This is a genomic window from Streptococcus sp. 1453 (genome assembly GCF_013276955.1).
Taxonomy (GTDB): domain Bacteria; phylum Bacillota; class Bacilli; order Lactobacillales; family Streptococcaceae; genus Streptococcus.
In genome coordinates, this window is record NZ_VMLZ01000008.1 from 1 (window position 1) to 57,671 (window position 57,671).

Below are 57,671 nucleotides of genomic sequence, written 5' to 3' on the forward strand. Positions count from 1 at the left end.
CCTGCTTAGAGTTTTTTTAGTTCCAAGAATGCCATCTTGACCAAATGGTTTTCTTGACCGTTAGTTGTGATAGTTAAGACCTCACCTGTCGTGTCTTCGCGCATACTAAAACTGTGAAAGGCCAAATCATCTTGGAAGTAATTACTATCTACGATGGCAATAGCATAAACTGGTGCGATATGTTTGTAACTATGGTGTGTATCACCTTCTCGTTGGCAAATTTTTTCTAGGTTTTGATTGACCTGACTGCACAGGTAAGTCCACAAGCGATTGATGAAAAAATTCTGATGATGCACCTGAATCTCAATGATTACTTGAGTACCATTATCCAACTCCGCCAAGACGTCTATACTAGTGTAAAAATCTTGAGCTGAGTAAGGCATAGAAGGCAAAACATGAATGTTACTTCCCTCCAAAATAGTCACATTTTTTGCTGGCAAGTCCAGCATATCGCGAATAAATTGACAAGTGATTTCCGGATTGCTAAAGATTTTCTTAGCAACTAAGTCATTGGTTGGGCTGATGCCCGGATGTCTGAGAATTATCCTTCTCCTCCCTCTATTATACCATAGTTTTAAATCTAATTTTGCTAGATTCTATGGTTCTATCTATTTATTCGGAAAAGAAGTGAGAAAGTTAAAAACTATTGACCCTAATCACTTGCAAAGAGATATATCTTGCTCACATTATTTATTAAAAGCTATATTTTACAAAAAAGATTACAAAATCAACCATTTTAGAAAAGCCTTACCACTTTCTAGACTATGAATTCTAGTGTTTTTATACTCCTAGCTTTCTCGTCAATATGCCATAAAGCAAGTTCAGTTGATCCATTCCCCATACTCGTTCACTCTATAGCCGTCTGGTGTTACCGAATTGAAAAGTAGTTTACCCAAAGCATCAATATAGTACCACTTTCCTTTATAATAAATCCATGTATTGGATTCCATGCGACCAGATGATCCTAAGTAGTACCACGCGCCACTTGAATCTTGGAACCAGCCTATCTCCATCCTACCATTATCATTGAGATAATACCAATTACCGTCTGTATCCTCTAGCCAACCAGTTTGCATGGTTCCATTCGTATCAAAATAATACCATGCATCATTTTCTTTCATCCAACCTGTCCGTTCTTTCCCATCAGAATTTCTAAAATACCACTGATTATTTATCTTATGCCATCCTCTTTGTTGATTATGTTTAATAACAGAATGTTCAACAGTAGAAAGTAATATTTTATCCGTTTTACCGCCAAAAACAGCTGTTAACGATGACGAACCTGTCCCGTTCGTTGTGAATTGAGCAGTGGTTTCTGGGCGAGATGATCTTTCCTGTTTTGATGGAGTCTTTATTTTACTCTCATTTCGGTGCCCTTCTACTGTCAATTTTTCTCCACCTGTAACTTTAGTCACAAAATCTGGAACTTCTACTCTTTCAGGGACTAGTTCTTCTGAAGATACTATAAGTATCCCAAGATCTCCTTGTATTTTTTCTCCTGATACTAAAGCATCTGACTCTGAAAATCCCTCACTAAGCGCAGGCTGCTCTTCTCTAATCGGCGCATCTTTTGGAACTAGAGACTCTACTTTATCTGGAGATACCACTTCCTTCACACCCTTACGAACTACACGCTCTCTCATGGGTGTAACGTCAACTGTACGAGAATTTTCAATAACCTTTCCATCAGGTAAAACCTTATAAGTAACCGTAGTAACCTCTTTACCTACAGAACCTTCAGAAATAACCTCAGTTTTACCTTTCTCTAGTTCTGCGGAATCTTCAAAACGTTCTGTAATTGGAACTTCTTTTGTGCTGCTATTTTTCTTAATACCTAATGTGATGACTTGAGATTGAGGTGCTATTTTCTCTTCAGAAATCTTGGAGGATACCGCTCCTGTGTACTTATCTACTTGGTAACTTGTAGTGCGAGTAACTAGACCCTCTTTACCCTCTAAAACTGAACGGAAACCAAGCTCTTTAGTTTCATCTCCTTGGTAAACCGTGTCAAAGGCAATAGGTGACATTTCTGTTTTCGATTTAGTACCTTTATACACCGTTCGATAAATAAGGGAAACACCTTCTTTTTCGCCCTCAGTTTCCTCTGTACGCTCTTTCCCAACTTCAAGGGTACTATCACCCTCATAACTCGTTATAACCTCTGTTTTCGGCTTTTCTTGCGGTTTTAGAGGTGTATTTGGTTTATCTTTATCCGACTCTACTTTTGGTGTGGTCGGTTTTTCTTCTTTTGAAGTTGATGGAAGTTTATCCTTGTCTTTTTCATCCACCAAAATATTATCTGTTACATAAACAGGGGCTTTGGGTTTACCCTCAATATAGGAACGAACCCAATCTAATTGTTCTTTTGATAAGACTAACCCACCACTGCGGCTTCCTACAACACCATTTTGGTGAACTCCAATTAAAGAACCTTTGTCATTATAAAGACCACCACCAGAAGCTCCGGGTTTTGTACCACCATAGCTAATCCCTTCAATACCTGAACCAAAGTCAGTAGTAGCTACTACTTCACTATCCAAAACTGGAGACAAACGACCATCAGGAAAACCATAAACGGAAACTTTGTCACCTTTAGTAATCGAAGTTGACTCAGATACCACCTCTACAGGAGATACCGCTGTAAGCTTTTCTTTCAAACGAACCAAAGCTAAGTCATTTTTAAATCCAAATACTGAGTCTTTCTTGTTCCAATAAACAATATCATCATCGGAAAAATTCACAGGCTGACCACTTGGCAAAGTAGCTTTATACACTGTATTGGTGCGACCAGACTTCGTAACTACCTCAGAACCTTTAACTGTTAAGAAATTATGAGCGACTGTTAACACCAAATTTGGTGCAATTAAAGTACCTGACCCCGACCCATCTGGCGTTTGAATATGCGTTGTAGCATAGAAGTTTTCTGAACCATTCGGAGCTTGTAATACCTCTTTACTAGGCACAGGTAAGTTCGATTTACCACTCAAATCAACCTTACCAACTTCAGTTCTTGCAAAATCCGAAGAAGACGTAGATGGAGGAGTTACCGAATCTACTACCGCTCTTATAATTGTATCACCCAAAGCTAACTTACTGACATATTCATCAGACCAACTTGTATCACTTGCTAATTTGTTAATTGGCACTCCGTTATAGGATACCACTTTAGCTGTTGGAGAAGTTGCTATTAACTGTTTGAAGTTTGGATTTTGTCTTAAATGAAAATTCAAACCACTTCCAACAGAACCTTCTTGAACAACCTTATCTGAAATCAAAGGAGTTCCTTTAGTATCTTCCACTCGAAGTAGAACGCGACCTTTTTCTTCACCCTCTAGTAAAGTAGCTCGGCCTTTTTCATCAAAACGATACAAAGCACCGTCAATCTCAGACTCTACATCTTTTAAGGCTCTGTGATTTTCATCATAGTAGTAACGGTTTGCACCATCTATATACCAACCCTTTATACCATATTTATCAATCATAGAACGAATCCAAGCTCTGTGCTTTTCCGTAAAGAGGGTACCACCACCAATACGCTCACTTTCTTGAGCGTTTGGAGTATTTGTCCCATGTTGGTGGATACCGACTACCTCTCCCTTATCATTAAACAAAGGAGCACCTGAAAAACCTCCTAAAGCTGAGGAATGATAAGTGACTGTACCACTCTCTTTATTGACACTACTTACAGTTGTTGTAACTGAATAAGCCTTACCGTCTTTCAATCGTGCTTTGTTTTCTGCACTTAAATTCGGAGTTGAAAAGTCATTAGGATAGCCGACCATAGAGATTTTATCACCAGTAGAAACCTCTTTATGGCTCAATTCTCTTGGTGAATCTTCACCACCTGTCATAGCTTCTACAGTCTTTTTAGTTACCACTACTGCTAAGTCGTTGCTATAGTCTTTCCCAAAATTTTTCTCATCATACAAATGAATAGAGTCTTTTTCAAGAGTTTCTGATACACCAGAAGTAGGTACTTTATTGTGCTTTTCCGTCTCTGAGTTCATCACAACATAACTACGAGCAGACGCCCCACCACGCAAGACCGCAGACTTATCCTCTTGGTTTTTATCATAGTAGTTATGAGCTACTGTTACCATCACATTCGGCGCTACAAAGACACCGCTACCTGATGCGGTTTGTTTTCCACTTGTTCCGCTATCATAAGTGGTATAGGTCATAGCAACACCTTCCGCAGATTTACTATGAACGTTCACATCTTTTATATCGTTACCACCCTGAATAACATCAGCAGCAACGACTCCACCACCAATAACTGGTAAGTCTGGTGCAGCTAATCCAATCATACTCACTAATGCCAGACATCCCACCAACCCGTAAGCTTTTGACTTACGATATTTACCTAAACCTTTTAAATATAAAAACATCTTTTCCTCACTTTAGTTTCTAATACTTATTTATCCAGATATAATAGCTTATAATCTTTTAAAATCTTCAAATAAGTTATGATTGTTCCATACTCTTCAAACCATGTCATCTTCGTCTTGCCGTATGTATATGTTACTGACTTCGTCAGTTCTATCTGCAACCTCAAAACGGTGTTTTGAGCTGACTTCGTCAGTTTCATCTACAACCTCAAAACGGTGTTTTGGGCAGGCTACGGCTAGCTTCCTAATTTGCTCTTTGATTTTTTGAGTATAAGGACATATTGGATTCTATGTGCTATATTGTCAACAATACACTCTTCTTCCTGTATATCTACCAACATGAATTACAGAATTTTATTTTACTATAATTTTACCTATATTCCAAGACAAGAAATAAAATAATCAAGAACAAAAACGCATATAACCAATAACTAGCTATATGCATTTTAACACTTAAAGTGAACTGTTAAGTTGCGACTATTAGTATCCAGTCAGAAATATACAGTTTATTTACGACTAGCAAGTCATTTACCCGGCAATAGGAGCTCATCTAAATTGATTTTTTCTTAGAGTAGAAATTTCTACTAAAACTATCTAAATAAACTTTTAATCTCTATGACGGACAAAACGTGTCTCAGTTATTCATCAACATCCAAGGTTCTAGTAGTTGACCCACTCCCCATTGGAGTTAACTTTATAACCATCTACTATAGTATTAACCGCTAATCTTCCGCTTTCATTAACATAGTACCATTTATCTCCAACTTGGAACCATTGATTTACCTTCATTGCACCAGATGATTCCTGATAGTACCAATGGTCTCCATCTTTTATCCAACCAGTTGCCATTGAACCGTTAGCATTAAGATAGTACCACACACCGCTGGATTCAACCCAGCCAGTGGACATTGCTCCACTCTCACTCAAGTAATACCATTGGTTACCATCTTTCACCCAACCAGTTGCCATCGCACCAGTAGAACTCAAGTAGTACCATTTACCCGCTTCCTGATGCCAGCCTTTCACCACTTCACCAGCAGATGTATAAAAATACCACGCACCATTTTCTTGCTTCCAACCAGTCGTTACTGGAACTTTAATCTCAGTTTTAAGAGGAGTTAAAGTAACATCTCCTACATAAGATTGGAGATAACGAGGAGCAAGAGAAGTAAGAGGAGAGTTTGCTACCATTCTGCCTGAAGGCTCCATAGACACTTGATTCTTCTCTGACTTCCTTTCTGTCATCTCCTCAGATACATTTTCTCTTACTGTATTCATGGTATCGACAGGATTTTCTTTCGCATCTTCAGGAATTCTACTACCAGCTAGTGTAACTGGTAAATCATGCATACTGTCAATTCTACCGGCCAGTAGACCTGTAATTTCTTGACCTGCATCTTCTTTATTAAAGGTGAAAAGTAGAGTTTTTTGATCTGCCTGGGTCAAGAAGGTAGCTTTGTGTCCATTCGCTAAAGTCAAAGTCGGAATAGAATTCACTAGTACCTCAGAATCAAATTGCATAGCCAAGATGCCTTGTTCTGCATCCTCTTCTTCTGTTTCCAATTTACGAACTTCCCTGATAGTTACACTCGTTGGATATACCGGATCTTTTGTTAAAAATTCCCAGTTAAATTTCCTAAATGATAGGGTATAGGCATTTTGTCCTTTTTCAGTATGTTCATACAAGATACCATACTCACCATTTCCTAATTCTTGAAGCGAATTATAGGCAAACTCTCCATTTTGAATTGGTCTATGATGTAACCAAGTCAAGTCTCCGTTGTCCTCTACACGAGCCAAATGAGCCATTCCATTCGTCCGTTTAGGTCCTCCTGAATTGGTTAAAATGATGTATTCTTTTCCTTCGTGCATGGTGTGAATAGCAGCCATTTGGACATAAACATCTTTAACCTGATTGTATCTCTTGATTTCCTTGTCCCAAGTTTGCCCACCATCTTTACTTGTGGCAACCTGTAAATCACCCGTTAATCCTCTCATAAAGAGTTTCACATCACCATTATTTAACTGTACAGCAACTGACTCTGTATTTTGGGCAGGACTATTATTCATAGTTGAGGAATGAATTTTCCTTCTACCTACCGTCCTATCATCATTGACAGCAGCTCCAGCCTGCCATGTTTCTCCATGGTCATCTGAATAAATCAAACGAGAAGACTGAGATCCGCTTAGATGAGAGATAGCATTGGTGGTATAAGTAGGAACTAAGATACGACCCTTGTGCTCTCCTGTTCTAAGCACAATTCCTGTACCTGGACCTGTTCCTAAAAATTTCATCCAATCTTGGCGAATTGATGGTGTAATATCTCTTGGTTTCGACCATGTTTTCCCATCATCATCACTATAGGAAAGCCACAAATAGCTCGTATAGGCTACACGAAATGGATTTTTAGCAGATTGAGCAAAGTAGATATTCCCAAGAAGCTCTTCTCCTTTATAGAGGTCGCCCTTATCTCTGTAGGCTTCTTCTTTTGGATCCACTACAACGCGATAATCTGTTTTTTGATTATTTGCATCATATACTTCTCCGTTTTCTCGGACAGTATATGCTTGATTTTCCCCTTGTTTATACAGTAATTGATAGTGCTTGTCTCCAACTTGTTGATAAGCTTTTTGAGGTTTGTTTGGCATTCCAAAGACAGCTCGACCCTCTGGAAACATATCGTAGATTGAAAAAATTCTCTTTGTGGTAGGATCTTGAACCAAGACCATATCGATATTAAGTGGAGATGGTGCCTGCGGATCTTTTGCTTCTGGATTGTCTCGCAGGTTGGTCAAGGTTAAGGTTGGCTGCCAAGTAGTTCCCCCATCCTCACTTCTCCTAACGACCATAGCAATATCTCCCCAGTCAGAATGGTGGAGACGACGCTGATCTGCTCCTGCCAGTAATGTTCCTTTATCCGTACGTAGCAAAGCTGGAATCCGATAACTCTTAATTCCTTCACTATTTGGCTTATCATTGACACCACTCATAAACAACTCTTGCTTTTCTGTCAAGACTGCCCCTTCAGGAAGTGACGGCTCAATATCTGTTACATCAAATAACTGGCTACGTTTTTTGACTTCCTCTGGAGTTAGAGCACGATTGTATACAGTCAGATTACGAATAGAGAGATTTGAGCCCCACTTCAGTTCTCCTGCTCTATTAGTTGCACCTAACTGGAGTTTATCCACGTCCGGCATGTCTGCCAGGAATTTCCCTGATTTTTTATTCGTACGAGATAATACACCATTCACATAAAGACGAACCTGACCATTTGGACTATCCTTTCTTGGTCTTTCAACAGTAAAAGTAACCGAATTATACTTGCCTGGTCTAATCTTCAAAGGCGCATCTGTATAACTTCCATAAAATTGACTACCATCAGCTCCACGTCCCTCTATCAAAGCTGTCCCATTATTGATTGCCATTGTAAAGTACTCATTTACTTTAGTTGTACTGGAAGCAGAAAAGAGATTGTAAAAACTAGGACCATCAGCAGCCGGTTTGAACTCCACATGAACAGTTGCATTTTGGAGTCCTTTTACTTTCTCTAATTCATCAGACAAGTCTACTCTTTTTTCGTTTGAATCATTCGTCTCTAAGTCATCTTTTTCTATCACTGTTTCGACATTTTCCAAATCTCGTGCATAGTAATCTCTTGGAATTTTTTCTTCTTGCTTATCTTCCCTTTCTTGTTCTTGCTCATTGCCAGAAAGTTCAGTCTCTGAAACAGACTCTACATGCTCTGCAGGAAGAGTTATATTTTCTCCTTCCTCAGAAGGCTGGCTCTTTTCTGTATCAGTTAGGGTTGAGCCCCCCCCCCGAAAGTTGAGTTTCATTTGCCAGAGGTTGCTCACTCGCCCCTTCTTGAGCTAAAACAGGAGACGTTCCAAATACCACTGCTCCTACAATCATAGAAACCGCTCCTACCGATAGTTTCCTAATGCTATAACGACACTTACGTTCTTGAACACTCCGATTCATACTGATCCTCTCTATATCTATATCCCGATTTCTGAAATAAGACATTTACTCCAGAAAATACACTTAGTTTGTCTTTTCTTAACTTTCTTTTACTACAGTTCATTTAAATGACAAAAATGAACCAAACAAACTATCTCAAATCGGTGTCAATTTTCCCCTCTCCTTTCTCCAATCAGACTCCTGCCAATCTAGTTTATCTACCAGGACACCGCTGCAATTAAACTAAAATATCTCTTTATAAGCAAATTATTGGACATCGGCTTATGCTATTTACACCATACTTTCTGCTCAATCCTTATCGAACACTTTTTCAAATAGCTTTTCGTAGGCATAAATACTTATAGAAATAATGGGAAATATAATCAAGCTTACAATCAGAATCTTATCCAACTTAAAGGGGACAATCCCAAATAAGTGAAGAAATAAATCAATCAGAAAACTGTCGAAAAAAACTGTCAAAAGTAGTTCAACTTGTCTTTTTCTCTGCTTTTTTGTCTTGAATGCCTTAAATATCATATTATTCCCCTTTTCTAAGCTTCAATCCCTTCTCTCTATCTGTCATTTCGCATAGCTACTACTATTTTTACAGCAATCTATCTTTAAATATACATAAAGATAAGATTCTATCACTTTTTATAAGTGTTAGTAAATTTATTATACCTCATTTTTAAAACGCTTTCAATATAGTGTAGTATAGTAGATTTTAGTTTCAAAAAACTCTTTTATATAATAATGTCCTTGAAAGTAGTTTCAGCTGAACATTTATAGTTCATAAAAAGAAAACAAAAACTCATCTGTTTTTTTACACTCAATGAAAATCAAAGACCAAGCTAGGAAGCTAGCCGCATGATGCTCAAAACACTGTTTTGAGGTTGTAGATAAGACTGACAAAGTCAGCTCAAAACACCGTTTTGAGGTGGCAGATAGAACTGACGAAGTCAGCTCAAAACACTGTTTTGAGGTTGTGGATAGAACTGACGAAGTCAGTAACCATACCTACGGCAAGACGAAGCTGACGTGGTTTGAAGAGATTTTTGAAAAGTATTAACACCTACAGACAAGCCTGACGATAGCAAGAACTACCCTACTCGATAGGTATCGGCTTTTGCTTTCTGAAAAAAATTATTTTAAGCAATTTGACAAATCTAGCAACAAAAAATTCTATAAATATAATATATTGAAACTAGAATAGTACACATCTACTTCTAAAACATTGTTAGAAATCGATTTGACTGTCCTGATCGATTTATCCTGTTCTTGTTTCATTTTACTATATTTCCATGATAAAACGCATAGTATCAAGTCTTCTTAATCCCCTGATACTATGCGTGTTTGTGATTTTTAAGATTTTGTGCCTAGAGTCGACTCCTTATTTTAGATATTTGAAAGGAATCTCACTCCCACAGAGCCAGTTATAAACCTGGTCATTGACAAAAACATTCATGGCTTCATGGGCATACTCAGGCATGATGCGATAAGCCTTATCGCAGGTCAAACGATTGTAAATCGCAAACTGGGTAATGGGATAGCAAACATCGTCATCCAAACCCGTAATCATCTTAACCTCACCCTTGATACGATGGGCAAGGATCGCCATGATCTCCTCCTCAGTTTCATGGAAGGGGTCGTAAAATTTGAAATATCTAAAAAGTTCGTCATAGGCTTCGCTAGTATTACCAATCTCAAGCACTCGTCTGAAGTCTGACAAGAAGGGATAGATGGCAACTGGTTTCTGAATTCGAGGATTGAGCGCTGCTGCAACCAAAGCTAGAGCCCCTCCTTGCGAGGCACCATAGCTGGAAAGTCGCTTCTCATCTACCTGAGGCAGACTAGCAATAATTTCAACCAACTGGTAAATATCCAGATAAACATCCTTATAAAAGAGGTGGTCCCGACCTTCCACAGCACCACGGATAATATGCCCCTTAACTGTATTTCCTAGAGGAGAACGCAAACCATCTTGCGAATAACCTGACTGTCCCCGCACATCCATGGAAACAACACCGTAACCAGCTACGGTGAAAGCTAGCATGTCGGTCCAGTCCCAGCCACGTCCCATATAACCATGGAAATGGAAGATTAGCGGAACCTTCTCCTCACTCTTTGGAAGAACGACGCGTGCATAGACCTTGCCTTCATTGGTTCCTTCAAAGGTTAACTCATAGCACTTGACTTGAGGAAGGTGGAAATCTCTTTCCTCCAACTGGTAGGCTGGAAGCGTGGAAACTTTTTTCACTTCCTCATCCCAGAAAGCATCAAAGTCTTCTGGAACCTCATCCCTTCCTCTATAAGTCTTGATTTCTTCTAATAAAGCTGGATTTTTCATAGCATACTCCTTTTATTTTGTAACCGTTACCACAACTGTAGCATATCTATGTAATCAATGCAAGAAAGAAGGATAATACTCTTCGAAAATCTCTTCAAACCACGTCAACGTCGCCTTGGATTATATATGTAACTGACTTCGTCAGTCTTATCTACAACATCAAAGCAGTGCTTTGAGCAACCTACGGCTAGTTTCCTAGTTTGCTCTTTGATTTTCATTGAGTATAAATAGAAAGTGAATTTAGCCTTTCTTTCTTCAAACCTACTGACTGAAAGTAGTTTTAGAAACAAAAAAAGAGCATTTCCGCCCTTTTTCTCCTGTTCAATCTTATTTTTTTGCTTCCTTCTTTTGGAAAGTAGTTTGGTAATTTACTTTAATCGTTACTGTCATCTGAGAGTCCTCGTTTCTTTTTGATAACTCTAGTATAAGGGGCAAACCTGAAAGCTAGCTTAAGATTTCCTTAGAGAAAGCTTAATCCAGATGTTCTTTCTTTTCCAGATGAAGGGCAATCATGCGCCACTCTGGATCCTCTTGCCAAGCTTCTATCGAACTAATATAGCTTGCAACCTTTCTGGCTTCTTCTAAAATCGGAAAATCTTCGATAATATCAGCTACTTGGAACTCTGGGAGTCCTGACTGTCTGGTTCCAAAAATCTCACCTGAACCACGCATTTTCAAATCTTCCTCCGCAAGGACAAATCCATTGGTGGTTTCTGTCATGATGCGCATGCGGTCTTTCCCAGAATCCGTCTTGGGATTAGCAACAAGGACAGCGTAGGACTGCTTGTCTCCCCGACCGACACGACCTCTGAGTTGGTGAAGCTGGCTGAGCCCGAAGCGGTCAGCATCCATGATAATCATGACGGTCGCATTGGGAACGTTGACCCCAACCTCAATAACCGTTGTCGAAACCAGAATATCTGTTTTTCTCTCTTTGAACTCCTGCATAATCTGGTCTTTTTCGTCACTCTTCATCTTACCATGTAGAAGAGCCACCTCTGCCTTTCCTGCAAAATGAGCCGTCAACTCTTCTGATAAGGCAATAGCATTTTTCAGATCCAGAGCTTCTGATTCTTCAATCAAGGGAGAGATGACATAGGCTTGAGAACCTTTTTGGATTTCCCCCTCTAACCAAGTCAAAACCTGAGGTAATTGCTCATGTTTGATCCAGCGAGTCACAATAGGCTTCCGTCCTGCTGGCATCTGGTCGATAATGGAAACATCCATATCTCCAAAGGCTGTGATGGCCAGCGTCCGTGGAATGGGAGTCGCTGTCATCATGAGAACGTCAGGATTGTCGCCTTTTTCCCTTAGAATACGCCTTTGCCCCACACCAAAACGGTGCTGCTCATCGATGATAATCAAGCCAAGGCGATCATAATCCACCCCATCCTGTATCAGAGCATGGGTTCCAATAATCAAATCAGCCTCACCCTTGGCAATAGTCTCCAAGACTTCTCTTTTTTCTACGGCTTTCAAGGAACCTGTCAAAAGAGCTAGTTTCAAGTCTGGAAAAAGGTTATGTAAACTCTCAAAATGTTGCTCTGCGAGGATTTCTGTTGGTACCATGAGGGCTGATTGGTAGCCAGCTGTCACTGCCGCAAACATAGCCAAACCAGCGACTACCGTTTTTCCGCTCCCCACATCTCCTTGTAGGAGACGATTCATGTGGTGGTCCGACTTCATATCGGTTAAAATTTCCAGCAAACTCTTTTCCTGAGCTGGGGTCAGGGCAAATGGCAGACTTTCTTTAACAGCCGCAACTTTTTCCTGAGACCAATCCAGAACCAAACCGCTTCCTTGACCTCTATTTTCAGACTTGAGCGTCTGCAACTGCATTTGGAAATAAAAGAGTTCCTCAAACTTGATCCGGCGAAGGGCCTGCTTGTATTCTGCCAAATCCTTAGGGAAATGCATGGCACGAACGGCCTGACAACGGGACATGAGTTTGTATTTGTCCAGCAAAGACTGGGGAAGATTTTCTTCTATCAAGAGGTCCAGTCCCTGATCAAAGGCTGTCTTGATAACTTTGACCAGACTGGCCTGACTGATTCCCTGAGCCAATCGATAGACAGGTTGGAGGTCATCTTCCACCTGAGCCAGGACCTTCATCCCTGTCAGACTAGCCTTGGCGCGGTCCCATTTTCCAAAGACAGCAAGGGTTGCTCCCAACTCTATCTTATCAGCTAGATAGGGCTGGTTAAAGAAATTCACCGCAAAAACGACTTCTCCCTGCTTAAGGCTAAAGCGCAGGCGATTGCGCTTAAAACCATAATACTGGACACTGGCAGGAGTCACTACTTGTCCAGACAGAACTGCCTTTTCTCCGTCTTCCAGCTCCAGCACCTGCTTGGTCTTGAAATCTTCATAACGGAAAGGAAAGTAGAGCAAGAGGTCTTGCAAATTTTCAATTCCTAGTTTGGCGTATTTTTCTGCTGACTTTGGTCCCACACCAGGTAAGACATGCAAGGGTTGATGTAGATTCATGCTCCACTCCTTTCTTTTCTAATCATATTCTCTCGGAATGCGATCGCTGAGGAGACAAACCACCTCGTAGTTAATAGTCCCACGATAGGTCGCTACCTGAGTAGCTGTAATTTCCTTGTCCCCGTTAGAACCAATTAAGGTTACCTTGGTTCCCAGCGGATAAGGCTTAGGCAGACGAATGGTGATTTGGTCCATAGATACTCGTCCAACGATTGGGCAAGCTTGGCCATCTACCAAGACAGAAAAATTTTGCATGTCTCGTGTCCAACCATCCGCATAGCCGATCGGCACGGTCGCGATGACTTGCTCGCTATCTGCCTGATAGGTCGCTCCATAGCCCATGCAAGCTCCAGCTGGAACCGTCTTAACATGAACCAGAGCAGACTCCAAGGTCAAGGCTGGTTTTAAGTCATAGGGTAAGTCCAAAACCTCTCCACTTGGATTGAGACCATACATGGCATCTCCCATACGAACCGCGTTAAAAATAGTCTCTGCATGCCAAAGAGTCGTTGCCGAATTGCTGGCATGGATCAGCTCTGGAAGACCTTTCATACTTGATAGAATGGTTTTAAACCGTTCTAACTGGGCATTAAAATAGTCATCTGATTCCTCATCAGCAGTAGCAAAGTGGGTAAAAATCCCTTCAACACGAGCACCGTGTTGTTGGAGCAAGTCTTGAACCTGATCAGCTTCACTAGCCTCTCTAAAACCAATCCGTCCCATTCCTGAATCAATCTTGAGGTGGACTGTTAATCCAGTTAGGTCCGCTTCCTTATCTAAGAGTGCTTGAATCCACTCCAGTCCAGCCACAGTCAAGGTGATGTCATATTCTTTAGCTAGAGCAACAGCTTCGATTTCAGAAACTCCTAAAATGAGGATTGGCTTGCTCAGTCCAGCTTGTCTGAGTTCAATGGCTTCATCAATATTGGAAACGCAAAAGCCATCAACATCATCCTGAATTGCCTTGGCAACGGCAACAGCTCCATGACCATAGGCATTGGCCTTGACCACAGCCCACTTGAGCGTTCCTTGAGGGATATGAGCCCCCATTTGCTGAATATTTTGTCGAATAGCTCCCAGATGAATCAGAGCCTTGGTTGGTCTATGCGGACTAGCTTTCATGATTTCCCTCCAAAATGACACTGGCTGTCACAAACTGATCGGTATGGCTGATAGACAGCCAAATCTTTCCTGAAAATGGTGACTGACTAAAATAAGGCGCCCCGCGTTCATTGTTCAAGACTTCCAAATCCTGAAAACCGAGCTTGCCAATACCCGTTCCCATGGCCTTGGAAAATGCCTCCTTAGCCGACCAGCGACCAGCCAAATATTCTATTTGCCTGCGCCCTTTGAGACTGGTGAAGCGCTCCATTTCCTTAGCGGTCAGCACGCGCTTGGCAAAGCCTTCATGTCGTGTAACTGCGCTTTCTATCGAAGCCAATTCTTCTATGTCAATTCCGTGTCCAACTATCATTCTCATCAAAAGGAGTTGAGATTCCCCAACTCCATCCTTTTCACTTATTTTGTCAAGGTAGCATAAATCTCTTCTACCAAGGCCTCTGTATTTTCCCAACCTAGGCAAGGATCGGTAATAGAGCAACCAAAGACCTCTGGTTGGTTTTGACGACCATCTGCTAGGTAAGATTCAATCATAAATCCTCGAACTGTCTTTTTGATTTTCTCATTCCAATCACGATTTTGCAAGGTCTGGCGAACAATTCGAATCTGTTCCATATATTGCTTGCCAGAATTATCATGGTTGGTGTCGATGAGGATAAAAGGATTTTCAAGTCCCATGGTTTCATAGCGTTCAATGGCTTGGAGTAGGTTTTCATAGTAGTAGTTCGGCATATAATTGCCATACTCGTTAACTGCTCCACGGAGGATGACATGGGACAAAGGATTACCTGAAGTCTCAACTTCCTGCCCATGATAAAGGAAGGTTTGCTTGTTTTGAGCAGCATAGATGGCGTTAAACATAACACCCAAATTTCCTGAGGTTGGATTTTTCATCCCTACTGGTGCATCAATCCCAGAAGCCACAAAGCGGTGCTCTTGGTCTTCCACAGAACGAGCTCCAACGGCATGGTAGCTGACCAAGTCATCCACCAAGATCAAATTTGACGGATAAAGCATCTCATCTGCCGTCGTCAAACCAGTCTCTGTAATCACGCGGTAGTGCAACTGGCGCACAGCCTGCAAACCGTTAATCAGGCTTGGAGCCTTAGAAGTATCTGGCTGGTGAACCAAACCTTTATAGCCGTCTCCGTTGGTGCGTGGTTTAGCTGTATAAACACGCATGACCATGAAAATCTTGTCCGCCACCTTCTTTTGCAAGGCTGATAAACGGTGAGCATATTCCAAGACAGCCTCTTCATTATCAGAAGAGCATGGACCAATCACCAAAAGGATACGATCATCTTCTCCTGAAATAATGTCTGCCAATTCTCTATCACGGCTTTCCTTGAGTCTCAAGGCTTCCGCAGACAATTGGGTTTCAGCCTTGATGACTTCCATATCGATTTCTTGACCTTTTTCAATAAATGCCATCTTATTCTCCTAACGTTTTGTAAATTTCTCTGACAAGAGCTTCTGTGTTATCCCAACCCAGGCAAGGGTCTGTGATAGATTTGCCAAATACTTCTGGCTCATTTTGTCGACCATCTTCCAGATAAGACTCAATCATAAAACCACGAACGAACTGCTTGATTTTTTCATTCCAAGCACGGTTAATCAAGGTCTGGCGGACAATTCGGATCTGTTCCATATACTGCTTGCCAGAATTGTCATGATTGGTATCAATGATGATAAAGGGATTTTCCAAGCCCATTTTCTCATACTGGGCAATGGTGTCAATTAAATTGTCATAATAGTAGTTGGGAATATTTTTTCCATACTCATTAAGAGCACCACGAAGAATGGCGTGCGAAAGCGGGTTCCCAGTTGTTTCCACTTCTTTTCCTAGGAAAAGGAAACTTTGTTTGTTTTGAGCAGCATAAATCCCATTAAACATGACATTGAGATTTCCAGAGGTTGGATTTTTAAAACCAGTAGAAAATCCTGCCCCACTGGCCACAAAGCGGTGTTGCTGGTCTTCAACTGAACGGGCACCAACTGCCATGTAAGAAATCAAATCATCTACTAGCGGCAGATTTTCAGGATAAAGCATTTCATCAGCAGTTGTCATCCCTGTTTCTGTGATGACACGATAGTGAAGATGGCGCACGACTTTGATTCCGTTGATGAGGCTAGGGGCTTCTGTCGCGTTAGGCTGGTGAATCAAACCCTTATAGCCATCTCCGTTGGTACGGGGTTTGGCTGTATAAACACGCATAACCATAAAGATACGGTCTGCCACTTCTTCTTGTAGAACCGCCAAACGCTTAGCGTATTCAAGGACAGCTTCTTCATTGTCAGATGAGCATGGCCCGATTACCAAGAGAATTCGTTGGTCTTCTCCACGTATAATGGCTTCTAGCTCTTGATCACGCTGTGATTTTCTCTCCAAAGCCCGACCTTCTAATTTTGACAAGGCACGAACTTCTTCAATATTGATTTTAGGACTTTTTGCTGTAAATACCATAACTCATCTCCTTATAAAGCAAACGGATACCAAGTAAAAATTTACTTTTCACAAGGTATCCGCCTCTAAACTATCTCATTTTATTGTCTTTTACCGTGACAGTTTTTAAACTTCTTACCAGAACCACATGGGCAAAGTTCATTGCGTCCAATCTGGCTCAAATCCAAATCTTCTGGCATACTTGCTTGGTGGGCAGCAATATTACGAGTCGCTGTTGTACTGATATGGCGTTCTGCCTGTGGTCTTTCTTGTTCATGAATTTGTGCTTTCATCATCAAACGTGTCACATCAAACTCAATCGAACCAATCATGTCATTAAACATACGGAAACCTTCTGCCTGATACTCAACAACAGGGTTGTTCTGAGCATAGCCACGAAGTCCAACCGCGTTACGCAATTGATCGAGGGCATCGATATGATCTGTCCACTTGTTATCTACCACTCGTAGAATCAAGACTTTTTGGAATTCTTTAACTGCTTCTTCATCGCGTAGTTTTGAAACCTGACTATCGTAAACCTGCAAGGCACGTTGGAAGAGCTCTTCCTTGATGGCCTTATCAGACAAGCCTGACAAGTCTTCCATCGTAATAGAATCTTCTGGAAGCAAGTTGTACTTAGCAAAGTTCAAAATCGCTTCTAGTTTTTCATCTTGTTTGGCACGCGCATGACCATCAACGACACGTTCAATCGTGCGTTTGATCATAGCCTGAATTTCAGGTGCCAAGTCACGGTCTGCAGTGATGACATCGTAACGTTGAGCGTAGATAATCTCACGTTGTTCACGCATGACATCATCGTATTGAAGGACTTGTTTACGAGTATCGTAGTTATTTCCTTCGACACGTTTCTGAGCTGCTTCAACCTGACGCGTCAACATACGAGACTCAATGGCCTCTTCAGACATGTTGAGACGTTCAAATATTCCCTTCAAGCGTTCAGAACCAAAACGTTTCATCAAGTCATCTTCAAGAGAGAGGTAGAATTGTGACTCACCTGGGTCTCCTTGACGACCTGAACGTCCACGAAGCTGGTTATCGATACGACGGCTTTCATGGCGCTCTGTACCAATCACACAAAGTCCTCCAAGTTCACGAACCCCTTCACCAAGCTTGATGTCGGTACCACGACCGGCCATGTTGGTTGCGATGGTAACGGCACCTCGTTGCCCAGCATTCATGATAATTTGGGCTTCTCTATAATGGTTTTTGGCATTCAAGACTTCGTGAGGAACACCAGCTGCGACCAATTTCTTAGAAATATAGTCACTTGTTTCAACCGCTACTGTACCAACCAAGACAGGCTGACCTTTTTGGTAACGAGCCTTAACGTCTTCGACAACCGCTTTAAACTTAGCCTCGATACTTGAATAAAGAAGGTCTGAATGGTCAATACGTTGAACAGGACGGTTTGTTGGGATTGGAATAACACGAATGTTGTAGATTTCACGGAATTCTTCTTCCTCAGTCTTACCTGTACCCGTCATACCAGACAATTTCTTGTACATACGGAAAAGGTTTTGGTAAGTGATAGAAGCAGATGTCTTAGTTTCATCCTGAATTGGCACACCTTCTTTGGCTTCAATAGCTTGGTGCAAGCCATCAGAATAACGACGACCTTCCATGGTACGACCTGTAAATTGGTCGACAATCAAGATTTCTTGTTCTTCGCTCACCACGTAGTCAATATCGAGAAGCATAATGTAGTTGGCACGAAGGGCGTTATCGATAAAGTGAGTCAGAGCTACGTTTTCGATGTCATAGAGGTTTTCAAGTTTGAAGTAGCTTTCAGCCTTGTCAATCCCTGAATCAGACAAACCAATAGTCTTAGACTGCACATCGATGATGTAGTCGTCTTTGTCCAAAGATTTCACATAGTGGTCTGCCATATGGTAGAGCTGACTGGTTTCAACTGCATTAGCACCTGATACAATCAATGGTGTACGCGCCTCGTCAATCAAGATTGAGTCAACCTCATCGACCAAGGCATAGTTGAGCGGGCGTTGTACCATGTTTTCAGCGCGAACGACCATGTTATCACGAAGGTAGTCAAATCCGATTTCTGAGTTGGTTGAGTAAGTAATATCACACTCATAGGCTTCTTTTTTCTCCATTGGAGACTTGGCAGCCAAGTTAATCCCTACTGACAAACCAAGCCATGAGTACAATTCACCCATCTCAGTCGCGTCACGTTCTGATAGATATTCATTTACCGTAACTACGTGAACCCCTTTGCCTGAAAGGGCATTGAGGTATACGGGCATGGTCGCAGTCAAGGTTTTCCCTTCCCCTGTACGCATCTCTGGCACGTCACCATGGTGAAGAACGATCCCCCCCATGACCTGAACCTTATATGGGAAGAGACCTAGGACACGTTTGGCACCCTCACGGACAACTGCAAATGCTTCATAAAGCAATGAATCCAGTGATTCTCCATTTTGATAACGTTCTTTAAATTCAACTGTTTTTGCTTTTAGTTGATCATCTGTCAAAGCAGCCATTTGATCTTCGTATTTGAAAACCTTGTCAGCCATCTTTTCCAGACGACGGATTTCTCCTTTATCATTTTCGATAATTGTTTTTAAAATATTAGCCATGTTTTTCCTTACTTTAAATTCCGAATATTTTAGAATGTTCTTTTAATTTTAGCACAATTACTGATTATTTTCAAGGAAGAATCCCCATTTTGAAAAGGAAAAAGAGGCTAGTTTCCAAGCTAACCTCTCTGACTTTTATGATGATTTAATTGCCAACAAAAATCGGCAAAATCGCAAATAGGATAAATAGATTTATCCAAAGAGAAAAACAGCAGATCAATCCAAAAACAAAGAGACTGACTTTCTTGGACAGCAAGGCCATCAAAATCGACAGAATTCCAAAAACTAGTAAAACTTTCTGCATGATTAAGAGATTGATAGATATTCCCAGAACTGGTTTATCCCAAGGAACAAAGAAGAAAGCCAGCCAGATCAGCAGAACTAAACCAATATAGAATTTAGAATATTGTGTAATAAATGATTTTAGATGTGCCATAAGCTACCTCCTAGGATTGTATATCCTTTATATATTGTATATGTCCGTTTTCGACAACTAATACATCTGTACAAAGATCTGAAATATCTTCCGATATGTGTGACGTCAGGATAACCAGACTATTTTCTTTTTTCAGGTAAGATAAAATGACCTGTTTGGTTAACCTCACACTCTTCTCATCTAAAGCATTCATAGGTTCATCGAGAAAGAGTATAGATGGTTCGGCAATAAAGGCTTGAATCAAGGCCATTTTTTGTTTCGTTCCTAAGGATAAATGACGGTACTCAACGTCTTCAAATTCCTGTAAATCATAATATTGGATCCAATCGGCAATTCTTTTTTCCGTAACTTTAGATGAAAAACACCTTAACAATTCCAAATTTTCTCTAAGGGATAAATGAGATAAAAACTCGACTTTTTCAATTAAAACCCCTGCATCCTGAATATAATGATTTTTTATCCCGTAGACTTCCCCATCTTGAAGAACTTTTCCTTTATCAAGCTTAATATAACCAGCAAGTATCTTTAAAAGAACTGTCTTACCAGATCCATTATCACCTTTAAGACCATAAATATTTCCTGATTGAAAGACCAGATTCAACTCATTTAAAATAGGTCTTTTCCCATAAATTTTCTGTCCATTTATAATTTCAAGTCTCATCGTTTATCCTTTCTTAAATTTCTCTTCCAAGCGACTAACAATCAACATAACTAATAAACTTAAGAGTACTAAATACACTGTTACAATATGATCCATCATCCATTCTTGTCCCACAAATGCTAAAAAATAGAGAAAAAAGGAAAAACCAGCGCCCGCACTAATAAGTGCTATCAGATAAGACAGTAGTAAGTACAAGATCATTAACTGAGCAAGTAAAAAGAAAAGTGCGACTGTTTTGAAATGAATTCCTAGAGGAAGTAAACCAAGGAACCAGACAAATAAATCTTGAATAAAAAATTTAGAGATGACAACCAATCGTTTCCTTGTATAATCGAAAAAGGAGGTTGATTGATAGCGGATCAAGTGATGGTAATGGTCTGCCAAATCAGTTTCAAGTAAAATGACAGAGAGCCATCCTACCATGAAAAGCGAAAGATTTAACAAGAGTTTGGGGATTTCTAAATTCGCTTCAGAATAGTCATTATAGGAAAAGATTGAAATCAATTCCCTCTTGAAAAAGAGAAAAACATCCTGCTTTTGAACCGCTATTGACAATAGATAGTTAATCAAAATCATCATCAGAACTATACGAAGTAGTAAAACGATCTTTCTCTTTAGCCAAATATTGTTAAAGTTCTTAAACATTATCTTCATATTTTTTAAGTACCATATAGGGGACAATATAAAGGATATAAGGAGTAAAGAGTCTCATCAAACTTACATCCCCATAGCTAGCTTGCATCAAACTCGTCATAGGAACCATATAGTATGGCAAGATACTATAGAGCATCATAGAACCAAGCCAAAGAAACATCAAATAGGCAATTGCCGAACGAGTCACATTCCCTAAATAATCAACTATTTTAAAAAAATAGACTGCATTGATGAAAATACCGATTAGTAGGACACAAGTAAAGAACAAATAGCTTGTTATCTCTCCATCTAGGAGCCTTTGTAAACTACTCCCATCAGAAAATAGAGAATTCCATTCAAGAGGAGAAAAAGTCCCAAAGAAATAAGTTAAAATTGCAATTATCAGCACAGTCACTAAATATATCACACAAGGGATACTTGCAAGTTGAAAAGTCAACTTTCTTTTTAACCCTTGATAACTCACTTCTCTTCCAATACTCAATCGTAAAACTTTATTTTTCAGCTCAATATATTGAAAACCTAGCAAAACAATGATGATTGGAATAATAAATGATTGATAAAAACCTAGATTGAACTGGAGAATACGAAAATCTAATGCTGATTTTAATAAGTCATTTTTAATTGCTTGTCCATCAAATTTGGCTAGGTCAGGTGCATGAATATCAAAAAAGAAATAAGTCATCAAAACATCACGATAAACCAAAGCAAGAAAAAGCAAAGTAAGCAAGACATAAACAAATTTATGCCTTGCCAAAGTTAAGAGAGGAATCTTCATAAGCCACCTCCTACAAATAAAAACCGATATAAATCAATGCCTCCCCGCTTTAGACTTCCCTAGTTCTCGTCTCAAGCGAAGCATTTTTTTGAAACAGAAATAAGTTAACCTATTCAGACCAATAGCTAGCAGAATAAAAAGAAACCAAATGCCCCATAACTTGATATCTGTCAAATTTCTCAAGACGATATTGAAAAACAGAACTGAAATAACTGTCCAAGCAAGGCTAAAAAGAGCATAGAGGGGGATGTAAAACCAGTAAAAATAGTAAAAAATTGGGAAAAATTTACTTTCTCTATTATCCTTTTCAATCCAGTTGAAAAAGTAAAACCAGGGCAATAAGATTATCAATTTAAACAAATGTTTCATCGACACCTCCTTTTTGATAGCGTTTTCTATTATTTTATTATATCAAAAAAATCTGGAAATGTCATTCCAGATTCTACTTCTTTATTTACGCTTTCTTGCGATGAGATGGATTGGTGTTCCTTCAAAGACAAAGGCCTTGCGGATTTGATTTTCCAAGAAACGTAGGTAAGAAAAGTGCATGAGTTCTTCTTCATTGACAAAGATGACAAAGGTTGGTGGTTTGGTTGCCACTTGGGTCGCGTAGAAAATCTTAAGGCGTTTTCCTTTGTCTGTCGGTGTTGGGTTGATAGCAATAGCATCCATAATCACATCGTTCAAGACAGCTGATGGAATACGTGTGTTTTGACTTTCGCTGATTTGCTTGATCATTTCAGGAAGTTTGTGGAGGCGTTGCTTGGTCAAAGCTGATACAAAGATAATCGGTGCGTAAGGCAGGTATTGGAACTGCTCACGGATATCTTCTTCCCAGTTTTTCATAGTATGGTTGTCTTTTTCAAGTGTATCCCACTTATTGACCACGATAATCATCCCTTTACCAGCTTCATGGGCAAATCCTGCGATACGCTTATCGTATTCACGAATACCCTCTTCCGCATTGATGACCATCAAGACAACATCTGAACGGTCAATAGCACGCATGGCACGCATGACAGAATATTTCTCGGTATTTTCATAAACCTTACCAGATTTACGCATACCAGCCGTATCAATCATGGTAAACTCTTGACCATCTGTATCTGTAAAGTGGGTATCAATGGCGTCACGCGTTGTTCCAGCAACAGGACTGGCAATAACACGGTCTTCGCCCAAAATAGCGTTAATCAAGCTTGATTTTCCAACATTGGGACGTCCAATTAGGCTAAACTTAATCACATCTGGATTTTCTTCTTCATATTCATTTGGAAGATTTTCTACGATGGCGTCTAGCACATCCCCTGTACCGATACCATGGACAGATGAGATAGGCAGCGGTTCACCCAAACCGAGGGCATAAAAATCATAGATATCATTTCGCATCTCTGGGTTGTCCACCTTGTTAACCGCGAGGATAACTGGTTTGTGGGTCTTATAAAGCTTACGGGCTACGTATTCGTCTGCATCGGTAATTCCTTCCTTACCAGACACCACAAAGACGATAACATCGGCTTCTTCCATGGCAATTTCTGCCTGGTGCTTGATTTGTTCCATGAAAGGAGCATCGACATCATCGATTCCTCCTGTATCAATCATGCTAAACGAACGATTGAGCCACTCACCCGTTGCATAAATACGGTCACGTGTCACTCCTTCGACATCCTCTACAATGGAGATTCGCTCACCAGCGATCCGATTAAATAGGGTTGATTTCCCAACATTGGGACGTCCTACAATGGCAATAGTTGGTAGGGCCATAATTTCTCACTTTCTACAATAACTTCTTCTGTTCAAGATTTTTTCTAGTTGAGCTTGGTTCAGCTTGACCAAACTGTTCTGCTAGGCGCTGACTCCAGCTTGTGGTCGCACGTGCTCCAGCATAGTCCGCCTGTACACGGTCATAAGCCTCAATCACATCAACTGTTTGTTCCTGGTATTCTTCCTCAAAGACCACTTGATTCAATGGCAAGCGAGGTTTGACTTCATGCTCTTCATTTGGTAAACCTAGTGCCATCCCAAAGACAGGATAGGTGTAGTCAGGCAGGTTAAAAAGCTCTGCCACTTCTTCTGACTTGTACCGTACCAAACCAATGATGACACCTCCATAGCCCAAACTTTCAGCTGCCAGCAGGGCATTTTGACCAGCAAGGGCCGCATCGACTGAACTAATCAAGAGACCTTCTACACCTTGAGGTTGGAAGATGTCGGTATGAAGTCGTGCTCCCTTTTCTGCTCGGTTCAAATCTCCGACAAAAAGAAGAAAAACAGCTGACTGGCGAATGGCTTCTTGAGGTACCAATTCATACAAGGCATCTTTCTTTTCCTGACTTCGTACCACAACAACAGAGTAGGATTGAAAATTCTTCCAAGACGAGGCCATCTGGGCTGCAGTCAGGATTTCAGTCAAGTCTTCCTGAGGAAGGGCTTGCTCCTTAAATCTTCGAACAGACTTATGAGCTTTCATCAGTTTAATCGTTTCTGTCATCGACGGTTTACTCCTTCTAAACGAGTCTCCTCAGCCAAATAACGGATGCGTTCCATGACCCGTCTGGCTTCCCAGGTCTCGTCATTTCCATGTTTCCCTTTAGCAAAATGCTGCTCCAATTCTTCAAAGTTGAAGTTGGAGGTGAAAAAGGTCGGTAAATTTTCCTGCATCCGATATTGAAGAATGACTTGCAGGATTTCATCACGTACCCAAGCTGTTGATTGCTCGGCACCAATGTCATCTAAAATCAGGACTTCAGACAGTTTAATCTCATCCACCAAGGTCTTGACATTACCATCACCGATAGCATTTTTGACATCAATGACAAAGCTAGGATAGTGGAGGAGAGTGGATGAAACACCACGTTTTTCTGATAAATCATGGGCTAAGGCAGCCACCATGAAACTTTTACCCACACCAAAGTCTCCATACAAGTAAAGACCTTTTTGAATAGCTGGATATTGCTCCACGAAGGCTAATAGCTTTTCAAAAACTGGCAAGCGCCCCAAATCATCCAAATCTACTTGAGCTAAACTAGCTTTCTTGAGAGTAGCTGGCAGATTGATTAACTTGAGGCGGTTCTTAATAGCCGCTTCTTTTTCAGCTGCGATTAGTTCAGGAGTTTCTTCATATGAGACATCCGCATAGCCATGATTCATAACCAAAATCGGCTTGTAGCCTTTGGCAATATAATCCGTATCACCACGAAGAAACTTGTCACGCTCGGTGATGTACTGATTAAACTTGGAGATACTGCGATTTAATTCCTCTGGGGTCAAGGATTCTTGCTGGATAAAAGCCGCAACATCAGAATCTTTCATGATTTTCTGGACCAAATCTTGATAATGAAAACGGCTAGGTTGACGTTTGAGTACGTCTCCGACACTTTCCATCTAATCTCCTCCTTTTTCTAATCGAGCTAATAGTTCTTGTTTCTTACGTTCTAATTCCAGACGAGTTTCCTCGCTGGTTTCATTCTTATAATCTGGATTGCTCCACTTGGGTACATTGGACTTGGCAGGACTCGGTTTACTGCTTTTTTGAGCCTGACTTTTCTGCCCACGCTCACGGATCCGCAAGACTGCCTCTTCTGCCGAATGAATCTTTTGATAGGCATAGTCATTGGCCACCTTCATGGCATATTTCTCATTGATATTTGCCGAATCGACCTTATTAAAGGTCAATAAAAGAATGATATTGATGACTTCGTCCAGCAAGCCCAAGCCAGCAATCTGTTGCAAGAGTTCTCTTTCTGTTTGGGTAATGGTTCCCTTGCGTGTTTGCTTGATTTCTGCCAAGAACTGCAGGGCAGTTTTACTTTTGGCTTCTTTGATAATGGTTGTTTCCTTAAGACTAAAGTCAGAGGAAATTGGTTTTTGAGCAATTTTTTCACGCATGCGTTTGGTTGAAATAACCTGAGAAACAGCTGTTGACTTGGCCAATTGATAGGTTTCAAACCAAGTCCATTTCTTCTCCTCGGCAATAGCAAAGAGGTTTAAGACATCGGACTGCTCATCCGCAAAACGAAGTCCATCTCGAGCCATCAGCTGGCGAAAATGTTCCAAGTCAAAATCATTGGCCACTTTCTTCTTGAGACCAAGGTCTTCTTGACTTCCCAGCTCTGCCAAATCTGGAAAGACTTGATTGAGTGAGACAGGTATTTCTTCTCCATCAGCACTTTCAACTTTCAAATCCTCCACAGCTGCATCGCCAATCTTTTTCTCCAAAAGTCTACGATACACAGGATGCACCAAGAAGTCCTGACTCGAGAGAGGAGCATGGATAGCTAGCTGATAAACATCCCCTTTTTGATAGAGGGTCAAAAGATTGAAAGCAGATAGGATTTTCAAGGATTTTAAAAGTCTGTCCATCCCAAAGTTGAGATGATTGAGAATGCTTGAAAAAAGGTATTCCTTTCTGCCATTATCCCAAAAACTAATCGTATAAAGATAAAGGCTCAGTGCCTCCTGACCGATAATCGGGAGGTAGCACTGTACCAGAGATGAGGTATCTTGCGACACCCGATTATTCTTTAGATAAGAAAAACGGTCAATTGGCTTCATTTATCTTTCCTTTTTCTTTTTAGAGGACTGGGTAATTTGTTGGAGCAGGCTCTCTAGCTCACTGACATCCTTAAAACTACGATAGACACTGGCAAAACGTACATAGGTAATCTCGTCCAGTTCAGCCAACTCCTCCATGACGAGTGAACCAATGTCCTCACTTTGAATTTCATTTTCATTTCGACCACGGAGTTTCTGTTCGATACGATTGACTACCATGTTGATTTCATCACTTGACACAGGACGTTTCTGGGCTGAGCGGATAATCCCATTAAAGATTTTATCTCTGGAGAACTGTTCCCGTGTGCCATCTTTTTTAACAACCACTAAGGTTCTTTCTTCTACCCGTTCGTAGGTTGTAAAACGGTGTTGGCATTCATCGCACTCACGTCTTCTACGAATAGTGTTCCCTTCTTCTGCTTGGCGACTATCGATAACACTTGACTTGGTAGCCCCACATTTTGGACAACGCATCCTTTCCCTCCTTATCGTTTTCTTTTCATTATACCATTTTTTAAACAATTCCCAAAACAATTCTTCTTTTTGCTTGACAAGTTTTTTGTTTTGTTGTATTATTTAATTAAGACAAAAAGGATAAAAGAAAGGAGACCAAGATGTCCTGGACATTTGACAACAAAAAACCTATCTATTTACAGATTATGGAGAAAATCAAGCTTCAGATTGTTTCCCATACACTGGAACCCAATCAACAACTTCCAACCGTGCGAGAGCTGGCTAGCGAGGCGGGTGTCAATCCAAACACTATCCAAAGAGCCTTGTCAGACCTTGAACGAGAAGGATTTGTCTACAGCAAGCGAACAACTGGACGATTTGTGACTGAGGATAAGGAGCTAATCGCCCAATCGCGCAAACAATTATCGGAAGAAGAATTGGAACACTTCGTTTCCTCCATGACCTATTTTGGCTATGAAAAAGAAGAACTACCAAGCGTAGTCGGCGATTATATTAAAGGAGTTTAAGCCTATGTCATTACTAGCATTTGAAAATGTATCCAAATCTTATGGAGCAACCCCAGCCCTTGAAAATGTTTCTCTTGACATTCCAGCTGGAAAAATTGTTGGTCTCCTTGGCCCAAACGGCTCAGGAAAAACAACCCTGATTAAACTAATCAATGGCCTCTTACAACCAGATCAAGGACGTGTCCTGATCAACGACATGGATCCAAGCCCAGCAACCAAGGCCATCGTAGCTTATTTGCCGGATACGACCTATCTCAATGAACAAATGAAGGTCAAAGAAGCCCTAACCTACTTCAAGACCTTCTATAAAGATTTCAATCTTGAACGCGCCCATCATCTACTTGCAGACCTGGGCATTGATGAAAATAGTCGTCTCAAGAAATTATCAAAAGGTAACAAGGAAAAGGTCCAACTAATTTTGGTTATGAGCCGTGATGCCCGCCTCTACGTTTTAGACGAACCCATTGGTGGGGTGGATCCAGCAGCCCGTGATTATATCCTCAATACCATTATCAACAACTACTCCCCAACTTCTACCGTTTTGATTTCTACCCACTTGATTTCTGATATCGAGCCAATCTTAGATGAAATTGTCTTCCTTAAGGACGGAAAAGTCGTTCGTCAAGGCAATGTAGACGATATTCGCTATGAGTCGGGTGAATCCATTGACCAACTCTTCCGTCAGGAATTTAAGGCTTAAGCAAAGGAGATTATTTATGTTTTGGAATTTAATTCGCTACGAATTTAAAAATGTTAACAAGTGGTATTTAGCCCTCTACGCTGCTGTGCTAGTCCTTTCTGCCCTTATCGGGATACAAGCACAGACCTATAACAATCTGCCTGTCAAAGAAAGCCAACCTGTTTTACTTACTTTTCTAGCCCTCGTCTTTGGTGGCTTGATGATTACACTTGGAATTTCAACTCTTTTCTTAATCATTAAACGCTTTAAAGGCAGTGTCTATGACCGACAAGGCTATCTGACTTTGACCCTTCCAGTATCTGAACACCATATCATCACAGCCAAACTAGTCGGTGCCTTTATCTGGTCGATGATTAGCACTGCTATCCTAGTTCTAAGTGCTGTTATTATTGTGACCATAACGGCTTCAGAATGGATCACTCTTTCTTATGTGATTACATTTGTAGAAACACATCTCCCTCAGATCTTTCTTACAGGTATATCCTTCCTACTAAATACCATTTCCAGCATCCTCTGCATCTACTTGGCTATTTCCATTGGACAGCTTTTCAATGAATACCGTACAGCACTCGCTGTTGCAGCCTACATTGGTATCCAAATCATCATTGGATTTATTGAACTTTCCTTCAATCTTAGTTCTAATTTCTATGTCAATTCACTTGTAGGACTTAATGACCATTTCTATATGGGAGCAGGTATAGCCATTGTTGAAGAACTCATATTCATAGCTATCTTTTACCTCGGAACCTACTATATTTTGAGAAACAAGGTTAATTTGCAATAATTTTAAAATCAAAAAGGATAACATCTCATCGCAGAGAGGCTATCCTTTTTCTTTTATTTCATTTTCTGTCTAACTTTATCTTACAAACGAATCCTTCTAACCAATTAAATGATAAAATCTGATTTAAAGGTCTTGTTTAATTTCTCTATTGTGACACTATCATTATATTCCTTACATATTCTCATAGCTTTGGAACATTCTTTTTTACCTAACTCTACTTGATTCGTTTTTATGAGATAAATACCTTTTAAAAAAAGCAAATAATTCTTTTCAAAATAATATCCTTGTCTGGTCAGTAAATTTTCTAAATCATCTATAAAAAATTGAGCGCTATCTAACAAATTATTTTTTAATAATAACTCTAAATTAAATAAATATAAAGGAATTACTCTATATGTTCCCATGTCTGTTTTTAAAAAATGTCGTGTTTTCTTGATTACCGCTCTATATAGTAAGCTTATGGTCTTAGTATTCATAAAAAACACCGAATTATAGAAAATTTTCAGTTCATACTCCATCCAAGTATCTACAGAAAGCAAATACTTGATTAGCTCATTACATTTAGAGGCATTATAAGGAAGATTTGCAAGCCGGTTGATCTGTTGCTCAGCAATCAATTTTATGTGATAATTGCACAAACTTTTTTCCTGCTTTTGTTTTAGCTCTATTTTCTTTATTAGTTCTTGTAACAAAATGATATCTGAAGAGTTTACAGCATGTTCTAGTTCTTCAAAAAAACATTCTTTTTTGGAATAATAGCAATGAACTAATTCTTCAAATTCCGAAAATGATATCCCCAGGCGATTTAACAACATGTAAAAATGATCAATAGATAATTTTGTAATCCCATTTTCGAAACGAGAAATAGTTGACTCACTAATCTTATCACAAGCCAAATCTTTAAGACGAAAATTTTTTGAAATACGGATATCCTTTAAAACTGCTCCAAAATTTTCCATAGTATTCCTCTTCCATTTCTGCAAAAAATAAAACCTGTTTTTTTTATTTGTGATATGATTATGATTATACAAAAATAAAACAGAAAGGACAATATGATTATGAAAAAAATTTTATTGTCATCAGTTGCTTTACTGAGCCTAGTGACATCACTATCAGTAAATAGTCCAGTTTCTGCACAAGAATCTATCTTTCCCTAGGATTATAGCCACTCTAATGGCAGTTGGATTCAATCGAATGGTCGTTGGTGGTATAAAACACTAAAAACAAGTGAAACATCAACAAGAGCAGTACCTATTGAAGATGTTAATACTATGTAAAAGTTTTTTAGTAACCAAAACTTTAGTAAAGTTGTTCGTTTCCCAGATAAAACAAAAGCTGAGATTATTGCAAATATGCAAGAACTATTTAAATCTTCTAGCGAAAGCGATGTGAACTATCTTTACCTTACCTGTCATGGTGGAGAAGATGGGACGATAGCCATTGGTAGCGATAAAACATCCTTTTCCGGTTGGGATTCACTTCAAAATAAAATTATTTCGCCTATGGCAGACACCAATACTAACGGAAAAATCACTTTAGAGGAACTGTATCAATACTCTTATCCTCTAGTCCTTGAAGCTGCATCCAGCAGTAACAAGGAGCAACATGTATCAATTTATCCAGAAAACAGTCAATTTGTTTTATTTCAAAAATAAGGAGTTAAGAAAATGAAAGTATCAAAAAAAATCACATTATTTGGTTTGTCTTTAGCTGGTCTAGCCTTACTGGCTTTCCCTCATTCAGGAAAGGCCTTCGAGTTGGAAGAAGAATGGGTTATCAAGGGTGGGATTAAGTATCAAGATGGCAAAATTCTTCGATTTGACAATGGACATGAAGTAGATATCAAAGTCTTGAATTTGCCAAAAACCGAGAAAATCGAGTGGACGGTCAGTCTCAATGGTCAAGATCAAACTGTCAATTTCCTAGGTCAAGAAAAGGACAAGTCTATGATGGGGGTAGAGGGGCGTTACCTGAATTTCTATGTGCCTTATGGCTATAGAGGAGATATCAAGGTAGAAGCCAAGAGCGGAAATGAAGTAAAGACCTGGTCCACTAAAGTAGTAGATGATGTGTATCATGATGGCGGAAAGAGTGGTTACTTCCGTATTGACGAATCAAATGATCAACACACCTACCTTGATGCAAAATGGGACTATCAAACTAAGACCTACACTGCTACCTTACCAGAGACTGTCAATGGTCAAAAAGTATTTGCTTGGGCAGACGACTATGTAGAATTGAAACTTCAAAAACCAGGAGTTATCAGTCATTCCTACAGAGGGGGAGGAGCCTTCAAAATACTTTATCCGATTGTAAAAGCAGAAAGCTGGCTAAAAAAGAATTACAGTGAAAGCTGGTACTATCAAAAACAAGGTCAACTAGTGCAGAACGATTGGGTTAAGGACAAGGGAACTTGGTACTTTATGAATGATAACGGAGTCATGTTCAATCAAACTTGGCTCTATCAGGGTGGCAACTGGTATGCCTTTAAATCATCAGGAGCCATGATTGCTAGTGACTGGCTATATGATAATCACTCTTGGTATTACCTAAAAGACTCAGGTTCTATGGCGACAGGTTGGATCAAAGATAGTGGATCTTGGTATTATCTAAACAACTCAGGTTCTATGGCAACAGGCTGGGTAAAAGATAGCGGATCTTGGTACTACCTTGCTTCATCAGGTAAGATGCTTCACAATACCTACACACCAGATGGTTACTATGTAGATGCCAGTGGCGCTTGGAAATAATCTAAAGTACACATTTTATTCCATCAGCTATTAGTGTACATGCTCAGACTAATTGTTATCAGAGCTACAAAAAAATCTAGATAATAATACAAAAAGCGAATCGAAACAACGAATTTTGTTTTGTTCGCTTTTTGTTTTAATCTGTGTCAGTACGATATTTTCATTTAATTGTATATCCCCAAAAATTACATTTTTATATGAAGTATTTGAGATAAAGGAGTATAATAACTTTAAAACTGATTACATGTATATCGATAAGGAGGTCAACTCTTTATGCTGAAAAGATTTGTTACCAAGAAGCACCTTGTACTTTACTTCTTTTCTATTGCCATTACTTGGCTGGAAGCGATTATCACACCAGCACTTGTTCAGAATATTGTTGCTAGTTTTACCAATCAAGAACTAGGCCTTCTTTGGAAAGTTTTGATTCTAGGAATCCTTGGTAATCTCATTCTCCTACTAGGTTTGGCTGGGAAACGCTATTACTATGCCCGTTTGATTACCGATTTCAAATATGGAATCAAGAGTGCTATTTTCAAGCGATTTTTAAACAGTTATGAGATTGATGAAAAGGATATTTTGTCCGATTTAGAAAACGACGTCAAACAACTAGAAGAAAACTATATTGAGCCAACGGTCATCATCATTTCTTCTCTTGGTTTCACCACTGTGTCCATTCTCTATGCCCTATGGACCAATTTTTACTTGGGTCTTATTTTCATTCTCTTCTACTCCTTTCCTGTACTCTGCAGTGCTATCGGATCAAAGCGTTTGGACTCACTGTCTGAAAAGCGGTCCACTGTTAACCAGAGTTACTTAACAAGCTTGACAAATTTTATTGGCGGTAGCCAACAAATTCGCCATTATCAGGGGCAAGACTACTTTTTTGCTCGCTATCAAAAGCAATTACAAACCAGTCTAGATGCCGAAATCAACTATGAAAAGCAACGAACTTTAAACAGTCTCTTGATCAATAGCATCGATGCCTTTTGTTCTGTCACACCTATCGTCATCGGTGGCTTTATGACCTACTATAATTATTTAGATGCTGCGAGTTTTGTGGCCATCTATCTAGTTTCCCATAATATCGGCTATCAATTCCAAGAGTTGGCTTACTTTACCAACACCCGAAAAGCGAATCGAACTCTTCTCAACAAATACCAAAAACTCCTGAACCAGTCTGACTCCATCTCGCCTAGAAGCATAGAAAATATTTTCCCTATCCAGCTTAACACCATCTCCCTGGAAAAAGATGGGAATAACCTCCTGTCTCCGATTTCCATGCACATCAAGCAAGGAGAAAAAATTGCCATTATCGGGGAAAGTGGCTCTGGTAAAACAACCCTGCTCAATATCGTTCATGGAGAAGAGACACCGACAAGTGGACAGATTAGCTTTGCTGGTCAAAACCTATCACGTCAAGAAATCACAAGCTTTAGTTCCTATATCCTCCAAGATAGCCATTACTTTGACACGCTATCTCTGGAAGACAATATCCTTCTGGGACTGGATAAAAAGGAGGAACGTTTAACTTACATCCTCAAAAAAACAGGATTAGAACATTTGAAAAATCGAACACTCAGCAATGATAGTCTATCTGGTGGCGAGAAACAACGCCTTGAAATCGCTCGTGCCCTCTACCACGATAGCCAACTCATCTTAGCAGATGAAATCAAGGCCAATCTTGACTCGGAAAATAGCAGAAAGATTAGTGACTTGCTCTTCTCCCTACCTCAAACAGTCATTGAAGTCATTCACCACTACACAAAAGAAGACTTAAAACACTACGACCAAGTCATTCACCTAAGCATAGAAAAGTAGTATTCTTCGAAAATCGCTTCAAACTATGTCAGTTTGACCTACAAACCCAACACTTTGCTTTGAGCAACATGCAGCTGACTTCCTAGTTTATTCTTTAATTTTCATTAACCTTTGTGCATTTCCTTGAAATTTTCTGAAAAAAGAGTAAACTGGTATTCAAGAAGTCTATTTCGTGGAGTTTAGGATGAAATTATATGTTCAATTAATGATTCTCTTTGTGATTTCTCTAATCGGAGAGGGAATTTCCAGTTTCTTTCATTTGCCCATCCCGGGCAGTATTATCGGTTTGATTATTCTTTTTCTAGCCCTGCAGTTCAAGTGGCTAAGGACCAGGCACGTCAACATGGTGGGAAACTTCTTGCTGGCCAATATGACCATTCTCTTTTTGCCGCCAGCAGTGGGAATCATGGAGAAGTTTGATGTGATTGCTCCCTATCTCCTACCCATTGTCTTGATTGTCTTTTTTGCAGCTGTTATCAATATTATCCTTATTGCCTTGGTAGTTCAGTTTATCAAACGACGGTTTGAAGGAGATTATGAGAAAGGAGATGCCAAATGAGTGAATTTGTTTCCAATCCCCTGTTTGGGCTTGCCCTGTCTATCCTAGCTTATCTAGTAGGAATGCTGATTTACAGACGTTTTCCCCATCCATTGACAACGCCCTTGCTTTTGTCAGCTGTTTTCATTATCATCTTTCTAAAGGTGACAGGTATTTCTTACCAAGATTACTACCAAGGTGGGGTTTATTTGAACAACTTGATTGTTCCGTCTACAGTGGCTCTAGGGATTCCGCTTTATAAGAGTTTTCACTTGATGAAGCACCATGCACGGAGTATTCTCTTTGGTAGTCTCTTAGCAGTAGTTGTCAATACCTCTTTCACAGCCCTTGTAGCTAAGATTTTTGGCATGGACTTTTTCCTAGCCATTTCTCTCTTTCCCAAGTCAGTGACAACCGCCATGGCAGTAGGAATTACAGAAAAATTGCAAGGTCTGACGACCGTGACCTTGGTCGTTGTAGTCGCAACTGGGATTTTAACCAGTGTCATCGGCCCAACACTTTTGAAGTGGTTGAAAATAGATGATCCAGTAGCTATTGGTCTTTCCCTTGGAGGAACAGGTCATGCAGTCGGAACAGGGACAGCCTTCCGATATGGCTCTGTAGCAGGAGCCATGGGGGGGTTGGCTATCGGTGTCACTGGTATTCTCTATGTCTTTGTCAGCCCCATCGTAGCTAGTTTGATATTGAGTTAATACTCTTCGAAAATCTCTTCAAACCGCGTCAACGTCGCCTTGCCGTATCTATAGGTAACTGACTTCGTCAGTCTTATCCACAACCTCAAAACAGTGTTTTGAGCTGACTTCGTCAGTCTTATCTACAACCTCAAAACACTGTTTTGAGCAACCTGCGGCTAGTTTCCTAGTTTGCTCTTTGATTTTCATTGAGTATAAAAAGCAAGGAATTCGAGCAATCTCATTATGGTAGTGACATGGGGGGCTAACTTCTCATATTTATACATTTCTCCAATCAGTTAGTTGATTTCAATCGAGATTTTCTATACTCTCCTTATAAGATTTTAGCATAAGATGAGACAGCACACGCTGAAGACGTCTATGTTATTTAGATTTAATGCAATCTTTTAAAAGAGTTTTGATAATCTATATTTCTTATTTAGTTTAGTTGATTTCATATCACTATACTACAATGCTTATCCAAATGATTACACTATCAAAATACCCTATTATTAGATGCTTACGAAACAGATCTTTATACTCTTCAAACCACGTCAGCTTGTCCTTAGTGTGTATATGTTACTGACTTAGTTAGTTCCTCAACCTCAAAACTATGTTTCGAGGAGCCTTCCGCTAACTTCCCAGTCTGATTTTCATTGACTATTAACGATACTTTATCACATAAAGAGGCTGGATGAAAAGTCTTCACAATCAAAAAACGCATACTACTAAGTCTTGAAAAATCCTGGTAGTATGCATTTTTTGTGAGCTGACTTATTTCCTTTCACTATATCGCAAAATGAAATAAGAACGGAACGATGGGATTTTGGAATTCAAATCAATTTATAAGAATGTTTTAGAAGCAATATTATCCTATTTCAGATTCAGTTCACTATACAATCGAGTTTTCAAGTAACCTATTTACATAATGTGTAAGTAATTAGGTTCGTGATTCCACTCTTTTCATCTCTAAAAAACCTCGCTTTCGCGAGGCTCTTCTATTTATAAGATAAGGCGCGTTTAAAGGTTTTCCAGATTCCTAAATCATCTGTTTGAAGGACTAGGCTGGCATACATGCGTCCGATAAATCCTGTTGCTACCACTGCAAAAATCACTGTAATAGCAAGTGAAATCCATGCTTCTAACCCATTTGCATAGCCATTAATGGTTCTAAATGGCATAAAGAAGGTCGAAATAAAGGGAATATAAGAACCAATCTTCAAGATGAGATTGTCACCAGCTGCACCTAGAGCTGTCACTCCAAAAAAACCACCCATAATCAAAATCATCAAAGGCGACAAGGCTTTTCCTGCGTCCTCCGGACGAGAAACCATAGAACCTAGAAAGGCCGCCAAGACTACATACATGAAAAGACTAACCAAAATAAAGAGCAAGGTATTCAGTGAGAAAGCATCTCCCAAGTGATCTAAAACACCAGACTGAGCCAAGAATGGCAAATCTTTAAAGAACAGAATGGCAGTGAGACCACCTACAACATAAATCCCAATATGCGTTAAAATCACTAGAAATAGAGCCATCATCCGCGCATAGAAATAGTGACTTGCCCTTATGCTAGAAAAGACGACTTCCATAATTTTGGTGCCTTTTTCACTGGCAACTTCCTGAGCCGTCACACCCGCATAGGTAATCAGAATCATATAAAGAAAGAATCCTAAGGCGCCTGCTGCAATTGTTTGAATAAACTTTTTATTTTCCTTGGCTTCATCAATCTTTTCTGTGAATTGAACTGTCTGCGCTAAGCGTTTTTCCTGCTCTTGAGACAAGGAAGCAGTTGAACGATTAAGCTGATTTTGTAGTTCATTGAGTGTACCTGTAACTGCAAATTTAATTCCATTTTCAAGCGACGTTTCGCCATGATAAACTGCCTTTAAAACACTATCTTCTTGATCAATAGTCAGATACCCTTTTAATTTTTCATCTTTAATCGCTTCTTTGGCACTTGCTTCGTCTTTATAGTCAAAGTTAACACCATTTACATTCTTCAGTCCTTCTGCTACAGATGGCACTGTTGTCACTACTGCCACTTTATCATTTTTAGCCATTGAAGAGCCTTGGAGATAGGCAATTCCTACAGAGATTCCTAAAAAGAGGAACGGCGAAATCACCATAAAGAAGAAACTCCACGATTTGACATGTCGAAGATAGGTTTCCTTGATTACAACCCACATATTTCTCATACTTCCACCCCTGATTCTAGTTTAAAGATTTCATCGATTGTTGGCGCTTGCTGGTCAAAGGTTGCGATATATTGCCCCTGAGTTAAGATTGGGAAGAGTTCCCTTCCAGCGCTCTCATCCTCCAAAATCAATTTCCAACTGCCTTGTTTGGTCAAGCTCACCTGTTTAACATGAGGAAGGTTTTCCAATTCTTCCTTGCTTCGTTCACTTGAAACAAAGAGACGCGTTTTCCCGTATTGATTGCGGACATCCTGAACTGGTCCATGCAAGACCACACGGCCATCTCGGATCATGAGAATATCGTCACAAAGCTCCTCGACGTTGGTCATGACATGGTCAGAAAAGATAATGGTTGCCCCACGTTCTTTTTCTTGAAAAATGACTTGCTTGAGCAATTCTGTATTGACTGGGTCCAATCCACTGAAAGGCTCATCCAAGATAATCAAGTCTGGCTCATGAATCAGAGTAATGATGAGCTGAATCTTCTGCTGATTTCCTTTTGACAGGCTCTTGATTTTATCTGTCAGCTTCCCTTTCACTTCCAACCTCTTCATCCATTGAGGGAGTTTTTCCTTGACCTCCTTGGCATCCATACCTTTTAGAGTCGCCAAATAACGAACTTGTTCAAGAACTGTCAATTTAGGCATGAGACTGCGTTCTTCAGGCAGATAGCCAATCCGAGCATAGGTCTCCTGATGAATATCCTGCCCATCCAGACTGATTTCTCCTTGATATTCTAAAAACTTCAAAATACTGTGGAAAATCGTTGTCTTCCCAGCACCATTTTTTCCGACTAGTCCCAAAATACGACCTGGTCGCGCTTGAAATTCAATACCAAACAAAACTTGCTTGGATCCAAAACTTTTCTCTAGACTTCTTACTTCTAGCATCTTTCACCTCCGAAATTTCTTTCACTCATTATACTCCTTTTTGATAGCCTTTACAATGATTTCTGTCTATTTTTAGAAGACTAATGCTGTGTAAAATATGGCCTGGAGTACTTTTAGCAATAAATCCATTATACAGTAGTAAAGTTAATTTATCCACTCTGCTCCTCAACTGTCTATTTTTAATCCTGAATTGTTATTTGAGTAAGTTCTTTTTCCTCATAAAGTTTTCTTCCTCTAAAACTTCTGGAAAAAAGCGAATAATTTCAGACAACATTTTTTATAAGAAACAAGTTCATCTGTCATTTCAAGCAGGAGTAATCCTTTATCTACTAATGGACGGAACGGAATTAAACCGCTTGTCTGATGTGTTTTGTAAGGAACATATCTACTATGCACATTCTTATGCCTCTTGGGAAAGGGGAACTAATGAGAATCACAACAGGCTCATTCGTAGATGGTTACCTAAGGGAACTAAGAAAACGACTCCCAAAGAAATCGCATTCATCGAAAAATGGATGAACAACTATCCTAAAAAATTCTTGAACTACAAGTCGCTCAGAGAAGACTTCTTGATGGCTAACTTGAACTTGAAATTTAGCAATAATTCATTCACCATCTAACTATATTTAGTAATTATTTCAGAACTGATTCATATTAACATTAACTAACGATTCAAAGGATTCATACTAGACATAAATTACATCCATCAGATAGAGACCCTTATTATTTTTAGATTTTAACTTTTCTAGCTTCAGAATACATCTAAACTTTAGGGAATATGACTATTCGAAAGCTTGAATGCCTCAAAATTATTTCAGATAAGCTATTCGAAACTCAGAATACTTTTAAATTTATGTAATTACGATTGTTCGAAACCTAGAATACATATAACCTTTAGTTGACAGACCTATTCTAAGTCTCGAAGGGCTATTTACTTTCTATTCCTTATCAAAAAAGACTCATTCCCCCTTTCTCCTCCAAAATATGGTATAGTAGAGTTATACTATCTATGAGGAGTTTACATGTCACAGGATAAACAAATGAAAGCTGTTTCTCCCCTTCTGCAGCATCTTATCAATATCTCATCGATTGTCGGTGGAGTTGGGAGTTTGATTTTCTGCATTTGGGCTTATCAGGCTGGGATTTTACAGTCCAAGGAAACCCTCTCTGCCTTTATCCAGCAGGCAGGTATCTGGGGGCCACCTCTCTTTATCTTTTTACAGATTTTACAGACGGTCGTCCCTATCATTCCAGGAGCCTTGACCTCGGTAGCTGGGGTCTTTATCTACGGCCACATCATCGGGACAATCTACAACTATATCGGCATCGTGATTGGCTGTGCCATTATCTTTTATCTTGTGCGACTCTATGGAGCTGCCTTTGTCCGGTCTGTCGTCAGCAAGCGCACCTATGACAAGTATATCGGCTGGTTGGATAAGGGCAATCGTTTTGACCGTTTCTTTATCTTTATGATGATTTGGCCCATTAGTCCAGCTGACTTTCTCTGTATGCTGGCTGCCCTGACCAAGATGAGCTTCAAGCGCTATATGACCATCATCATTCTGACCAAGCCATTTACTCTCGTGGTTTATACCTACGGTCTGACCTATATTATTGACTTTTTCTGGCAAATGCTTTGACATGTAAAAAATCCGTTTGGTTTCCCAAGCGGATTTTTAGAGCGTAGATCGATTATAGCTTGATACTAAATATACTTTGGTATGGAAATCATTCCTATTTTTCAATAGTGAGGTGAGTACTTACCTAGCCTTTCCGCCGTGATAGAAACCCTTGAAATCTAATGGTTTCAGGTGTTCGGAAACTTTGAGACATTAGGCTCAAAGTTTAGGTATGGAATTTCGAAGAAAGTCGCTACCGTCCGTAATCACTTAAGGAAAGGCTCAAAAATATTGTTTTCAACCACAAAATCCGTTTGGTTTCCCAAGCGGATTTTGTGATTTATTTTGAAACTTCTTTTGCAAGGACAAAATTTCCAAGAGTAGCTGAACCATTTCCTGCAACTGCTGGCGTCACGATATAGTCACGCACATCAGGTACTGGTAGGTAACCATTGAGAAGAGATGTAAATTTCTCACGGACACGATCCAGCATGTGTTGTTGAGCCATGACCCCTCCACCAAAGACAATCACATCTGGGCGGAAAGTCACTGTCGCATTGACCGCAGCTTGAGCGATATAGTAGGCTTGAACATCCCAAACAGGGTTGTTGAGTTCAATATTTTCTCCACGTACACCTGTACGAGCTTCCAAACTTGGACCAGCCGCAAAACCTTCCAGACATCCCTTGTGGAAAGGACAAACACCGTTGAATTCTTTTTCAATATCCATTGGGTGTCTAGCAACATAATAATGACCCATTTCAGGGTGACCGGCACCGCCGATAAACTCACCACGTTGGATGACACCTGCACCGATACCTGTACCGATTGTGTAGTAAACCAAGTTTTCGATACGACCACCAGCATTATTACGGGCAACCACTTCACCATAAGCAGAGCTGTTTACGTCTGTAGTGAAGTACATTGGCACGTTGAGGGCGCGACGAAGGGCACCAAGCAAGTCCACATTTGCCCAGTTTGGTTTTGGAGTCGTTGTGATAAAGCCATAGGTTTTTGAGTTTTTATCAATATCAATCGGACCAAATGAACCGACTGCAAGACCAGCAAGGTTGTCGAATTTTGAGAAGAACTCGATGGTTTTATCGATTGTTTCGATTGGAGTTGTTGTTGGAAATTGTGTTTTTTCTACAACGTTAAAGTTTTCATCACCGACAGCACAGACAAACTTTGTACCGCCCGCTTCCAAGCTTCCATATAATTTTGTCATGATAAACCTCTTGTTTTTATTTTCTTTATTATAGCATATTTCGAAAGTCTAAATTTCTCTATTTTTTAGATTTTCCTCTGTAAATCTTACCATTCAAGCAAAAACGAACAAACATGTCATTTGTTCGTTTTCATTTAGCTAGAGAAGATTGATTAGATTTTCACTTCGATCACAGCATCTCCCTTAGCAACTGAACCTGTTGCGACTGGAGCTACTGAAGCGTAGTCAGCTGTATTTGTAACGATAACCATTGTTGTATCATCAAGTCCAGCTGCAGCGATTTTGTTTGAGTCAAATGTTCCAAGAACATCGCCAGCTTTAACCTTATCACCTTGAGCAACTTTTGCTTCAAAACCGTCACCGTTCATAGACACAGTGTCAATACCAACGTGAATCAAAACTTCAGCACCATCAGTTGTTTTCAAACCAAAAGCGTGTCCTGTTGGAAAGGCAATTGAAACTTCAGCATCAGCTGGTGCATAAACCACACCTTGGCTAGGCTTCACAGCGATACCTTGTCCCATAGCTCCACTTGAGAAGACTGGGTCATTGACATCAGCAAGAGCGACAACATCACCGACGATAGGAGTTACAAGTGTTTCATTTTGAAGAGCTGCTGGAATGTTGCCAGTTGTTTCTTCTTGGACCAAACGTTCTGTCGCCGCTTCAGTAGCAACTTCTTTTTCATCCTCATAACCAAACATGTAAGTAAGAGCAAAACCAAGTGCAAATGATACAGCTACCATAAGAAGGTATTGGGCAAGTTGTCCGTTACCAACATAAAGCATTGTACCAGGGATGATGGTGATACCACTACCATTACCAGCAAGTCCAAGGATAGAAGCCAATCCACCACCGATTGCACCAGCAATCAATGAGAGGAAGAATGGTTTACGGAAGCGCAAGTTCACCCCGAAGATAGCAGGCTCTGTAATACCGAGGAAGGCAGAAAGAGCAGCTGGGAAAGCAAGTGTTTTTAGTTTTGGATTTTTAGTTTTAACACCAACCGCAACAGTTGCAGCACCTTGAGCTGTCATAGCAGCAGTGATGATAGCGTTGAATGGGTTAGCATGGTCAGCAGCAAGCAATTGAACTTCAAGCAAGTTGAAGATATGGTGCACACCTGACACGACGATCAATTGGTGAACCCCACCAATCAAGAAACCACCAAGACCAAATGGCATACTAAGGATCGCTTTTGTCGCGATAAGGATGTAGTTTTCAACAACGTGAAAGACTGGTCCGATGACAAATAGTCCAAGGATAGACATAACCAAAAGTGTCACGAATGGTGTTACCAAAAGGTCAATGACATCTGGAACGACCTTGCGGACAGCTTTTTCAAATTTAGCTCCGACAACCCCGATGATGAAGGCTGGAAGAACGGAACCTTGCAAACCAACAACAGGGATGAAACCAAAGAAGTTCATAGCTGTTACTTCACCACCTTGAGCAACTGCCCAAGCGTTTGGAAGTGAGCCAGAAACAAGCATCATACCAAGAACGATACCAACGGCAGGGTTACCACCGAATACACGGAAGGTTGACCAAACAACCAAACCTGGCAAGATGATGAAGGCTGTATCTGTCAAGATTTGTGTGTAAGTTGCAAAGTCTCCTGGAAGTGGCATTTCAAGAGCAATGAAAAGACCACGCACACCCATGAAGAGACCTGTCGCTACGATAACTGGGATGATTGGAACGAAAACGTCACCGAAAGTACGGATAGCACGTTGGAACCAGTTCCCTTGTTTAGCAGCTTCTGCTTTCATGTCATCTTTAGATGATGTTGGTAAACCAAGTGCAACAACTTCATCGTACATTTTGTTTACTGTACCAGTACCAAAGATGATTTGGTATTGACCTGAGTTAAAGAAAGCACCTTGAACTTTTTCCAAGTTCTCAATCACTTCTTTATTGATTTTTCCTTCATCTTTGACCATGACACGAAGACGAGTCGCACAGTGAGCTACACTGTTGACATTTTCACGTCCACCCAAGGCATCGATGACTTTTTTTGCAATTTCCTGATTGTTCATTTGCAAAAATCTCCTTATATAAAATTTTGTTCTTGTTTGAAAGCGATTTTATTCGCCCTACGACTATTATTTTATCATGTTTTAGAAATATGTCAAGCGTTTTGCAGAAAAAATATTCTATCCACTTAGTTTGCTCGCTTTAGATTGATTGATTTTGACTGTTTTATCAGGTGTTCCTTAAAAAAATAAGTTTAAAATCTTGGTTAAAAGGGTTTTATTTCATTCTCTTTCATATTTTTGTGAAAATTTGATTGATTTCCTGCATTTATTTTATGATAAACGTTTGGCAGTTTTTTCTCTTTTTTAACATAAAAGGCTTGCATTTTTAATCGAAAACGGTTACTATTAGAAGTGATAAGATTTTCGGAGGAATGAATGAATGGAATGGACAACCGAGCGTCGTTACAGACTTTATCAAGATTGGACGCAAGAAGAAATTCAACATATAAAAGAAAATATAGCACAATCTCCATGGCATACTCATTACCATGTTGAGCCAAAAACAGGACTTCTCAACGATCCAAATGGCTTTTCCTACTTTGATGGCAAGTGGATTGTTTTTTATCAGAACTTTCCATTTGGTGCAGCCCATGGTTTAAAATCTTGGGTGCAATTGGAAAGTGAGGACTTGGTTCACTTCACAGAAACTGGTGTCAAAGTTTTACCTGATACTCCATTAGATAGCCACGGTGCCTACTCTGGTTCTGCCATGCAATTTGGCGATAACTTGTTCCTATTTTATACAGGAAATGTTCGTGATGAAAACTGGATCCGTCACCCTTACCAGATTGGAGCTTTGATGGATAAGGATGGCAAGATTACAAAGATTGATAAGATCTTGATTGAACAGCCAGCAGACTCTACAGACCACTTCCGCGATCCACAAATTTTTAACTTTAAAGGTCAATATTATGCCATCGTCGGTGGACAGGACTTGGATAAAAAAGGCTTCGTCCGTCTCTACAAGGCTGTAGACAACGACTATACAAACTGGCAAGCCGTTGGCAACCTTGACTTTGCTAACGACCGTACTGCCTACATGATGGAATGTCCAAATCTGGTCTTTGTAGGGGAACAACCTGTCCTTCTCTACTGCCCACAAGGATTGGATAAGAAAGTTCTAGACTACGATAATATCTTTCCAAATATGTATAAGATTGGGGCTTCCTTTGACCCTGAAAATGCTAAAATGGTAGATGTATCTCAACTTCAAAACATGGACTATGGTTTCGAAGCCTATGCAACTCAAGCCTTCAACGCTCCTGACGGACGTGCTCTAGCTGTTAGCTGGCTTGGCTTGCCAGATGTTTCTTACCCATCTGACCGTTTTGACCACCAAGGAACCTTCTCTTTGGTCAAGGAACTCACTATCAAAGACGGCAAACTCTACCAATACCCAGTCGCAGCTATCAAGAACCTTCGTGCTTCTGAAGAACCTTTCTCAAACCGTGCCCAAACCAAGAACACTTACGAACTTGAACTCAACTTGGAAGCTAATAGCCAGAGCGAGATTACCTTACTTGCTGATCAAGAAGGAAAGGGACTTTCCATCAACTTTGACCTTGTAAATGGTCAAGTGACAGTGGATCGTAGCCAGGCTGGTGAACAGTATGCCCAAGAATTTGGAACAACTCGCTCTTGCCCTATCGATCATCAGGCTACTACTGCTACAATCTTCATCGATAACTCTGTCTTTGAAATTTTCATCAATAAAGGAGAAAAAGTATTTTCTGGTCGTGTCTTCCCACATGCGGACCAAAATGGTATCCTCATCAAATCTGGAAATCCAACTGGAACTTACTATGAATTAGATTATGGTCGCAAAACTAACTGATGTCGCCAAACTTGCAGGCGTCAGTCCTACTACCGTTTCTCGGGTTATCAATAAAAAAGGGTATCTATCTGAAAAAACCATTCAAAAGGTTAATGAAGCCATGCGAGAACTGGGCTATAAACCCAACAACCTAGCTCGCAGTCTACAAGGAAAATCAGCTAAGTTAATCGGCTTGATTTTCCCCAATATTTCTAACGTTTTCTATGCAGAATTGATTGATAAATTGGAACACCAACTCTTCAAAAATGGTTACAAGACCATCATCTGCAACAGTGAGCATGACTCTGAAAAGGAACGCGAGTACATCGAAATGCTCGAAGCCAATCAGGTAGACGGCATCATTTCGGGTAGCCACAACCTAGGAATCGAAGACTACAATCGTGTGACAGCGCCGATTATTTCCTTTGACCGCAACCTGTCACCAGACATTCCTGTCGTTTCCTCTGACAACTATGCTGGTGGGGTCCTAGCCGCCCAGACCTTGGTTAAGACAGGTGCCCAGTCTATCATCATGATTACAGGGAATGACAATTCTAACTCACCAACCGGACTGCGCCACGCTGGTTTTGCATCCGTACTCCCCAAAGCACCTATTATCAATGTTTCCAGTGACTTTTCTCCCGTCAGAAAAGAAATGGAAATCAAGAATATCTTGACCCGACAAAAACCAGATGCCATCTTTACTTCGGATGATTTGACTGCCATTCTGGTCATTAAAATCGCTCAAGAACTGGGCATTTCTGTCCCGAAAGAACTTAAAATCATCGGCTATGATGGGACCTACTTTATCGAGAATTACTACCCTCAACTGGCTACTATTAAGCAACCCTTGGAAGAGATTGCCTGCCTCACTGTTGACCTTCTCTTGCAGAAGATAGAAGGCAAGGAAGTTGCGACAACTGGTTACTTTTTACCAGTTACTCTATTACCAGGAAAAAGTATTTAATACTCAATGAAAATCAAAGAGCAAACTAGGAAGCTAGCCACAGGCTGCTCAAAGCACTGCTTTGAGGTTGTAGATAAGACTGACGAAGTCAGTTACATATATCTACGGCAAGGCGAAGCTGACGTGGTTTGAAGAGATTTTCGAAGAGTATAAGCACAAGAAAACTCAGACCGATCTGTCTGAGTTTTTTATGATCTTAAGTTTTCGAGATAGCGCCGGGCTGTCTCTAGGTTAAAAGTTTTATCTGCGATGAGACGCTCGATTAGGGGAGCAACTTCAAACTCACTAGCACCTGCTAGGAGAGCCAAGGATTTGGCCTGCAATTTCATGTGGCCTTGCTGAATTCCTGTGCTGACTAAAGCTTTCAGGGCTGCAAAGTTTTGGGCAAGTCCGATAGACACGATAATCTGGGCTAATTCTTTGGCAGAAGGATTTCCCAGTAGTTCATGACTGAGGGCTACACGAGGGTTGAGACCGATAGAACCGCCCTTGGTCGCTACAGGCATAGGTAAGGTCAGCTGGCCCACCAATTCTTCTCTTTCCATGTCCAGCGTCCATTGACTAAGACCTTGATAATGTCCATCTCGACTTGCAAAAGCATGAGCTCCTGCCTCAATAGCACGCCAGTCATTACCAGTGGCTACTAAAATGGCATCTATACCATTAAAAATCCCTTTATTGTGAGTAGCAGCTCGATAAGGATCAGCCTGTGCAAACTGGCTAGCCAAAGCCATTTTCTCTGCAATGTCTCGTCCTTGATCCTTTTGGCGACTCAAGTAGCGAAAGGCGAGGCGACAGCTTGCAGTCACCAGAGAATCGGTCGCGTAGTTGGACAGGATCCCCATAAGACTCTGTCCCTGACTAAGTTCTTCTAAGACTGGTTTCAAGGCTTCCAGCATGGTGTTGAGCATATTGGCTCCCATAGCTTCTTGGGTATCGACATGGAGATAAACAACGAGAAAGTCTGTTTCGCCTTTGATCTGCTCTACATGCAAATCACGCGCCCCGCCCCCACGTTTAACAATGGAAGGATAGGCTTGATTGGCAAGCTCCAAGAGCTCCGCTTTCTTGCTGGCAATCTTCTCTTGGGCTTGTTCAGGATTAGCAACTTGATAAAGGGCTACCTGCCCAATCATCTGGCGCTCATGGACTTGTGCAGTAAAGCCACCTGCTCGCTTGATGATTTTACTGGCGTAGCTGGCCGCAGCAACCACAGAGGGCTCTTCTGTCACATAAGGAACTGTGTATGCCTGACCGTTAACGAGAACCTCTGGGACCAGCGAATAAGGCAAAGAAAAAGTTCCCACTACATTCTCACTCAGCTGGTCTGCCACAGTCACACTCATCTGTTCATCCTGCTCCAGACTAGCTTGTCTCTCAGGACTAAGGAGCGCCTGAGCTTTTAACAGCTCAAGGCGCTCATGGTATGATTTTTTAGAAAATCCATTCCAACTTATCTTCATTATTTTTCAACCTTGCTATAACGGCGTTGGTGGTCGATAATTTCAACCAAGGCAAAATCTTGATTTTCATAACCTGCAAACTGGGCAGAGTTTGTTTCATCCAACACCACTTCCTCAAAGAAGATCTTTTCATATTCTGCAACAGATAGGGCAGTTCGTTGGTTGAGCTTGTTCAAGCGGTCCTTATCCAGATAGGCTTCATATCCTTCAACCAATTCACCACTGAAGAACTCAGCTACAGCCCCACTTCCGTAACTATAAAGAGCAATTTTATCCCCAGCCTTCAGGCTATCTGTATTTTCCAAGAGAGACAGAAGCCCAAGGAAGAGGGATCCTGTGTAGATATTCCCCACCTTTTGACTGTAGAGAATAGACTGGTCAAAATGGTTTTGCAAGAGGTCTTTTTTCTCTTGAGGCAAGTTCTTATCCATGATTTTTTTCAAGCCTTTTAGCGCTAATTTAGGGTAAGGCAAGTGGAAGCAAACAGCTGCAAAATCATCCAAAGTAAGCTGGTAGCGTTTTTGGTATTCAAGCCAAGTCGTTTTCAAACTATCCAAATATTGTTGGGTAGAATAGACACCATTCACATAAGGAGTTGTAGAGTAATTTGGACGCCAGAAATCCATGATGTCACGAGTCTGAGCCACATTGTCGTTATTAAAGGCCATAATGCGTGGATTTTGTGTAATCAACATAGCTACACTTCCAGCACCTTGAGTTGGTTCTCCTGGAGTTTCAATACCGTATTTGGCAATATCACTGGCAATGACCAAGACCTTGGACTCTGGAGAATTTTCCACATGCAGTTTTGCATAATGGAGGGCAGCTGTCGCTCCATAACAGGCTTCTTTAATCTCGAAACTACGAGCAAAGGGCTGGATACCCAGCAAGCCATGCACAAAGACGGCCGCAGCCTTACTCTGGTCAATTCCTGACTCGGTAGCCACAATGACCATGTCAATTTCTTGTCTTTCTTGCTCAGTTAAAATAGAGTCACTAGCACTAGCCGCCAAAGTCACGATGTCTTCAGTTAGGGGCGCAATACTCAATTCCTCGAGTAAGAGTCCTTTACTTAATTTTTCAGGGTCAATCCCCCTCGCTTCTGCTAAGTCTTGTAATTTCAAGACATATTGACTGGTCGCAAAACCAATCTTATCAATACCGATTGTCATATTTACCTCTGTTTTATCATTCATGTAAAAAATCGTTCACTACTATTTTATCACAAATGGCAGTAAAAGAGAGAAAAAAGACTTGATTCACCAAATCAAGCCTCTTATGAATCTAACTTTTATGCTGTTTTCGTAAGTAAGAATAAAGTCTAAGAATCACTGTTCCGCTAGCCATTCCAATGGAAATGACCAGAGCCAGCATGACAACCAAGGTCGCACTTGCCAGCGCTTTATTATAGTCCCCTGTCACAAAAAAGGCAGTTGTCCGATAAGAAAGATAACCCGGAACCAGAGGTGCCAAGATGGCCAAGATAAAGACCACAGCAGGTGTCTTATAAAGAATACTTAAAATCTGGCTGACACAAGAACCAATAATAGCTGCAATAAAAGTAGCCACAATAACATTGGTCGGTTCCTTGAGCAAGAGATAAATTAGCCAGACAGCCATGCCCAAAATCCCTCCAGGTAAGAGCATAGAGCGTTGCACATTGAGTACGATTAAAAAAGTGATAATGGCAAGAAGACTTGCTACTGCTTGTAATAAAAAGGTTGTTAGTGTCATATTAGTTCATCAATACCAAGGCGACAGAAGTTCCTGCCCCTAGAGCAAGGGTAATGAGCAGGGATTCAAACATCTTGCTCATACCAGAGTTTATGTGGTTGGTCATAATATCGCGAACCGCATTGGTCAAGGCAATACCTGGTACAAACGGCATGACCGCACCAGCTATAATCAAATCTGCCGTTGAAGGAAAGCCTGTATAGCGAGCCCAAAACTGGGCAATTATCCCAAAGACAAAGGCTCCAGCAAAGGCTGTCACAAAGGGAATTCGGATAAATTTTTCCACATAGAGTGAAAAGGCAAAACCAAACAAGGTCGCCACTCCTGCCCCAAGTGCGTCATAGATATTTCCACTAAACATAATTGAAAAGAAAGGAGCACTTAAGGTCGCAGCCAAAGTCACCTGCAACTTGGTATAAGGAAGAGGTTGGGCTTGCAAGACCGTCAATTGCTTAAAGGCTGTTTCTAAATCAATCTGCCCCCCAACCAGCTGACGAGAAATCTGGTTGACATCGCAGACTTTTTCGATGTTATAAGAAGAGGAGGTCACGCGCTTCATACGTGAAATATTGGTATTTTCAATGGAGAAAAAGATAGCTGCAGGCATAGCAAGGACATTACAATCCACAATCCCCTGCGAATGCGCAATCCGAATCATGGTATCTTCTACACGATGAATCTCTGATCCACTTTTGAGGAGAATGGTTCCAGCTAACATAATCACATCGATGACGGCATTTAATTCTCTTGATTCTTCCATGCTTGCCTCCTTTTATCAACTCCCTCTATTCTATCACAAATCCGGACTCAAAAAAAATCTTTGCCATGAAATCATGACAAAGATTCGTTTAATTACGAGAATTTTCGTGGTTCCCTTCACTACTTGATTGAGTAGTAGCAGGTGAATTCTCTCGTTGATTTCCTTGTTGGTTCCCCTGACTTGGTGTCGTAGTAGAACCTTGGTTTCCACGTTGGGCTGGTGCTGATGATGACGTTGACGGCGGTGTTTTTGGTTTGTAGATTGAAATCTTGACACGCGTCTTAGTCAAATCAACCTTTTCACCCGCTTTTGGACTCTGTTCAACGACTGTACCCTCAGTAGTTCCATCAGGAGCTGTCGATACTTCTACAACTTCAATATTGGCTTCCTTAATCCCAACAATTTGAACGAGATTGTTTTTAGTAAATTCAAGACTAGATCCTATATAACTTGGCATAGCAACGCTGGTTACTTTCTTAGCAACGGTTAAGGTAATCGTTGAGGCCTTGCTCAAATCATAGGTTGTTCCGGCAGCTGGACTCTGTCTGAGAACGGTTCCTGCTTCGCTCTCACTTGATTCTTCTTCCTCAATCTTGATGAGATTTTCAGGAACCTTCTTCTGCTTGAGTTCTGCAATAACATCTGTAGATTTACGGCCGATATAGTTACTCAATTGGAAGGATTGCTTGCCTGATGAGACAACCAAATTGATTTTCGTTCCTTCTTTTCGACCAGTTCCAGCGCCAGGATCTGTACGGATAATCCGCCCTTCTTCCACCTTTTCACTAGCCTCTGACTTCTCCTCGCCAATCTCAAAATTGGCTTTTTTGAGGGTTTCCTTGGCTTCCGCCACTGTCTGACCTGCCACATTTGGAATGGCAATGGTTGCAGGAGTTCTGGATAGTATCCAAATAAGAGAAGCTGCCACCAATACAATGCTGGCCAAAAAAATCAGGTAACGCATCTTAAATCTACGTTTTTTCGGTGCCTGTGGGTGGTAAGTTTCCTCTGTCACAGCCTGGCTTGGTTTTTTGATTGGTTTGTGTTCTGTCTGCGCTTGAACCTTAGGAATCGAGGTCAAGGTACTCTGGGATACTTTTGGTAGAGTCTTGGTGTCCGCCTTAGTCGCATCGTCAAAGACCAGCTTTGGTTCATTACGACGATTATAAGACAAACTACTAGACAAATCCACATACATTTCAGCTACTGATTTGTAGCGATCTGTCAATTTCTTAGCAGTTGCCTTGATAACAACATTCTCCAAAGCCTGGGGCACAGATGGATTCTCAGCAATAACGGACGGCAGTGGTTTTTGGAAATGCTGGAGGGCGATGGTCACCGCGCTATCCCCGTCATAAGGTATATGGCCCGTCAGCATCTCATAGAAAATAATCCCCATTGCATAGATATCACTTTGTACAGTCGCCTTCGAACCACGCGCCTGCTCTGGTGACAAGTAATGAACTGAACCCAGCATCGAGTTAGTCTGAGTCAGACTCGTCTCAGCAAAGGCTACTGCAATCCCAAAGTCTGTAACCTTGACAGTCCCATCTGGTGTCAAGAGGATATTTTGAGGTTTCAAGTCCCGGTGAACAATTCCTCTGGTATGGGCCAAACGCATGGCTAGGAGGATTTGTCCCATGATACGGACGGCTTCTTCATTAGAAAGAGGATAATGTTCCTTGATATAGCGTTTAAGGTCAAGTCCAGCCACATACTCCATAGCTAGGTACTGTTGACCGTCTTCCTCGCCAATATCTGTTATCCGAACGATATGAGGATGGTCTAAATCTGCCATAGCTCTCGCTTCACGCTGAAAACGAGCCACAGCTATCGGGTCTGTCTGGTAGTTGGTTCTCAGAACCTTCACTGCCACTTCTTCCCCATCTAAGATTAAGTCTTTGGCTAGGTAGACATCCGCCATGCCTCCTCGACCAATCTGTTTGACAATCCGATAGCGCCCGGCAAAAATCTTGCCGATTTGGATCATTCTGCATCCTCCTCGTTCATAGAAACAAGGGCAACCGTAATGTTGTCTAAACCTCCTGCATTGTTAGCAAAACGAACAAGTGTCTCCGTCTTATCTGCTAAAGGAATATCACTGGTTACAATATCACGAATCTCACTGCCTGAAATCATGTTGGTCAAGCCGTCACTATTGAGCAAGAGATAGTCGCCTGACTCAAGGATAACTGTCCCAAAATCAGGCTGAATTTCATCTTTTTGCCCGATAGACTGGGTGATAATATTTTTTTGCGGGTGAGCTTCTGCCTCTTCTGGTGTCAATTGACCAGCCTTGAGCAATTCATTGACCAAAGAATGGTCGCTCGTCAACTGATGGTATTCTTCTCCACGAATCAAGCCGATACGCGAATCACCAATATGAGCATAGATAGCCTGATTATCAATAATAGCAAGGACTTCCAAAGTAGTTCCCATGCCTCTGTAAGCTTCATCCTGACCAAGCTGGTGAATCTTTTGATTTTCAATTTCTAGGTAATGGGCGAACCATTCACGCACTTCATTGACTGTATCGATTTGGGTATCGACCCAAGCTACACCTAGGTCTGTTACCGCCATTTCACTAGCGATATTCCCTGCGCGATGACCTCCCATCCCATCAGCTAAAATAATCATGGTACGTCCAGCTCTATTGACATAGTGGTTGACATAGTCTTGGTTATTTGTCCGTTTCTGACCAACATCTGTTAATAATGAAATTTCCATGTGTCAGTTCCTTCCTAATCAGATATCTTGCGAAATTGACTGATAAAGAATCCATCACTTCCATACAATTCAGGTGTAATGAGGATACAGCCGTCTTTCATGATATCCTTACATTCATGTTCTAGTCTTACCTGCTCGAACTCAGGATGACTTTCTAAAAACGCCTCAACGACTTGAAAATTCTCCTCTGAGACAATAGTACAGGTACTATAAGTTATTATACCACCTTTGCCTAGTGTTTGACAAACACTACCTAATATTTCTAGCTGAATTTCCTTTAAGGACGCGAAATCTGCCGTTTCTTTATTGTATTTGATGTCTGGTTTTCGGCGCAAAAGACCGATTCCTGAACAGGGAGCATCCACCAAAATCTTATCAAATGAATCCTGCCCAAAAAACTCATGCACCTTTCTGGCATCCAATTTTTGCCTTTGAACCCGATCTGCAACTCCCAGACGTTGAGCATTTTCTTGGATTAAATCCAACTTGTGGTCGTAAAGGTCCAGAGCAGTAACCTGACCTGTCGTAAGATAAGAGGCTATATGGGCTGTTTTCCCACCCGGAGCCGCACAGGCATCAAGCACTCGCTCATCACCTTGTAAATCAAGCGTCGGAGCAACCAGCTGACTGGACTCGTCTTGGATGGTAATGGCTCCATCCGCAAACAAATCATGGCCTGCAAAATGCCCTTGCTCCTTAACCAGACCAGTGGTTGCTAAAAGGGAATTATTCGCCTCCAACAAGGCTTGGATTTCCTCTTTTCTGCTTAAATCAGTCACACGAATACTGGCCTTGTTGCGCACCAAAAGACTTTCAAAAATAGATTGCGCTCGCTCTTCGCCGTATTCTTCTTTGAGCTTGGCAACTAGCCAAACTGGGAGAGAATAGGCAATGGAATCACGCTTGTTTTTTCGCTTGATGCTAGCAATATCTGGCCAGCCTTCACGCAAGATACGGCGAAGGAGGGCGTTGACCAATTTTTCACTGCCTTTTTTACGGATTTTGGCCAATTCTACTGCTTCGTTGACCACAGCATGATCTGGAATCTTGTTCAAATAGCGGAGCTGGTAGGCACTCATGAGAAGAAGGACATAGAGCCAGTTATCTAACTTATCTCTGTCTTCGATAAAGTGGGATAGGTACCATTCCAGAGTCAGTTTACGGGCTACCGTTCCATAGACTAGCTCGGTCACCAAGCCCTTGTCTGCTGCCGAAAGTTGACTTCCCTTGAGATGCTTATTTAAGGCGATATTTGAGTATGCTTGATTGATAAAGACATCCTCTAATACTGCTAGGGCTAGACTTCTAGCCGTTTCTACTTTAGTCACCAAATCGTTCTCCTACAGTCAATGTACGTCCAACTCCGTTGAGGAAGGAAGCAATGTCCATCTTAGGTTTACCAGCTGGCTGCACTTGTTTGAGGGATAGAGCCCCTTCTGCCGTTGCGACAATCAATTCTTTCTTGCCGATAGAGAGAATTTCACCTGGATTTCCCTGACCTTCTACAGCTAGAGCTTCATAAATCTTAAAGCGGTCGCCCTTAAGGAAAGTATGGGCAACAGGCCAGGGGTTCATCCCACGGATCTGGTTAAAGAGTTGACGATTGCTTTTATTCCAGTCTAATTTTTCTTCCTCTGGCTTGATATTTGGCGAGAAAGTGACCTGACTTGGATCCTGCGGTTCAGGTTGGATTTCTCCAGCAATATAGGCAGGCAAAGTATCCAAAAGCAAATCACGACCAACTAGCGCCAATTTTTCAAACAAGGTGCCAACATTGTCCTCATCTGTGATCGGAATGCTACGACGAGAAATCATATCTCCTGCATCCATTTCCTTAACCATTTCCATAATGGTCACACCAGCTTCCTCATCACCTTGAATCAAGGCGTAATGGATAGGCGCACCACCACGGTGTTTAGGAAGGAGGGAGGCGTGAACATTGACCGCAAAACCCATGCTATCAAGGAGTTTACTTGGAAGAAACTGCCCAAAAGCAGCAGTCACAATTCCATCTGCTCCTAACTTCATAATAGCTTCCATCTCTGGACTTCCAGATAGTTTTTCAGGTTGGTAGATAGGAAGTCCCGCCTCTTTGGCAGCTTGTTTAACTGGGGTTTCTTGGATCACTTTTTTACGTCCGACAGCACGGTCTGGCTGGGTTACAACAGCTAGAATCTCATAACGGTCATCTGTCAAAAGTCCTTTTAAGACTGTTGCTGAAAAGTCGGGTGTCCCCATAAAGATTAGTTTTGTCATATCTTCTCCTTCTTATAAAAATTGCTGTGGCTCATGGTCAATGCTGAGACGGAGCTCACTATTTTCCCGTTCTTGAGTCAAGGCCAGAACCTGATTTAGAGTCGGCCCCAGCTCATCTTCTAAACGGTATTTAATTAAAATCTGGTAATGATAGAGGTTGTGGGTACGAGCAATCGGTTTTGGCGTTGGCCCGAGAATGTGACTGGTATCTGACAAACCTGACCGCAAAATGTTCATCACTTCATAGGCGCGTTTGACCACCTCTTCTTCTTTCTTATGAGAAAGGGTAATGCCAATGGTGAAATAGTAAGGCGGATAACCTAGTTGTCGTCTAATACCCATTTCATAGGCATAAAAGCCTTCGTAGTCCTGGTCTTTTGCAAATCGAATAGCGTAGTGCTGAGGATTGTAGGACTGTATCAAGACCTGCCCAGCTTTTTCGGCACGACCTGCCCGACCTGCCACCTGAGTCAAAAGTTGGAAGGTTCTCTCAGAAGAACGGAAATCAGGCAGATTCAAGGCTGTATCTGCATTGAGAACTCCAACTAGAGTAACATTGGGAAAATCCAATCCCTTGGCAATCATCTGAGTACCTAGTAAAATATCTGCTTCCCCTCGGCCAAACTGGTCAAGCAGAGCTTGATGACTACCTTTCTTACGAGTCGTGTCCACATCCATCCGCAAAATGCGGGCCTGCGGAAAGAGTTCTGCCAGCTCATCATAAGCCTTCTGGGTTCCCGTCCCGTAGTAACGAATACTGCGACTCTTACAGTTAGGACAGACCTGAGGAATGTCTTTCGAAAAACCACAATAATGGCAGTTCATGTTCTTGGTATCCATATGCAAGGTCAAGGAAATGTCACAGTTGGGACAAGTATCCACGGTCCCACACTCCCGACACATGACAAAGCTAGAATAGCCACGACGATTGAGCATGAGAACCACCTGCTCTTTTTTAGCCAGACGGTCCTGAATGACTTCTAGCAAAGGGGGCGTAAAGTTTGACGTCTCGTTTTGTCCGATATAGTCCCGAAAATCAATCACTTGAACCTTGGGAATAGTGGCCTGAGGATTGGCGCGTTGGGTCAGACGCAAGTGTTGATAGACGCCTTTGCCAGCACGCGCCCGGCTCTCTAAGCTCGGTGTCGCGGAACCAAGAACCAATGCCGCTTGATTATATTGGGCCCGTAAAATAGCCACCTCTCTGGCATGGTAACGGGGATTACTGTCCTGCTTATAAGTCGCTTCATGCTCCTCATCGATTATCATAACACCTAGATTTTTCAGCGGAGCAAAGATGGCAGATCTGGCACCAACCACAACTTGAGCATCTCCACGTTCTACCTTGCGCCATTCATCATACTTTTCACCATTGGACAAGCCTGAGTGAAGAATAGCCACTTTCTCACCAAAACGTGCTATAAAACGCTCCGTCATCTGAGGAGTCAGGGAAATCTCAGGCACCAGCAAAATAGCTGTCTTGCCCTTGTCCAAAGCTCCTTGGATTATTTGTAAGTAAACCTCGGTCTTCCCACTTCCTGTAATCCCTTGAAGGAGGAAGGGGGGCTGATGACTACCAATAGCACTGACAACCGCATCACGCGCCTGTCTTTGCTCTGGATTCAACTCCAAAGGCTGACTTGCCTCAATGCCTTCAAAATAAGCAGCCGAGCGTTGCACTTCCTTTTTGACTATGGTCACAGCACCTTGTTCCACAAAGAAGTTAACTTGCTCCCGCGAGTAGGAATCTAACAAACTAGCCAAGGAATCACTCTCTGGATGAGACAGCAGATAGTCTCTCAGTTCTAACTTTTTCTTGGCGCGTGCAGAAATCTCTACACCTTCTAACTGAACAAGGTCAACCTCATACCAAGACTGGGTCTTGACCTTCTTCTGATCGACAGCCTGATATTCCAGGCCAAGTAGACCTTTTCTAGTCAAACGCATCATTTCGGCTTGCTTACCTAAATCCAGAGAAGAAAAGGCAAGCGAATCTTCTGAGCCAAATAGACGCTCTCGATCTTCCTGACTCAAACCTTCCAAAGGATAGAGAATCTTGTCATAGCTGGAGTTCAGAAATCCCGGCAACATAGCCTTGAGGATGGAAATTTTATAGGAGAAGACAGATTTGCGTAACTCCTCAGCCAGCCAGAGTTGTTCTTGCGTGAGAACAGGAGAAAAATCCAGCACCTCTGCAATATCTTTTAAATCTTGCTCCATCTCTTCTTCATCTGGTTGGGACTCCAAACCAAGAACAATCCCTTGAATCAGGCGATTGCCCTTACCAAAGGGCACATGAACCCGCATCCCAACTTCCAGCATTCCCTCAAACTCCTCAGGAATCCTGTAACTATAGGGCTGGTCCGTCTGCATCAAAGGCACATCTACGATAATCTTGGCTATAGCCATCTTCTCACCTCCTCCTTGTCAGTACATTCTTGCAATAGAAAAAATAAGATTGAGTCCCCCCAACCTTAAATTTTTTCACCTTCTTCTTTTTCTTTAGCGATTTGCTCTTTGATTTTCTTTTCTTCTTCTTCTTTGCGGCGTTTTTCTTCTTCGATACGGCGACGCACTGCTTCACGTTTTCCTTCTGGATCTGGGTGAATCGTAACGTTTCCTGATTCGATTTCTTCTAAAGCGCGAAGAGTTGATTTTTCAGATTTGAAACCTTGAGTTGCTGGCGCACCTGCTTCCAATTCGTGGGCACGTTTTGCTTCCAAGATTACGAGTGAATATTTTGAAGGAACCTTGTCGAGCAAGGTATCAATAGAGGGTTTTAACATCATTTGCTTGTACCTATTTTCTAAATTTTATCGGGTAGTTGGAGATTTTGGTAACATCTCCTGATAGTGACCAATGACACGATCCACACGGAAGTGCTCTGCTTCGATCACACGTTTGACACGCTCAGCAGCTAGGGGCACCTGATCGTTGACAATCGCATAATCATACTCACGCATAAGCGCAATTTCTTCCTTGGCTTTTTCGATTCGTTGGGCAATTACTTCTGCACTGTCTGTTCCACGTCCTACCAAACGATCTTGCAATTCATCCAAATCTGGTGGTGTCAGGAAGATAAAGACAGCATCTGGAACCTTTTTCTTGACCTGAAGAGCGCCCTGAACCTCAATTTCAAGGAAAACATCGATTCCCTTGTCCAAGGTTTCATTGACGTAGGTCAGAGGAGTTCCATAGTAGTTGCCGACATATTCTGCGTATTCCAACATCTGTCCTTGACGAATCAGCTCTTCAAACTCTTCACGAGTACG

The 57,671-nt window shown here is 41.1% G+C and carries 51 protein-coding genes and 2 pseudogenes (1 of these 53 running past the window's edge); 14 read left to right on the forward strand and 39 right to left on the reverse strand.

Annotated features, from left to right (window positions below; translation table 11 throughout):
* Window positions 1-11: 11 nt before the first annotated feature.
* The 5 genes and pseudogenes from HW098_RS07060 to HW098_RS07080 all read right to left on the reverse strand — a co-directional run.
* Window positions 12-545: pseudogene (locus tag HW098_RS07060) on the reverse strand (PD-(D/E)XK nuclease family transposase); the annotation flags it as partial.
* Window positions 546-821: 276 nt separating this feature from the next.
* Window positions 822-4,388, reverse strand: coding sequence for a trypsin-like peptidase domain-containing protein (locus HW098_RS07065; RefSeq protein WP_016569658.1), 3,567 nt, complete (start codon window positions 4,386-4,388; stop codon window positions 822-824).
* A gap of 660 nt (window positions 4,389-5,048) precedes the next feature.
* Entirely contained in the window at window positions 5,049-8,228 is a 3,180-nt protein-coding gene (locus HW098_RS07070; RefSeq protein ID WP_176139666.1) for a sialidase domain-containing protein, read from the reverse strand.
* On the reverse strand, window positions 8,188-8,373 hold the full coding sequence (locus HW098_RS07075) for a YSIRK-type signal peptide-containing protein (RefSeq protein ID WP_176139667.1): 186 nt from the start codon (window positions 8,371-8,373) through the stop codon (window positions 8,188-8,190). Before HW098_RS07075 ends, HW098_RS07070 begins: the two co-directional genes overlap by 41 nt.
* Window positions 8,374-8,661: 288 nt before the next feature.
* Window positions 8,662-8,889: a hypothetical protein gene (locus tag HW098_RS07080; protein ID WP_050234264.1), complete on the reverse strand. Its 228-nt coding sequence runs from the start codon at window positions 8,887-8,889 to the stop codon at window positions 8,662-8,664.
* Window positions 8,890-9,289: 400 nt separating this feature from the next.
* On the opposite strand from HW098_RS07080, the gene HW098_RS10750 reads away from it, so the two are divergent.
* Window positions 9,290-9,421, forward strand: a complete 132-nt coding sequence (locus HW098_RS10750; RefSeq protein ID WP_016569659.1) for a hypothetical protein — start codon at window positions 9,290-9,292, stop codon at window positions 9,419-9,421.
* 321 nt (window positions 9,422-9,742) lie between these two features.
* Here the strand turns inward: HW098_RS10750 and HW098_RS07085 are convergent, their stop codons facing one another.
* From HW098_RS07085 to nrdR, 17 genes are all read right to left on the reverse strand, one after another.
* Window positions 9,743-10,699, reverse strand: coding sequence for an acetylxylan esterase (locus HW098_RS07085; protein ID WP_176139668.1), 957 nt, complete (start codon window positions 10,697-10,699; stop codon window positions 9,743-9,745).
* A gap of 471 nt (window positions 10,700-11,170) precedes the next feature.
* The gene (gene recG / locus HW098_RS07090; RefSeq protein ID WP_176139669.1) at window positions 11,171-13,186 is read right to left on the reverse strand and encodes an ATP-dependent DNA helicase RecG; all 2,016 of its coding nucleotides are present in this window, start codon (window positions 13,184-13,186) and stop codon (window positions 11,171-11,173) included.
* Between the two features lie 18 nt (window positions 13,187-13,204).
* Window positions 13,205-14,308, reverse strand: a complete 1,104-nt coding sequence (gene alr, locus HW098_RS07095) for an alanine racemase (RefSeq protein ID WP_176139670.1) — start codon at window positions 14,306-14,308, stop codon at window positions 13,205-13,207.
* A complete protein-coding gene (gene acpS / locus HW098_RS07100; protein ID WP_176139714.1) occupies window positions 14,298-14,660 on the reverse strand; it encodes a holo-ACP synthase in 363 nt (120 codons plus the stop codon). The genes alr and acpS overlap by 11 nt, the downstream gene beginning before the upstream one ends.
* Before the next feature lie 44 nt (window positions 14,661-14,704).
* A complete protein-coding gene (locus tag HW098_RS07105; protein ID WP_173213011.1) occupies window positions 14,705-15,736 on the reverse strand; it encodes a 3-deoxy-7-phosphoheptulonate synthase in 1,032 nt (343 codons plus the stop codon).
* A 1-nt stretch (window position 15,737) separates the two neighbouring features.
* Window positions 15,738-16,769 carry a 3-deoxy-7-phosphoheptulonate synthase gene (locus HW098_RS07110; RefSeq protein WP_176139671.1) on the reverse strand — a complete coding sequence of 344 codons (1,032 nt, stop codon included), beginning with the start codon at window positions 16,767-16,769 and terminating at the stop codon, window positions 15,738-15,740.
* Between the two features lie 80 nt (window positions 16,770-16,849).
* A complete protein-coding gene (gene secA, locus HW098_RS07115; RefSeq protein WP_173213013.1) occupies window positions 16,850-19,363 on the reverse strand; it encodes a preprotein translocase subunit SecA in 2,514 nt (837 codons plus the stop codon).
* A 145-nt stretch (window positions 19,364-19,508) separates the two neighbouring features.
* Entirely contained in the window at window positions 19,509-19,799 is a 291-nt protein-coding gene (locus tag HW098_RS07120) for a hypothetical protein (protein WP_173213015.1), read from the reverse strand.
* Between the two features lie 10 nt (window positions 19,800-19,809).
* Window positions 19,810-20,460, reverse strand: coding sequence for an ABC transporter ATP-binding protein (locus tag HW098_RS07125; protein WP_001235271.1), 651 nt, complete (start codon window positions 20,458-20,460; stop codon window positions 19,810-19,812).
* A 3-nt stretch (window positions 20,461-20,463) separates the two neighbouring features.
* Window positions 20,464-21,105, reverse strand: coding sequence for a hypothetical protein (locus HW098_RS07130; RefSeq protein WP_000475785.1), 642 nt, complete (start codon window positions 21,103-21,105; stop codon window positions 20,464-20,466).
* Window positions 21,098-21,889 carry a hypothetical protein gene (locus HW098_RS07135; RefSeq protein WP_000701267.1) on the reverse strand — a complete coding sequence of 264 codons (792 nt, stop codon included), beginning with the start codon at window positions 21,887-21,889 and terminating at the stop codon, window positions 21,098-21,100. Before HW098_RS07135 ends, HW098_RS07130 begins: the two co-directional genes overlap by 8 nt.
* Window positions 21,890-21,922: 33 nt before the next feature.
* Window positions 21,923-22,258, reverse strand: a complete 336-nt coding sequence (locus HW098_RS10565; RefSeq protein WP_240149469.1) for a hypothetical protein — start codon at window positions 22,256-22,258, stop codon at window positions 21,923-21,925.
* A gap of 81 nt (window positions 22,259-22,339) precedes the next feature.
* Window positions 22,340-23,650 carry a ribosome biogenesis GTPase Der gene (gene der, locus HW098_RS07140; protein ID WP_001207696.1) on the reverse strand — a complete coding sequence of 437 codons (1,311 nt, stop codon included), beginning with the start codon at window positions 23,648-23,650 and terminating at the stop codon, window positions 22,340-22,342.
* Between the two features lie 13 nt (window positions 23,651-23,663).
* Window positions 23,664-24,377, reverse strand: coding sequence for an NADPH-dependent oxidoreductase (locus HW098_RS07145; RefSeq protein ID WP_000140815.1), 714 nt, complete (start codon window positions 24,375-24,377; stop codon window positions 23,664-23,666).
* A complete protein-coding gene (dnaI, locus tag HW098_RS07150; RefSeq protein WP_054367327.1) occupies window positions 24,374-25,270 on the reverse strand; it encodes a primosomal protein DnaI in 897 nt (298 codons plus the stop codon). The genes HW098_RS07145 and dnaI overlap by 4 nt, the downstream gene beginning before the upstream one ends.
* A complete protein-coding gene (locus tag HW098_RS07155) occupies window positions 25,271-26,440 on the reverse strand; it encodes a replication initiation and membrane attachment family protein (protein ID WP_176139672.1) in 1,170 nt (389 codons plus the stop codon).
* Window positions 26,441-26,914, reverse strand: a complete 474-nt coding sequence (gene nrdR / locus HW098_RS07160; protein ID WP_001203672.1) for a transcriptional regulator NrdR — start codon at window positions 26,912-26,914, stop codon at window positions 26,441-26,443.
* 140 nt (window positions 26,915-27,054) lie between these two features.
* Between nrdR and HW098_RS07165 the strand changes: the two genes are divergently transcribed.
* Genes HW098_RS07165 through HW098_RS07175 form a run of 3 tightly spaced genes read left to right on the forward strand, consistent with a single transcriptional unit; the run spans window position 27,055 to window position 28,904 of the window.
* Window positions 27,055-27,420, forward strand: a complete 366-nt coding sequence (locus HW098_RS07165; RefSeq protein WP_176139673.1) for a GntR family transcriptional regulator — start codon at window positions 27,055-27,057, stop codon at window positions 27,418-27,420.
* A 4-nt stretch (window positions 27,421-27,424) separates the two neighbouring features.
* On the forward strand, window positions 27,425-28,120 hold the full coding sequence (locus tag HW098_RS07170; RefSeq protein WP_004256110.1) for an ABC transporter ATP-binding protein: 696 nt from the start codon (window positions 27,425-27,427) through the stop codon (window positions 28,118-28,120).
* A gap of 16 nt (window positions 28,121-28,136) precedes the next feature.
* On the forward strand, window positions 28,137-28,904 hold the full coding sequence (locus tag HW098_RS07175) for a hypothetical protein (protein WP_176139674.1): 768 nt from the start codon (window positions 28,137-28,139) through the stop codon (window positions 28,902-28,904).
* A gap of 104 nt (window positions 28,905-29,008) precedes the next feature.
* Here the strand turns inward: HW098_RS07175 and HW098_RS07180 are convergent, their stop codons facing one another.
* Window positions 29,009-29,863, reverse strand: a complete 855-nt coding sequence (locus HW098_RS07180; protein ID WP_175880596.1) for an Rgg/GadR/MutR family transcriptional regulator — start codon at window positions 29,861-29,863, stop codon at window positions 29,009-29,011.
* A 393-nt stretch (window positions 29,864-30,256) separates the two neighbouring features.
* On the opposite strand from HW098_RS07180, the gene HW098_RS10570 reads away from it, so the two are divergent.
* The 5 genes from HW098_RS10570 (at window position 30,257) to HW098_RS07205 (ending at window position 34,726) form a co-directional block, all read left to right on the forward strand.
* A complete protein-coding gene (locus tag HW098_RS10570) occupies window positions 30,257-30,559 on the forward strand; it encodes a hypothetical protein (RefSeq protein ID WP_240149470.1) in 303 nt (100 codons plus the stop codon).
* Between the two features lie 12 nt (window positions 30,560-30,571).
* Window positions 30,572-31,654, forward strand: coding sequence for an N-acetylmuramoyl-L-alanine amidase family protein (locus tag HW098_RS07190; RefSeq protein WP_173213029.1), 1,083 nt, complete (start codon window positions 30,572-30,574; stop codon window positions 31,652-31,654).
* A 273-nt stretch (window positions 31,655-31,927) separates the two neighbouring features.
* Window positions 31,928-33,475, forward strand: coding sequence for an ABC transporter ATP-binding protein (locus HW098_RS07195; protein ID WP_176139675.1), 1,548 nt, complete (start codon window positions 31,928-31,930; stop codon window positions 33,473-33,475).
* A 184-nt stretch (window positions 33,476-33,659) separates the two neighbouring features.
* Window positions 33,660-34,034 (forward strand): CidA/LrgA family protein, encoded by a 375-nt coding sequence (locus HW098_RS07200; RefSeq protein ID WP_000781325.1) that lies wholly within the window; start codon window positions 33,660-33,662, stop codon window positions 34,032-34,034.
* Window positions 34,031-34,726 (forward strand): LrgB family protein, encoded by a 696-nt coding sequence (locus HW098_RS07205; RefSeq protein ID WP_176139676.1) that lies wholly within the window; start codon window positions 34,031-34,033, stop codon window positions 34,724-34,726. Before HW098_RS07200 ends, HW098_RS07205 begins: the two co-directional genes overlap by 4 nt.
* Window positions 34,727-34,774: 48 nt before the next feature.
* On the opposite strand, the gene HW098_RS10575 is transcribed toward HW098_RS07205, so the two are convergent.
* The 3 genes from HW098_RS10575 to HW098_RS07220 all read right to left on the reverse strand — a co-directional run bounded on the left by HW098_RS10575 (window position 34,775) and on the right by HW098_RS07220 (window position 37,793).
* Window positions 34,775-34,915: a hypothetical protein gene (locus HW098_RS10575; RefSeq protein ID WP_240149471.1), complete on the reverse strand. Its 141-nt coding sequence runs from the start codon at window positions 34,913-34,915 to the stop codon at window positions 34,775-34,777.
* A 788-nt stretch (window positions 34,916-35,703) separates the two neighbouring features.
* Window positions 35,704-36,903: an ABC transporter permease gene (locus HW098_RS07215; protein ID WP_176139677.1), complete on the reverse strand. Its 1,200-nt coding sequence runs from the start codon at window positions 36,901-36,903 to the stop codon at window positions 35,704-35,706.
* A complete protein-coding gene (locus tag HW098_RS07220) occupies window positions 36,900-37,793 on the reverse strand; it encodes an ABC transporter ATP-binding protein (RefSeq protein ID WP_176139678.1) in 894 nt (297 codons plus the stop codon). Before HW098_RS07220 ends, HW098_RS07215 begins: the two co-directional genes overlap by 4 nt.
* Window positions 37,794-38,146: 353 nt before the next feature.
* Between HW098_RS07220 and HW098_RS07225 the strand changes: the two are divergent.
* Together HW098_RS07225 and HW098_RS07230 are read left to right on the forward strand one after the other, a co-directional pair.
* Window positions 38,147-38,413, forward strand: a pseudogene (locus tag HW098_RS07225) (IS30 family transposase); the annotation flags it as partial.
* Window positions 38,414-38,815: 402 nt separating this feature from the next.
* The gene (locus HW098_RS07230; RefSeq protein WP_176139679.1) at window positions 38,816-39,433 is read left to right on the forward strand and encodes a TVP38/TMEM64 family protein; all 618 of its coding nucleotides are present in this window, start codon (window positions 38,816-38,818) and stop codon (window positions 39,431-39,433) included.
* Window positions 39,434-39,752: 319 nt separating this feature from the next.
* On the opposite strand, the gene scrK is transcribed toward HW098_RS07230, so the two are convergent.
* Together scrK and HW098_RS07240 are read right to left on the reverse strand one after the other, a co-directional pair.
* Complete coding sequence (scrK, locus tag HW098_RS07235; protein WP_176139680.1) at window positions 39,753-40,640, reverse strand: fructokinase ScrK; 888 nt, start codon at window positions 40,638-40,640, stop codon at window positions 39,753-39,755.
* A 152-nt stretch (window positions 40,641-40,792) separates the two neighbouring features.
* Complete coding sequence (locus tag HW098_RS07240; RefSeq protein WP_191995521.1) at window positions 40,793-42,679, reverse strand: sucrose-specific PTS transporter subunit IIBC; 1,887 nt, start codon at window positions 42,677-42,679, stop codon at window positions 40,793-40,795.
* 379 nt (window positions 42,680-43,058) lie between these two features.
* Here HW098_RS07240 and HW098_RS07245 point away from each other — a divergent pair, with 379 nt between their 5' ends.
* The 3 genes from HW098_RS07245 to HW098_RS10755 are packed head-to-tail and all read left to right on the forward strand — an operon-like array spanning window position 43,059 to window position 45,591.
* Window positions 43,059-44,513 carry a glycoside hydrolase family 32 protein gene (locus HW098_RS07245; RefSeq protein WP_176139681.1) on the forward strand — a complete coding sequence of 485 codons (1,455 nt, stop codon included), beginning with the start codon at window positions 43,059-43,061 and terminating at the stop codon, window positions 44,511-44,513.
* Window positions 44,494-45,459 (forward strand): LacI family DNA-binding transcriptional regulator, encoded by a 966-nt coding sequence (locus tag HW098_RS07250; RefSeq protein WP_176139682.1) that lies wholly within the window; start codon window positions 44,494-44,496, stop codon window positions 45,457-45,459. Before HW098_RS07245 ends, HW098_RS07250 begins: the two co-directional genes overlap by 20 nt.
* Before the next feature lie 6 nt (window positions 45,460-45,465).
* Window positions 45,466-45,591 carry a hypothetical protein gene (locus HW098_RS10755; protein ID WP_033689216.1) on the forward strand — a complete coding sequence of 42 codons (126 nt, stop codon included), beginning with the start codon at window positions 45,466-45,468 and terminating at the stop codon, window positions 45,589-45,591.
* A gap of 56 nt (window positions 45,592-45,647) precedes the next feature.
* Here the strand turns inward: HW098_RS10755 and HW098_RS07255 are convergent, their stop codons facing one another.
* From HW098_RS07255 to gmk, 11 genes are all read right to left on the reverse strand, one after another.
* Window positions 45,648-46,922, reverse strand: coding sequence for a hydroxymethylglutaryl-CoA reductase, degradative (locus tag HW098_RS07255; RefSeq protein WP_176139683.1), 1,275 nt, complete (start codon window positions 46,920-46,922; stop codon window positions 45,648-45,650).
* Complete coding sequence (locus tag HW098_RS07260) at window positions 46,922-48,094, reverse strand: hydroxymethylglutaryl-CoA synthase (RefSeq protein WP_176139716.1); 1,173 nt, start codon at window positions 48,092-48,094, stop codon at window positions 46,922-46,924. The genes HW098_RS07255 and HW098_RS07260 overlap by 1 nt, the downstream gene beginning before the upstream one ends.
* Before the next feature lie 112 nt (window positions 48,095-48,206).
* Entirely contained in the window at window positions 48,207-48,656 is a 450-nt protein-coding gene (locus tag HW098_RS07265; protein WP_000176928.1) for a threonine/serine exporter family protein, read from the reverse strand.
* Between the two features lies 1 nt (window position 48,657).
* The gene (locus HW098_RS07270) at window positions 48,658-49,416 is read right to left on the reverse strand and encodes a threonine/serine exporter family protein (RefSeq protein WP_176139684.1); all 759 of its coding nucleotides are present in this window, start codon (window positions 49,414-49,416) and stop codon (window positions 48,658-48,660) included.
* 88 nt (window positions 49,417-49,504) lie between these two features.
* A complete protein-coding gene (pknB, locus tag HW098_RS07275; RefSeq protein ID WP_176139685.1) occupies window positions 49,505-51,406 on the reverse strand; it encodes a Stk1 family PASTA domain-containing Ser/Thr kinase in 1,902 nt (633 codons plus the stop codon).
* The gene (locus HW098_RS07280) at window positions 51,403-52,143 is read right to left on the reverse strand and encodes a Stp1/IreP family PP2C-type Ser/Thr phosphatase (protein WP_000406247.1); all 741 of its coding nucleotides are present in this window, start codon (window positions 52,141-52,143) and stop codon (window positions 51,403-51,405) included. The genes pknB and HW098_RS07280 overlap by 4 nt, the downstream gene beginning before the upstream one ends.
* 14 nt (window positions 52,144-52,157) lie before the next feature.
* Window positions 52,158-53,471, reverse strand: a complete 1,314-nt coding sequence (rsmB, locus tag HW098_RS07285; RefSeq protein WP_176139686.1) for a 16S rRNA (cytosine(967)-C(5))-methyltransferase RsmB — start codon at window positions 53,469-53,471, stop codon at window positions 52,158-52,160.
* Entirely contained in the window at window positions 53,464-54,399 is a 936-nt protein-coding gene (gene fmt / locus HW098_RS07290; RefSeq protein ID WP_176139687.1) for a methionyl-tRNA formyltransferase, read from the reverse strand. The genes rsmB and fmt overlap by 8 nt, the downstream gene beginning before the upstream one ends.
* Window positions 54,400-54,411: 12 nt before the next feature.
* A complete protein-coding gene (locus tag HW098_RS07295) occupies window positions 54,412-56,808 on the reverse strand; it encodes a primosomal protein N' (protein ID WP_176139688.1) in 2,397 nt (798 codons plus the stop codon).
* 65 nt (window positions 56,809-56,873) lie between these two features.
* Window positions 56,874-57,188, reverse strand: coding sequence for a DNA-directed RNA polymerase subunit omega (rpoZ, locus tag HW098_RS07300; protein WP_173306608.1), 315 nt, complete (start codon window positions 57,186-57,188; stop codon window positions 56,874-56,876).
* A 24-nt stretch (window positions 57,189-57,212) separates the two neighbouring features.
* Window positions 57,213-57,671, reverse strand: partial view of a guanylate kinase gene (gene gmk, locus HW098_RS07305; RefSeq protein ID WP_000775041.1) — the 3' portion only. 168 nt of this gene lie beyond the right edge of the window; the window shows 459 of its 627 coding nt (coding positions 169-627); its start codon lies beyond the right edge, outside the window; the stop codon is at window positions 57,213-57,215.

What these genes read in the sequence shown, in the direction of transcription:
- HW098_RS07065 (WP_016569658.1), bottom strand. Translation starts at nt 4,388, where the DNA reads ATGTTTTTATATTTAAAAGGTTTAGGTAAATATCGTAAGTCAAAAGCT.
- HW098_RS07070 (WP_176139666.1), bottom strand. Translation starts at nt 8,228, where the DNA reads ATGAAACTCAACTTTCGGGGGGGGGGCTCAACCCTAACTGATACAGAA.
- HW098_RS07075 (WP_176139667.1), bottom strand. Translation starts at nt 8,373, where the DNA reads ATGAATCGGAGTGTTCAAGAACGTAAGTGTCGTTATAGCATTAGGAAA.
- HW098_RS07080 (WP_050234264.1), bottom strand. Translation starts at nt 8,889, where the DNA reads ATGATATTTAAGGCATTCAAGACAAAAAAGCAGAGAAAAAGACAAGTT.
- HW098_RS07085 (WP_176139668.1), bottom strand. Translation starts at nt 10,699, where the DNA reads ATGAAAAATCCAGCTTTATTAGAAGAAATCAAGACTTATAGAGGAAGG.
- recG (WP_176139669.1), bottom strand. Translation starts at nt 13,186, where the DNA reads ATGAATCTACATCAACCCTTGCATGTCTTACCTGGTGTGGGACCAAAG.
- alr (WP_176139670.1), bottom strand. Translation starts at nt 14,308, where the DNA reads ATGAAAGCTAGTCCGCATAGACCAACCAAGGCTCTGATTCATCTGGGA.
- acpS (WP_176139714.1), bottom strand. Translation starts at nt 14,660, where the DNA reads ATGATAGTTGGACACGGAATTGACATAGAAGAATTGGCTTCGATAGAA.
- HW098_RS07105 (WP_173213011.1), bottom strand. Translation starts at nt 15,736, where the DNA reads ATGGCATTTATTGAAAAAGGTCAAGAAATCGATATGGAAGTCATCAAG.
- HW098_RS07110 (WP_176139671.1), bottom strand. Translation starts at nt 16,769, where the DNA reads ATGGTATTTACAGCAAAAAGTCCTAAAATCAATATTGAAGAAGTTCGT.
- secA (WP_173213013.1), bottom strand. Translation starts at nt 19,363, where the DNA reads ATGGCTAATATTTTAAAAACAATTATCGAAAATGATAAAGGAGAAATC.
- HW098_RS07120 (WP_173213015.1), bottom strand. Translation starts at nt 19,799, where the DNA reads ATGGCACATCTAAAATCATTTATTACACAATATTCTAAATTCTATATT.
- HW098_RS07125 (WP_001235271.1), bottom strand. Translation starts at nt 20,460, where the DNA reads ATGAGACTTGAAATTATAAATGGACAGAAAATTTATGGGAAAAGACCT.
- HW098_RS07130 (WP_000475785.1), bottom strand. Translation starts at nt 21,105, where the DNA reads ATGTTTAAGAACTTTAACAATATTTGGCTAAAGAGAAAGATCGTTTTA.
- HW098_RS07135 (WP_000701267.1), bottom strand. Translation starts at nt 21,889, where the DNA reads ATGAAGATTCCTCTCTTAACTTTGGCAAGGCATAAATTTGTTTATGTC.
- HW098_RS10565 (WP_240149469.1), bottom strand. Translation starts at nt 22,258, where the DNA reads ATGAAACATTTGTTTAAATTGATAATCTTATTGCCCTGGTTTTACTTT.
- der (WP_001207696.1), bottom strand. Translation starts at nt 23,650, where the DNA reads ATGGCCCTACCAACTATTGCCATTGTAGGACGTCCCAATGTTGGGAAA.
- HW098_RS07145 (WP_000140815.1), bottom strand. Translation starts at nt 24,377, where the DNA reads ATGACAGAAACGATTAAACTGATGAAAGCTCATAAGTCTGTTCGAAGA.
- dnaI (WP_054367327.1), bottom strand. Translation starts at nt 25,270, where the DNA reads ATGGAAAGTGTCGGAGACGTACTCAAACGTCAACCTAGCCGTTTTCAT.
- HW098_RS07155 (WP_176139672.1), bottom strand. Translation starts at nt 26,440, where the DNA reads ATGAAGCCAATTGACCGTTTTTCTTATCTAAAGAATAATCGGGTGTCG.
- nrdR (WP_001203672.1), bottom strand. Translation starts at nt 26,914, where the DNA reads ATGCGTTGTCCAAAATGTGGGGCTACCAAGTCAAGTGTTATCGATAGT.
- HW098_RS07165 (WP_176139673.1), top strand. Translation starts at nt 27,055, where the DNA reads ATGTCCTGGACATTTGACAACAAAAAACCTATCTATTTACAGATTATG.
- HW098_RS07170 (WP_004256110.1), top strand. Translation starts at nt 27,425, where the DNA reads ATGTCATTACTAGCATTTGAAAATGTATCCAAATCTTATGGAGCAACC.
- HW098_RS07175 (WP_176139674.1), top strand. Translation starts at nt 28,137, where the DNA reads ATGTTTTGGAATTTAATTCGCTACGAATTTAAAAATGTTAACAAGTGG.
- HW098_RS07180 (WP_175880596.1), bottom strand. Translation starts at nt 29,863, where the DNA reads ATGGAAAATTTTGGAGCAGTTTTAAAGGATATCCGTATTTCAAAAAAT.
- HW098_RS10570 (WP_240149470.1), top strand. Translation starts at nt 30,257, where the DNA reads ATGCAAGAACTATTTAAATCTTCTAGCGAAAGCGATGTGAACTATCTT.
- HW098_RS07190 (WP_173213029.1), top strand. Translation starts at nt 30,572, where the DNA reads ATGAAAGTATCAAAAAAAATCACATTATTTGGTTTGTCTTTAGCTGGT.
- HW098_RS07195 (WP_176139675.1), top strand. Translation starts at nt 31,928, where the DNA reads ATGCTGAAAAGATTTGTTACCAAGAAGCACCTTGTACTTTACTTCTTT.
- HW098_RS07200 (WP_000781325.1), top strand. Translation starts at nt 33,660, where the DNA reads ATGAAATTATATGTTCAATTAATGATTCTCTTTGTGATTTCTCTAATC.
- HW098_RS07205 (WP_176139676.1), top strand. Translation starts at nt 34,031, where the DNA reads ATGAGTGAATTTGTTTCCAATCCCCTGTTTGGGCTTGCCCTGTCTATC.
- HW098_RS10575 (WP_240149471.1), bottom strand. Translation starts at nt 34,915, where the DNA reads ATGAAAATCAAAGAGCAAACTAGGAAACTAGCCGCAGGTTGCTCAAAA.
- HW098_RS07215 (WP_176139677.1), bottom strand. Translation starts at nt 36,903, where the DNA reads ATGAGAAATATGTGGGTTGTAATCAAGGAAACCTATCTTCGACATGTC.
- HW098_RS07220 (WP_176139678.1), bottom strand. Translation starts at nt 37,793, where the DNA reads ATGCTAGAAGTAAGAAGTCTAGAGAAAAGTTTTGGATCCAAGCAAGTT.
- HW098_RS07230 (WP_176139679.1), top strand. Translation starts at nt 38,816, where the DNA reads ATGTCACAGGATAAACAAATGAAAGCTGTTTCTCCCCTTCTGCAGCAT.
- scrK (WP_176139680.1), bottom strand. Translation starts at nt 40,640, where the DNA reads ATGACAAAATTATATGGAAGCTTGGAAGCGGGCGGTACAAAGTTTGTC.
- HW098_RS07240 (WP_191995521.1), bottom strand. Translation starts at nt 42,679, where the DNA reads ATGAACAATCAGGAAATTGCAAAAAAAGTCATCGATGCCTTGGGTGGA.
- HW098_RS07245 (WP_176139681.1), top strand. Translation starts at nt 43,059, where the DNA reads ATGGAATGGACAACCGAGCGTCGTTACAGACTTTATCAAGATTGGACG.
- HW098_RS07250 (WP_176139682.1), top strand. Translation starts at nt 44,494, where the DNA reads ATGGTCGCAAAACTAACTGATGTCGCCAAACTTGCAGGCGTCAGTCCT.
- HW098_RS10755 (WP_033689216.1), top strand. Translation starts at nt 45,466, where the DNA reads ATGAAAATCAAAGAGCAAACTAGGAAGCTAGCCACAGGCTGCTCAAAG.
- HW098_RS07255 (WP_176139683.1), bottom strand. Translation starts at nt 46,922, where the DNA reads ATGAAGATAAGTTGGAATGGATTTTCTAAAAAATCATACCATGAGCGC.
- HW098_RS07260 (WP_176139716.1), bottom strand. Translation starts at nt 48,094, where the DNA reads ATGACAATCGGTATTGATAAGATTGGTTTTGCGACCAGTCAATATGTC.
- HW098_RS07265 (WP_000176928.1), bottom strand. Translation starts at nt 48,656, where the DNA reads ATGACACTAACAACCTTTTTATTACAAGCAGTAGCAAGTCTTCTTGCC.
- HW098_RS07270 (WP_176139684.1), bottom strand. Translation starts at nt 49,416, where the DNA reads ATGGAAGAATCAAGAGAATTAAATGCCGTCATCGATGTGATTATGTTA.
- pknB (WP_176139685.1), bottom strand. Translation starts at nt 51,406, where the DNA reads ATGATCCAAATCGGCAAGATTTTTGCCGGGCGCTATCGGATTGTCAAA.
- HW098_RS07280 (WP_000406247.1), bottom strand. Translation starts at nt 52,143, where the DNA reads ATGGAAATTTCATTATTAACAGATGTTGGTCAGAAACGGACAAATAAC.
- fmt (WP_176139687.1), bottom strand. Translation starts at nt 54,399, where the DNA reads ATGACAAAACTAATCTTTATGGGGACACCCGACTTTTCAGCAACAGTC.
- HW098_RS07295 (WP_176139688.1), bottom strand. Translation starts at nt 56,808, where the DNA reads ATGGCTATAGCCAAGATTATCGTAGATGTGCCTTTGATGCAGACGGAC.
- rpoZ (WP_173306608.1), bottom strand. Translation starts at nt 57,188, where the DNA reads ATGATGTTAAAACCCTCTATTGATACCTTGCTCGACAAGGTTCCTTCA.